The organism is Klebsiella sp. HMSC16C06 (genome assembly GCF_001808325.1).
Taxonomy (GTDB): Bacteria; Pseudomonadota; Gammaproteobacteria; order Enterobacterales; family Enterobacteriaceae; genus Klebsiella; species Klebsiella variicola.
Genome location: NZ_KV793004.1, coordinates 70,017 through 127,354 on the forward strand (window position 1 = coordinate 70,017; position 57,338 = coordinate 127,354).

Annotated in this window: 50 protein-coding genes and 1 pseudogene (1 of these 51 only partly in view); 17 read left to right on the plus strand and 34 right to left on the minus strand. The window is 56.6% G+C overall.

Annotated features, from left to right (window positions below):
• Positions 1-137 precede the first annotated feature (137 nt).
• Complete coding sequence (locus HMPREF3142_RS14440) at positions 138-824, plus strand: tetratricopeptide repeat protein (protein ID WP_016160120.1); 687 nt, start codon at positions 138-140, stop codon at positions 822-824.
• Positions 825-858: 34 nt separating this feature from the next.
• Here the strand turns inward: HMPREF3142_RS14440 and gltP are convergent, their stop codons facing one another.
• On the minus strand, positions 859-2,172 hold the full coding sequence (gltP, locus tag HMPREF3142_RS14445; RefSeq protein WP_012543161.1) for a glutamate/aspartate:proton symporter GltP: 1,314 nt from the start codon (positions 2,170-2,172) through the stop codon (positions 859-861).
• Between the two features lie 111 nt (positions 2,173-2,283).
• Positions 2,284-2,484 (minus strand): annotated as a pseudogene (locus HMPREF3142_RS27980) (hypothetical protein).
• 100 nt (positions 2,485-2,584) lie between these two features.
• Here HMPREF3142_RS27980 and acs point away from each other — a divergent pair.
• The 3 genes from acs (at position 2,585) to actP (ending at position 6,690) form a co-directional block, all read left to right on the plus strand.
• A complete protein-coding gene (acs, locus tag HMPREF3142_RS14450; RefSeq protein ID WP_070612172.1) occupies positions 2,585-4,543 on the plus strand; it encodes an acetate--CoA ligase in 1,959 nt (652 codons plus the stop codon).
• Positions 4,544-4,726: 183 nt separating this feature from the next.
• Positions 4,727-5,038, plus strand: coding sequence for a DUF485 domain-containing protein (locus HMPREF3142_RS14460; protein WP_004177812.1), 312 nt, complete (start codon positions 4,727-4,729; stop codon positions 5,036-5,038).
• On the plus strand, positions 5,038-6,690 hold the full coding sequence (actP, locus tag HMPREF3142_RS14465) for a cation/acetate symporter ActP (protein ID WP_024623073.1): 1,653 nt from the start codon (positions 5,038-5,040) through the stop codon (positions 6,688-6,690). Before HMPREF3142_RS14460 ends, actP begins: the two co-directional genes overlap by 1 nt.
• Positions 6,691-6,744: 54 nt before the next feature.
• Here the strand turns inward: actP and HMPREF3142_RS14470 are convergent, their stop codons facing one another.
• The 7 genes from HMPREF3142_RS14470 to HMPREF3142_RS14500 all read right to left on the minus strand — a co-directional run bounded on the left by HMPREF3142_RS14470 (position 6,745) and on the right by HMPREF3142_RS14500 (position 13,897).
• A complete protein-coding gene (locus HMPREF3142_RS14470) occupies positions 6,745-7,845 on the minus strand; it encodes a type 1 fimbrial protein (RefSeq protein WP_016160119.1) in 1,101 nt (366 codons plus the stop codon).
• A gap of 19 nt (positions 7,846-7,864) precedes the next feature.
• A complete protein-coding gene (locus tag HMPREF3142_RS14475) occupies positions 7,865-8,416 on the minus strand; it encodes a fimbrial protein (RefSeq protein WP_050569050.1) in 552 nt (183 codons plus the stop codon).
• A 36-nt stretch (positions 8,417-8,452) separates the two neighbouring features.
• Positions 8,453-11,032, minus strand: a complete 2,580-nt coding sequence (locus tag HMPREF3142_RS14480) for a fimbria/pilus outer membrane usher protein (protein ID WP_070612173.1) — start codon at positions 11,030-11,032, stop codon at positions 8,453-8,455.
• Complete coding sequence (locus HMPREF3142_RS14485) at positions 10,986-11,675, minus strand: fimbrial assembly chaperone (protein ID WP_039102727.1); 690 nt, start codon at positions 11,673-11,675, stop codon at positions 10,986-10,988. The genes HMPREF3142_RS14480 and HMPREF3142_RS14485 overlap by 47 nt, the downstream gene beginning before the upstream one ends.
• 60 nt (positions 11,676-11,735) lie before the next feature.
• Entirely contained in the window at positions 11,736-12,293 is a 558-nt protein-coding gene (locus HMPREF3142_RS14490; protein WP_074442684.1) for a fimbrial protein, read from the minus strand.
• A gap of 510 nt (positions 12,294-12,803) precedes the next feature.
• Positions 12,804-13,493 (minus strand): LrgB family protein, encoded by a 690-nt coding sequence (locus HMPREF3142_RS14495; protein ID WP_012969151.1) that lies wholly within the window; start codon positions 13,491-13,493, stop codon positions 12,804-12,806.
• Entirely contained in the window at positions 13,490-13,897 is a 408-nt protein-coding gene (locus tag HMPREF3142_RS14500; RefSeq protein WP_070612174.1) for a CidA/LrgA family protein, read from the minus strand. Before HMPREF3142_RS14500 ends, HMPREF3142_RS14495 begins: the two co-directional genes overlap by 4 nt.
• Before the next feature lie 105 nt (positions 13,898-14,002).
• Here HMPREF3142_RS14500 and HMPREF3142_RS14505 point away from each other — a divergent pair, with 105 nt between their 5' ends.
• Entirely contained in the window at positions 14,003-14,884 is an 882-nt protein-coding gene (locus tag HMPREF3142_RS14505; RefSeq protein WP_012543171.1) for a LysR family transcriptional regulator, read from the plus strand.
• A 162-nt stretch (positions 14,885-15,046) separates the two neighbouring features.
• Here HMPREF3142_RS14505 and HMPREF3142_RS14510 read toward each other — a convergent pair whose 3' ends face one another.
• The 4 genes from HMPREF3142_RS14510 to soxR form a co-directional block, all read right to left on the minus strand.
• The gene (locus tag HMPREF3142_RS14510) at positions 15,047-16,693 is read right to left on the minus strand and encodes a Na+/H+ antiporter (RefSeq protein ID WP_012543172.1); all 1,647 of its coding nucleotides are present in this window, start codon (positions 16,691-16,693) and stop codon (positions 15,047-15,049) included.
• 147 nt (positions 16,694-16,840) lie between these two features.
• On the minus strand, positions 16,841-18,190 hold the full coding sequence (locus HMPREF3142_RS14515; protein WP_008807272.1) for an NCS2 family permease: 1,350 nt from the start codon (positions 18,188-18,190) through the stop codon (positions 16,841-16,843).
• A 390-nt stretch (positions 18,191-18,580) separates the two neighbouring features.
• Positions 18,581-19,249 (minus strand): glutathione S-transferase family protein, encoded by a 669-nt coding sequence (locus HMPREF3142_RS14520; protein ID WP_012543173.1) that lies wholly within the window; start codon positions 19,247-19,249, stop codon positions 18,581-18,583.
• Between the two features lie 259 nt (positions 19,250-19,508).
• On the minus strand, positions 19,509-19,967 hold the full coding sequence (gene soxR / locus HMPREF3142_RS14525; RefSeq protein ID WP_004206331.1) for a redox-sensitive transcriptional activator SoxR: 459 nt from the start codon (positions 19,965-19,967) through the stop codon (positions 19,509-19,511).
• A gap of 84 nt (positions 19,968-20,051) precedes the next feature.
• Here soxR and soxS point away from each other — a divergent pair, with 84 nt between their 5' ends.
• Positions 20,052-20,381, plus strand: a complete 330-nt coding sequence (gene soxS / locus HMPREF3142_RS14530; protein ID WP_004151738.1) for a superoxide response transcriptional regulator SoxS — start codon at positions 20,052-20,054, stop codon at positions 20,379-20,381.
• On the opposite strand, the gene HMPREF3142_RS14535 is transcribed toward soxS, so the two are convergent.
• Positions 20,366-21,970, minus strand: a complete 1,605-nt coding sequence (locus HMPREF3142_RS14535; RefSeq protein WP_008807274.1) for an EAL domain-containing protein — start codon at positions 21,968-21,970, stop codon at positions 20,366-20,368. The genes soxS and HMPREF3142_RS14535 overlap by 16 nt on opposite strands.
• Before the next feature lie 508 nt (positions 21,971-22,478).
• On the opposite strand from HMPREF3142_RS14535, the gene HMPREF3142_RS14540 reads away from it, so the two are divergent.
• The gene (locus tag HMPREF3142_RS14540; RefSeq protein ID WP_008807275.1) at positions 22,479-22,760 is read left to right on the plus strand and encodes a YjcB family protein; all 282 of its coding nucleotides are present in this window, start codon (positions 22,479-22,481) and stop codon (positions 22,758-22,760) included.
• Positions 22,761-22,806: 46 nt separating this feature from the next.
• Here the strand turns inward: HMPREF3142_RS14540 and HMPREF3142_RS14545 are convergent, their stop codons facing one another.
• From HMPREF3142_RS14545 to HMPREF3142_RS14560, 4 genes are read right to left on the minus strand one after another with little or no spacing between them, the layout of a single operon-like run.
• Positions 22,807-23,664, minus strand: a complete 858-nt coding sequence (locus HMPREF3142_RS14545) for an ABC transporter permease (protein WP_012543174.1) — start codon at positions 23,662-23,664, stop codon at positions 22,807-22,809.
• Positions 23,661-24,494 (minus strand): ABC transporter permease, encoded by an 834-nt coding sequence (locus HMPREF3142_RS14550; protein WP_008807277.1) that lies wholly within the window; start codon positions 24,492-24,494, stop codon positions 23,661-23,663. The genes HMPREF3142_RS14545 and HMPREF3142_RS14550 overlap by 4 nt, the downstream gene beginning before the upstream one ends.
• Positions 24,495-24,554: 60 nt before the next feature.
• Positions 24,555-25,694, minus strand: coding sequence for an ABC transporter substrate-binding protein (locus HMPREF3142_RS14555; RefSeq protein ID WP_008807278.1), 1,140 nt, complete (start codon positions 25,692-25,694; stop codon positions 24,555-24,557).
• 29 nt (positions 25,695-25,723) lie between these two features.
• Positions 25,724-26,755, minus strand: a complete 1,032-nt coding sequence (locus HMPREF3142_RS14560; protein ID WP_012543175.1) for an ABC transporter ATP-binding protein — start codon at positions 26,753-26,755, stop codon at positions 25,724-25,726.
• Positions 26,756-26,917: 162 nt separating this feature from the next.
• On the opposite strand from HMPREF3142_RS14560, the gene HMPREF3142_RS14565 reads away from it, so the two are divergent.
• The 3 genes from HMPREF3142_RS14565 to HMPREF3142_RS14575 are packed head-to-tail and all read left to right on the plus strand — an operon-like array spanning position 26,918 to position 29,470.
• A complete protein-coding gene (locus HMPREF3142_RS14565; protein ID WP_070612175.1) occupies positions 26,918-27,688 on the plus strand; it encodes an MBL fold metallo-hydrolase in 771 nt (256 codons plus the stop codon).
• Positions 27,685-28,698, plus strand: a complete 1,014-nt coding sequence (locus tag HMPREF3142_RS14570; protein WP_008807281.1) for a LacI family DNA-binding transcriptional regulator — start codon at positions 27,685-27,687, stop codon at positions 28,696-28,698. The genes HMPREF3142_RS14565 and HMPREF3142_RS14570 overlap by 4 nt, the downstream gene beginning before the upstream one ends.
• Positions 28,699-28,708: 10 nt before the next feature.
• Positions 28,709-29,470, plus strand: a complete 762-nt coding sequence (locus HMPREF3142_RS14575) for an inositol monophosphatase family protein (RefSeq protein ID WP_012969157.1) — start codon at positions 28,709-28,711, stop codon at positions 29,468-29,470.
• 38 nt (positions 29,471-29,508) lie between these two features.
• Here the strand turns inward: HMPREF3142_RS14575 and HMPREF3142_RS14580 are convergent, their stop codons facing one another.
• Together HMPREF3142_RS14580 and HMPREF3142_RS14585 are read right to left on the minus strand one after the other, a co-directional pair.
• Positions 29,509-29,862 (minus strand): anti-adapter protein IraM, encoded by a 354-nt coding sequence (locus tag HMPREF3142_RS14580; RefSeq protein ID WP_008807283.1) that lies wholly within the window; start codon positions 29,860-29,862, stop codon positions 29,509-29,511.
• A 270-nt stretch (positions 29,863-30,132) separates the two neighbouring features.
• Complete coding sequence (locus HMPREF3142_RS14585) at positions 30,133-31,080, minus strand: LysR family transcriptional regulator (protein WP_008807284.1); 948 nt, start codon at positions 31,078-31,080, stop codon at positions 30,133-30,135.
• A gap of 129 nt (positions 31,081-31,209) precedes the next feature.
• On the opposite strand from HMPREF3142_RS14585, the gene HMPREF3142_RS14590 reads away from it, so the two are divergent.
• Positions 31,210-32,376, plus strand: coding sequence for an SMP-30/gluconolactonase/LRE family protein (locus HMPREF3142_RS14590; protein WP_012969158.1), 1,167 nt, complete (start codon positions 31,210-31,212; stop codon positions 32,374-32,376).
• A 39-nt stretch (positions 32,377-32,415) separates the two neighbouring features.
• On the opposite strand, the gene bamA is transcribed toward HMPREF3142_RS14590, so the two are convergent.
• The gene (gene bamA, locus HMPREF3142_RS14595) at positions 32,416-34,839 is read right to left on the minus strand and encodes an outer membrane protein assembly factor BamA (RefSeq protein ID WP_012969159.1); all 2,424 of its coding nucleotides are present in this window, start codon (positions 34,837-34,839) and stop codon (positions 32,416-32,418) included.
• Between the two features lie 625 nt (positions 34,840-35,464).
• Here bamA and HMPREF3142_RS14600 point away from each other — a divergent pair.
• The gene (locus tag HMPREF3142_RS14600; protein ID WP_070612176.1) at positions 35,465-37,225 is read left to right on the plus strand and encodes a tannase/feruloyl esterase family alpha/beta hydrolase; all 1,761 of its coding nucleotides are present in this window, start codon (positions 35,465-35,467) and stop codon (positions 37,223-37,225) included.
• A 33-nt stretch (positions 37,226-37,258) separates the two neighbouring features.
• Positions 37,259-37,627 carry a helix-turn-helix transcriptional regulator gene (locus tag HMPREF3142_RS14605; protein ID WP_008807288.1) on the plus strand — a complete coding sequence of 123 codons (369 nt, stop codon included), beginning with the start codon at positions 37,259-37,261 and terminating at the stop codon, positions 37,625-37,627.
• 263 nt (positions 37,628-37,890) lie between these two features.
• Here HMPREF3142_RS14605 and HMPREF3142_RS14610 read toward each other — a convergent pair whose 3' ends face one another.
• Positions 37,891-40,149 (minus strand): TonB-dependent siderophore receptor, encoded by a 2,259-nt coding sequence (locus tag HMPREF3142_RS14610; RefSeq protein WP_070612177.1) that lies wholly within the window; start codon positions 40,147-40,149, stop codon positions 37,891-37,893.
• A 588-nt stretch (positions 40,150-40,737) separates the two neighbouring features.
• Between HMPREF3142_RS14610 and HMPREF3142_RS14615 the strand changes: the two genes are divergently transcribed.
• Entirely contained in the window at positions 40,738-42,318 is a 1,581-nt protein-coding gene (locus tag HMPREF3142_RS14615) for an MltF family protein (RefSeq protein ID WP_070612178.1), read from the plus strand.
• 150 nt (positions 42,319-42,468) lie between these two features.
• Here HMPREF3142_RS14615 and ssb1 read toward each other — a convergent pair whose 3' ends face one another.
• Positions 42,469-42,996, minus strand: a complete 528-nt coding sequence (gene ssb1 / locus HMPREF3142_RS14620; RefSeq protein ID WP_008807292.1) for a single-stranded DNA-binding protein SSB1 — start codon at positions 42,994-42,996, stop codon at positions 42,469-42,471.
• A gap of 251 nt (positions 42,997-43,247) precedes the next feature.
• On the opposite strand from ssb1, the gene uvrA reads away from it, so the two are divergent.
• Positions 43,248-46,073 (plus strand): excinuclease ABC subunit UvrA, encoded by a 2,826-nt coding sequence (gene uvrA / locus HMPREF3142_RS14625; protein ID WP_008807293.1) that lies wholly within the window; start codon positions 43,248-43,250, stop codon positions 46,071-46,073.
• Here the strand turns inward: uvrA and HMPREF3142_RS14630 are convergent, their stop codons facing one another.
• The 6 genes from HMPREF3142_RS14630 to dnaB form a co-directional block, all read right to left on the minus strand.
• Complete coding sequence (locus HMPREF3142_RS14630; RefSeq protein WP_008807294.1) at positions 46,074-46,430, minus strand: MmcQ/YjbR family DNA-binding protein; 357 nt, start codon at positions 46,428-46,430, stop codon at positions 46,074-46,076. It lies immediately after the preceding gene.
• Positions 46,431-46,433: 3 nt separating this feature from the next.
• Complete coding sequence (locus HMPREF3142_RS14635) at positions 46,434-46,850, minus strand: secondary thiamine-phosphate synthase enzyme YjbQ (protein WP_008807295.1); 417 nt, start codon at positions 46,848-46,850, stop codon at positions 46,434-46,436.
• Between the two features lie 130 nt (positions 46,851-46,980).
• On the minus strand, positions 46,981-47,694 hold the full coding sequence (gene aphA / locus HMPREF3142_RS14640) for an acid phosphatase AphA (protein WP_070612179.1): 714 nt from the start codon (positions 47,692-47,694) through the stop codon (positions 46,981-46,983).
• Between the two features lie 193 nt (positions 47,695-47,887).
• Complete coding sequence (gene tyrB, locus HMPREF3142_RS14645; RefSeq protein ID WP_008807297.1) at positions 47,888-49,081, minus strand: aromatic amino acid transaminase; 1,194 nt, start codon at positions 49,079-49,081, stop codon at positions 47,888-47,890.
• Positions 49,082-49,257: 176 nt separating this feature from the next.
• A complete protein-coding gene (alr, locus tag HMPREF3142_RS14650) occupies positions 49,258-50,337 on the minus strand; it encodes an alanine racemase (RefSeq protein WP_008807298.1) in 1,080 nt (359 codons plus the stop codon).
• Positions 50,338-50,368: 31 nt separating this feature from the next.
• Positions 50,369-51,784, minus strand: a complete 1,416-nt coding sequence (gene dnaB / locus HMPREF3142_RS14655) for a replicative DNA helicase (protein WP_008807299.1) — start codon at positions 51,782-51,784, stop codon at positions 50,369-50,371.
• A 169-nt stretch (positions 51,785-51,953) separates the two neighbouring features.
• Here dnaB and HMPREF3142_RS14660 point away from each other — a divergent pair, with 169 nt between their 5' ends.
• Complete coding sequence (locus HMPREF3142_RS14660) at positions 51,954-52,937, plus strand: quinone oxidoreductase (RefSeq protein ID WP_008807300.1); 984 nt, start codon at positions 51,954-51,956, stop codon at positions 52,935-52,937.
• Positions 52,938-53,118: 181 nt separating this feature from the next.
• Here the strand turns inward: HMPREF3142_RS14660 and pspG are convergent, their stop codons facing one another.
• The 3 genes from pspG to HMPREF3142_RS14675 form a co-directional block, all read right to left on the minus strand.
• A complete protein-coding gene (gene pspG / locus HMPREF3142_RS14665; protein WP_012543188.1) occupies positions 53,119-53,361 on the minus strand; it encodes an envelope stress response protein PspG in 243 nt (80 codons plus the stop codon).
• 139 nt (positions 53,362-53,500) lie between these two features.
• Positions 53,501-54,499, minus strand: a complete 999-nt coding sequence (gene dusA, locus HMPREF3142_RS14670) for a tRNA dihydrouridine(20/20a) synthase DusA (RefSeq protein ID WP_077270043.1) — start codon at positions 54,497-54,499, stop codon at positions 53,501-53,503.
• Positions 54,500-54,599: 100 nt separating this feature from the next.
• The gene (locus HMPREF3142_RS14675; RefSeq protein ID WP_002884935.1) at positions 54,600-55,088 is read right to left on the minus strand and encodes a cupin domain-containing protein; all 489 of its coding nucleotides are present in this window, start codon (positions 55,086-55,088) and stop codon (positions 54,600-54,602) included.
• Between the two features lie 249 nt (positions 55,089-55,337).
• On the opposite strand from HMPREF3142_RS14675, the gene zur reads away from it, so the two are divergent.
• Positions 55,338-55,853 (plus strand): zinc uptake transcriptional repressor Zur, encoded by a 516-nt coding sequence (gene zur / locus HMPREF3142_RS14680; protein WP_012543190.1) that lies wholly within the window; start codon positions 55,338-55,340, stop codon positions 55,851-55,853.
• Positions 55,854-55,948: 95 nt separating this feature from the next.
• On the opposite strand, the gene HMPREF3142_RS14685 is transcribed toward zur, so the two are convergent.
• On the minus strand, positions 55,949-56,158 hold the full coding sequence (locus HMPREF3142_RS14685; RefSeq protein WP_004206293.1) for a CsbD family protein: 210 nt from the start codon (positions 56,156-56,158) through the stop codon (positions 55,949-55,951).
• Between the two features lie 235 nt (positions 56,159-56,393).
• Positions 56,394-57,338: the 3' portion of an MATE family efflux transporter DinF gene (gene dinF / locus HMPREF3142_RS14690; protein ID WP_070612180.1), read on the minus strand. It continues 372 nt past the right edge of the window; the window shows 945 of its 1,317 coding nt (coding positions 373-1,317); its start codon lies beyond the right edge, outside the window; it ends in the stop codon at positions 56,394-56,396.

Consider the following 57,338-nt stretch of genomic DNA (forward strand, 5'->3'; position numbering starts at 1 on the left):
TAGCGCCACCGGGGATTTTCTCCGGAGGCGGCGCATTGCGCCTTCTCCGGGTATTTACCCCGCTAATTCCCGCCATTTTCTTCTTTTTCGCCTCCCTTTATACTGCGCGCTATGTTCCTTGCTGATAATAAATACAAATGAAATACCTCTTTTTATTTTTACTGGTTTTCACCAGCGGCGCAGCGGTCGCCACCGAACCGGGCAGCCAGTATCAACAGCAGGCGGAAGCCGGCGATCGACGCGCGCAATATTACCTTGCCGATACCTGGGTCAGCTCCGGTGATTATCAGAAAGCCGAATACTGGGCGCAGAAGGCCGCCGCCCAGGGCGATGGCGATGCACTGGCGCTGCTGGCGCAGCTCAAAATTCGCAACCCTCAGCAGGCGGACTATCCGCAGGCCCGCCAGCTGGCGGAAAAAGCCGTCAAGGTCGGCAGTAAATCCGGGGAGATCGTTCTGGCGCGGGTGCTGGTGAACCGTCAGGCTGGCCCCACCGATGTGGCGCACGCCATCACGCTGCTGCAGGATGCCGCCCGGGATAGCGAAAGCGATGCAGCGGTGGACGCCCAGATGCTGCTGGGGCTGATCTACGCCAGCGGCGTGCACGGCCCGGAAGATGATGTGAAAGCGAGCGAATACTTCAAAGGCAGCTCGGCGCTCTCACGGACCGGCTATGCCGAATACTGGGCCGGGATGATGTTCCAGCAGGGAGAGAAAGGCTTTATCGAACCGAATAAGCAGAAGGCGCTGCACTGGCTTAACGTCAGCTGCCTGGAGGGGTTTGATACCGGCTGCGAAGAGTTTGACCGGATCAGTAAAGGATAAGAAAAAGCCCGGCGTTCGCGCCGGGCTTTGTGTTTTATTGGGCGGTTTTATCAAACTTGCCCAGCACTTCGCGTTCATACGCCAGCGCTTTTTTGCGGTCGAACTTATGCTCCCATTTGGCGATAACCAGCACCGCCAGCGCATTGCCCACCACGTTCAGCGCGGTACGCGCCATGTCGAGAATACGGTCGACACCGGCGATAAAGGCGAGGCCTTCCAGCGGGATCCCCACGCTACCCAGGGTTGCCAGCAGCACCACGAAGGAGACGCCCGGCACGCCAGCGATCCCTTTCGAGGTCACCATTAAGGTCAGCACCAGGGTGATCTCCTGCCAGATAGAGAGGTCGATACCGTACAGCTGGGCGATAAAGATCGCCGCGATGCTCTGATACAGCGTTGAACCATCGAGGTTAAAGGAATAACCGGTCGGCACCACAAAGCTGGTGATCGACGCCGGCGCGCCATAGGCTTCCATCTTCTCGATAATGCGCGGCAGCACGCTCTCCGAGCTGGCGGTGGAGTAGGCCAGAATCAGCTCATCTTTCAGGATACGGATCAGGATCCAGATGCTCAGGCCACACAGACGCGCGACAATCCCCAGCACCACCAGCGCGAAGAACAGGATCGCGAAGTAAACCAGCAGTACCAGCTTGGCCAGCGGCCACAGCGAGGCGAAACCAAAGGTGGCGACGGTCACCGAAATCAGAGCGAACACCCCGATCGGCGCATAGCGCATCACCATGTGGGTGACTTTAAACATGGTTTCGGAGATGGAGCGGAAAACCGTCACCAACGGCTCACGGTGGGTCGCCGGCAGCGAGGAGAGCCCCAAACCAAACAGCACCGAGAAGAAGATAATCGGCAGCATATCGCCTTTCGCCATCGACGCCACGATGTTGGTCGGGACCAGCGACAGGATAGTGCCCATCAGGCCATGCGCATGGCTTTGCACCTCGGCAGTCGTGCTCTGATATTTCGAAATATCAACCGCCGCCAGCTGTGACATATCAATGCCGGTCCCCGGCTGAAAGACGTTGGCCAGGGTGATACCCAGCACGATCGCCACCGTGGTGATCACTTCGAAATAGATAATGGTTTTGGCGCCGATCCGGCCTAACTGCTTGGCATCGCCCACGCCGGCAATCCCGACCACCAGGGTCGAAATGACAATCGGGACCACGATCATTTTAATCAGATGGATAAAGATATCGCCCGCCGGCGTCAGCAAATTGCTAATCAACCAATCGCGACTTTCGGCGTGGTAATGCAGATAACTGCCCAGAAGGATACCCAGCACCAGGGCTAGCAAGATTTGCCAGGCCAGACTGACTTTTTTCGTTTTCTTCACTACTGACTTCCTCAATGAAAGGCACCATTCCTTTTCGTCATGGTACCCACTGCAGGGGGTATGAATTGTGTTGCGTTGCTTTGTGGGGTTATTTAACGCGCAATATCAGTATCATTTGCACGGCATGCTGCGCAAGCCTTTAAGAATAGGGCTTTCTTCTGGTTTTCTGCATAAAGTCACGAATTTTCCCCAGTTACAATGCATAAGTATTTGTAATAAAAAATATTTCACACCTTCCGTTTCTATAAATTCATTTACGTAATTATTTCACTTCAAAGTTTCATTTGATGAAATTTCACTCAGTTGAATCATTGCGTGATCTGCCCCCCAATTAACAAACAAAGCTGTCAAAACCCCTACTCTTAACGTTTGTTTGACATATATTTAACAAGTTCAAAGGAGAAAAAAAGCCATGAGCCAAATACACAAACACCCTATTCCCGTTAATATCGCGGAACGTTGCCTGATTAACCCGGAACAGTACAAGGCGCAGTACCAACAATCCATAACCGACCCTGATACATTTTGGGGCGAGCAGGGCAAGATCCTTGACTGGATACGCCCCTATACCCGCGTGAAGAACACCTCTTTCGCGCCGGGTAATATTTCCATCAAATGGTATGAAGATGGCACCCTGAACCTCGCCGCCAACTGCCTCGACCGCCATCTCGCCGAGCGCGGCGATCAAACCGCCATCATCTGGGAAGGCGACGACGCCAGCCAGAGCAAGCACATCACCTACCGTGAACTGCATGCGGACGTGTGCCGCTTCGCCAATGTGCTGCTCGACCTTGGGATTAAAAAAGGCGATGTGGTCGCCATTTATATGCCGATGGTGCCGGAAGCCGCGGTGGCGATGCTGGCCTGCGCCCGCATCGGCGCTATCCACTCAGTGATTTTCGGCGGCTTCTCGCCGGAGGCGGTGGCCGGACGCATTATCGACTCCAGCTCGCGCCTGGTGATCACCGCTGACGAAGGGCTGCGCGCTGGTCGCGCCATCCCGCTGAAGAAAAACGTTGATGACGCGCTGAAAAACCCGAACGTCAACAGTATTGAGCATGTCGTGGTCCTGAAACGTACCGGCGGCAAAATCGACTGGCAGGAAGGCCGCGACCTGTGGTGGAGCGACCTGATGGCCAATGCCAGCGCCGAGCACCGGCCCGTCGAGATGAACGCCGAAGATCCGCTGTTCATCCTCTATACCTCCGGCTCCACCGGCAAACCGAAAGGGGTGCTGCACACCACCGGCGGCTATCTGGTCTACGCGGCCACCACCTTTAAATACGTTTTCGACTACCATCCGGGCGATATTTACTGGTGCACCGCCGATGTGGGCTGGGTCACCGGCCACAGCTATCTGCTGTATGGTCCGCTGGCCTGCGGCGCCACCACCCTGATGTTCGAAGGGGTACCGAACTGGCCAACCCCGGCGCGTATGTGCCAGGTCGTCGATAAGCATAAGGTCAGCATTCTCTATACCGCCCCGACGGCTATCCGCGCCCTGATGGCGGAAGGCGACAAAGCTATCGAAGGCACAGACCGTTCCTCGCTGCGCATTCTCGGCTCGGTCGGCGAACCGATTAACCCGGAAGCATGGGAGTGGTACTGGAAGAAGATCGGTAACGAGAAGTGCCCGGTGATGGACACCTGGTGGCAGACCGAAACCGGCGGCTTTATGATCACCCCGCTGCCGGGCGCAATCGAGCTGAAGGCCGGCTCCGCGACGCGTCCGTTCTTCGGCGTCCAGCCGGTGCTGGTGGATAACGAAGGCCTGCCGCTGGATGGCGCCACCGAGGGCAATCTTGCCATCGCCGACTCCTGGCCCGGCCAGGCGCGTACCCTGTTCGGTGACCATGAGCGCTTTGAGCAAACCTACTTCTCCACCTTCAAAAATATGTACTTTAGCGGCGATGGCGCGCGTCGCGATGAAGATGGTTACTACTGGATCACTGGCCGCGTGGATGACGTGCTGAACGTCTCCGGCCACCGTCTGGGTACCGCGGAAATTGAATCCGCGCTGGTGTCGCACCCGAAAATCGCTGAAGCGGCGGTGGTGGGGATCCCGCACAACATCAAAGGCCAGGCCATCTACGCCTACGTGACGCTCAATCACGGCGAAGAACCAACGCCGGAGCTGTATGCCGAAGTGCGTAACTGGGTGCGCAAAGAGATCGGCCCGCTGGCGACGCCGGATGTGCTGCACTGGACCGATTCGCTACCGAAAACCCGCTCGGGCAAAATCATGCGTCGCATTCTGCGTAAGATTGCCGCGGGCGACACCAGCAACCTCGGCGATACCTCGACGCTCGCCGATCCTGGCGTCGTGGAAAAACTGCTCGAAGAGAAGCAGGCCATAACGATGCCATCGTAAGCAAGGACCGATTCCCTACACCCTCTCCCCCGCCGGGGAGAGGATAAAAATAAGTCCCTCCCCCAGGATTCCACTCGCAGGAACGCCGTCAGCAAACCGTATCCCGGCTCCATCGCCGGAGGGGTTGCTGTCGCCAGCGTCCGCTGAGTGGATGACGAAAGGGAGACCTCTGGAGACGCTAAGATGAATGAACAACTTTGTCAGCGGATAGAAAATAGTGCGCATTTCAGGGAGTTAGTTGCATCACGGCAACGGTTTGCCGCCATTCTGTCAGTGATTATGTTAGTGATCTACGTGGGCTTTATTTTGCTTATCGCCTTCGCGCCCGGCTGGCTCGGCACTCCGCTGCACGCCGGTACCAGCGTCACCCGCGGGATCCCGCTCGGCATTGGCGTGATCGTCATTTCGTTTATCCTGACCGGTATTTATGTCTGGCGGGCCAATGGTGAATTCGACCGTTTGACCAAGAGCGTTCTCAACGAGGTAAAAGCATGATCAAGAGAGTCCTGACGGCGCTCGCCGCCACGCTGCTGCCCCTCGGCGCTCACGCGGCAGACGCCATTACCGGCGCGGTACAGCGCCAGCCGACCAACTGGCAGGCGATTGTCATGTTCCTGATTTTCGTCGCCCTGACGCTTTACATCACCTACTGGGCCTCAAAACGGGTACGTTCGCGCAGCGATTATTATACCGCCGGCGGCAATATTACTGGCTTCCAGAACGGGCTGGCGATTGCCGGCGACTTTATGTCGGCAGCGTCGTTCCTCGGTATTTCCGCGCTGGTGTATACCTCAGGCTACGACGGCCTGATCTACTCGCTGGGCTTTCTCGTCGGCTGGCCGATTATCCTGTTTCTGATTGCCGAACGACTGCGCAACCTTGGCCGCTATACCTTTGCTGACGTCGCTTCATACCGCCTGAAGCAGGGGCCGATCCGCACCCTCTCCGCCTGCGGATCGCTGGTGGTGGTGGCGCTGTATCTGATCGCGCAGATGGTGGGCGCCGGCAAGCTGATCCAGCTGCTGTTCGGCCTCAATTACCATGTCGCCGTGGTGCTGGTTGGCGTGCTGATGGTGCTCTATGTCCTGTTCGGCGGCATGCTGGCAACCACCTGGGTGCAGATTATTAAAGCGGTTCTGCTGCTGTGCGGCGCCAGCTTTATGGCCTTTATGGTCATGAAGCACGTCGGCTTCAGCTTCAATAACCTGTTTACCGAGGCGATGGCCGTCCATCCGAAAGGGGCGGCGATTATGAGTCCCGGCGGACTGGTGAAAGATCCGATATCAGCGCTCTCTCTGGGTCTGGGTCTGATGTTCGGTACCGCCGGCCTGCCGCATATTCTGATGCGCTTCTTTACCGTGAGCGATGCCAAAGAAGCGCGTAAAAGCGTCTTCTACGCCACCGGTTTTATGGGCTATTTCTATATCCTGACCTTTATCATCGGCTTCGGCGCCATCATGCTGGTCGGCGCGAACCCGGCGTTTAAAGACGCGGCCGGACAGCTTATCGGCGGCAATAACATGGCGGCGGTGCACCTGGCGGATGCGGTGGGGGGCAATTTGTTCCTCGGCTTTATCTCCGCGGTAGCCTTCGCCACTATCCTGGCGGTGGTGGCGGGCCTGACCCTCGCCGGCGCGTCAGCGGTGTCGCACGACCTGTACGCCAACGTCTTCCGCAAGGGCGCGACCGAGCGTCAGGAGCTGAAGGTCTCCAAGATCACCGTGCTGATCCTTGGGGTGGTGGCCATTCTGCTGGGTATTCTGTTTGAAAATCAGAACATTGCTTTCATGGTCGGCCTGGCCTTCTCCATCGCCGCCAGCTGTAACTTCCCGATTATTCTGCTGTCGATGTACTGGTCGAAGCTGACCACCCGCGGCGCGATGGTCGGCGGCTGGCTGGGCCTGCTGACTGCGGTCATTCTGATGATCCTCGGCCCGACCATTTGGGTGCAGATCCTCGGCCATGAGAAAGCGCTGTTCCCGTATGAATATCCGGCGCTGTTCTCCATCGCCATCGCGTTCATCGGTATCTGGGTCTTCTCCGCCACCGATAACTCACCGGAAGGGATGCGCGAGCGCGAGCAGTTCCGCGCCCAGTTTATCCGTTCACAAACCGGGATCGGTATCGAACGCGGCCAGGCGCATTAATCGTTCTCTCCCCTTCCCCGGCGCCGTCCGGAGAAGGGGGTTATTCTGACCGGCTCAGTTATAGGTAAATGTGATCACCCCGGTGGCGTTTGCCGAACCGGCGGTCACCGCGCTGCCTGTTTTGTAATAGTTGGTGGTAAAAGTGAGCGTTTGCATGGCCGCTGCGCCACCAGGACTGTCGGGATTAGTAAAATAGCTGTAGCTGGCATCCGCGCCGCTGTTGGTCACCGTAGTGCGGCCCGAGGAATAGAGACTGAGGTCAGTATTCAACGGCATCGCTTTGCCATCCATATTTAACTGAACCCCCACCCCGGTGGCAACATTCTCCTCTGCCGTTAAGGCCATCACCGTGTTGCCAGGATTATTGCCGCTCGCTTGCGTCGCCACCACCCGCATTAAAACATTGGTCCCCGGCTCGCAGGAGAGGGTCAGGGGCTGTTGCGCACTCCCCACCTTCGTCGCGGTGTTAAACTCGCTGGCATTGATGCTACCCATGGCAAAACTGAGACTATTGCTACTGACGATACACCCCATCGGGATCATCTGGATGCTGGTGGTGCCGCTGATGTGCAGCCGGGAAATGGAGATTGTCCCGCCACTATCCTTAGCCGATACTGTGGCCACCGGATCGCTGAACGATAATTGACTGTTGCTGCCAATAGCGCCGCCGGTGGCCACCAGCTGCAGCTGATACGCCGGGGTGTAATAGGTCGACGCATAATAATCAAACAGACCGGTGGGCTTACCGAGATAGTAATTCACATCGCCGATATAATGCACCTGCGAGTCGGGGCTGAAATCATCGGTATCGCCATCACCATCGTCACCAGTGATATTGAGCCACACCTTAACGCGGATACCGATCCCCTGCACCGAAGTGGCATAGATATTATCCCCTATCAGCGCCCCGGCATTGTTTGAGGACCAGGCAAACACCGCGTAGACACTGCCCTGACAGTTAGTCAGCTTCGTTTGCGCGCGGGTAATTTTCCCCGAGTCATACAGCACGGTGCCCGCGGTGTAGCTCCCGGCGTTAACCAGGATCTTTTCCGGCAGGTTGGTCATTGAGATATCGCCATAGTTGGTCCCTCCGCATACTGCCCAGCTATAGACGGGGCACAGCGCCAATATGAGCAATAAGATCCATTTTTTCATATCCATCCCTGTCGAAACGTTATTTGTAAGCCACATCGAACGTGGCGGTAAAGCCGACAATCCCCGGCCTTACCTGGCCATAGGGCGAAAACATGCGCGCCATCATATTGAAAGTATGAACGTCCGCATTATCACCAAAGGTATAGAGATACTGGTCGCCAGGCCCGAGGGGCTGCTGATCGGCAAGAGTGAGAAGTTGCATACCGACGCCGCTGGCCCCGTCGCTGCCTGTGCGGAAGTTTTTATAAACCGAGGTGTAAGTGTTATCGAATTTTGCTCCGCTAAATGCGATGGTTACCGCCGACGCATCGGCGGAACAACTGGAAAAGACCAGCTTAACCGGCACGCTGGCGCCGCTCGACCCGGCATTTCCGGAGAACGTCTGCGAGGAGACGGTGCCTAAATCGATACTGTTCGACGGTTCCACGGCCACCTCGCAGGAAGGCGCTTCGATGGTGCCCGTGACGTTAAAATTGACCGTGCTGCTGCCTTCATAAGCCAGCGCCGGAAGGGAGAGCAGCAAAAGGCTGGCCACCAGGATGCCCCTTGTGCTGCCGTCTCGCATATTCATATCAGCCCCTTCTTCCATGTTGAAAACCTGCATCCATTACCGGCATTCGGCCTGATAGAACAGAATATCGTCGCCAAGAGCCATGCTGGAGAAGTCGTAATGAACGGTGCACTGCTCACTGCTTTTCTCCCCCCAGCGCGCTAACAGCTGGCCTTTTTTCTGCAGCCCCGTGAGATACACCTGCCCCTCATCGCCGACAATATTGCTGCGCGCCGCGCTGGCGCGATCATTATCAAGGGTCACCAGCGCGCCGAAAGGCACCACACCGTTGCGAGTACGCAGGGTGAGCATCGCCTTATAGCCAATTCGGGTGTCATACTGCACTTTGACGATTGCATTGCGCGTTGGGACCACCGTTCTGGCGACGTTATCCACCTCGGCGCCAGCCATCTGCTGTTCATCCAGCGCCAGGCTGTTGCGATGGTAAGGGCGAACATACGGTACGACGGCATACCCGGCGGCATCCGTCGTCACGTTGGTCTGGCCCTGCACCCGCACATCGCTGACGCCGGGCGTTTCGATCAGTGCAGCACTCTCACCCAGAAAGCGCGACAGCGTGAGCCCGCCCGCGTGAGCAACCATGCCGCCGCGCAGCGAATAATTGTAGTGATTGCTGTAGTGGTCGTAGCCATAGCCGCCGGCGACATCGCCTTTTGCTCCCTGATAATTGACGCTGAGGTTGCCGGAGGTGCTCTTATCCTGGGTGTTGTAACCCTCCTGGAGACTCCAGTTGAGAGAGCGATCCTCGAACGCCGAGCCATTGAGCCCCACGCTGTGCGTGGTGTCGTTATGCCGACCATGGTTCAAGGTGTAATTCGCCGAGAGCGTCTCGCCAAGCGGGATGCTTAGCGTCAGGGAGACGATGGTATCGCTGGCCGGCCGGTTATTGCCGCTGTCATCGGTACTTTGCACATTGCGGTTATAGGAATAGTTAATAAAGTAGGAGGCCTTGCCAATCGACCCGCTATAGCCCACGCCTACCGACTCCATGCGCGAGCTGTCCCAATAGGTTTCATTGACCAGCGAAAGCGAGAGCGAACCATAGCCAAACAGCGTCTGCGACAGCGAAGCGTCAAACCGGCCTTTCGTTCTGCCGCTCTGCGTACAGCAGTCGCGCTGCGTGGAGGCGTTATCGACAAAATCCTGAAACGAATAGTATCCCGCGGTGGAGTAGCGATAGCCGGCCACGGAAAAGCTGGTGCCCGTCTGCAGAAAGCTTTTGCTGAAGCGGACGCGATACGATTGCCCCTGTTCTTTGCGGGTTGACGAGGCCGTATCGCTGGTTTTCACGTCGGCCCACGACTGAGAGCCGTCAAACGACAGCGCGCCGATGGTGCCAAGGTTAAAGCCAGCGCCTAACAGCAGGTTGGTGTATTTATCTTCCGCCTGCTGAAAGCCGGTATAGAGAGTAAAGTTACTGGTGGCGCCATAGGCCAGGGAAGACTGAATAAAGTTGTATTCTTTATCGTCGGAGCTGCCTGAGCGCGTCCTGCCGCTGCTCAGCGCATAGTCCAGCTGGCCCTCGCGCTGCAGGACCGCCAGCGAGGCAAAAGGCACCACAAAGTTTTGCTCGCTGCCGTCAGACTCTTTAACGGTGACGTACAGATCGCCGGCGCTGCCGGTGGCATACAGATCGTTAATCTCAAAGGCGCCGGGAGCGACGGTGGTTTTATAAATGCTGTAACCATTCTGATAAACCGAGACCTCCGCGGTGGTGCGCGCGATCCCTCGAATCGTCGGCGCAAAGCCATGCAGGCTATCCGGCAGCATCTCTTTGTCCGAACTGAGCTGCAGGCCGGTAAAGCTCACACTGTCGAAGATGCCGGAAGAGGTATAGGTATTACCGACCACCAGTTGACTGCGCAGGGTGTGAATATCGCGGGCAAGGTACGAGTAAACCGACTCCCAGCGGCTGCTGTTGTCGCTGTGGCTATAGGTGCTGTAGTTGCGCAGACGCCATGGCCCCAGATTCACCCCAGGCTGCAAGCTAACAAACTGGCTGTCTACGGTCGCGCCATTATGCCGCGGCGCATTGCGCTGCCCGGTGACACTATAGTTGAGAAGACCGGCGTTGATCCCCTGCTGCCACTGGCTCTCCGGTATATAGTCTCTTGGGCGATTCAGCATCGCGGCCTGCGGCACGGTAAAATCGATTCGCTGTTGGGCAAGAGACACCGAAAATGTCATCCCGGGGATCGCCGACAGCCGGGCGCAGGTTTCCCCTGCCGCGAACAGCTGGGGATAGGCGGTGGTATTAATCAACCACGAATTCAGATACTCCGCGGAAAGACAGGGAGAAGCGGTCGCTCCTGCGTCATGGCCAATTTCCTGAAAGGTCAGCGATTCTGAACTGACGTATTTATCATTGATGTAAACATCCAGATGATAGGTGCCCGGCGGTACGCCATCTTGCGAAAAATAGGACAGATCAACCGAAGCCGCAGGATCCTCGGCGACTTCGAGTAAATTCGGGTTGAAATATTCACCGGCCTCAGCGCGAGAAGACAAGGCACTCAGGCACAAAACAATAGCGACGCAGATACTTTTGGTTGAAAACAGTAGCTCAACGCTACTGAATGATAGCGGTATATTTCTTCCCTGACATACCATAATCATTAATCACGCTCCATGTGATCTCTTTTTTCCCTGTCGCGGACAGGGTACTCTGCACGGGTATTTTTAAAGTAGAAAATGGGGCAGCAAACCATGCGCCAGAAATATTTTTTCCGTTAAGGCTAACCTGGGAAAAATTCATATACAGCGGTGAGTTATTTTTTACCGTCACCGAGTCCCCCGCTTTTCCCCACTGTAATTTTTCGGCATACGATTCCGGTGTATTGCCTTTTAACGCGGCAGGTCGATAAATCAATTTTATTTTCGAGTTGATGGCAAACTGCACCACATTTTTATCCGGGACATATTCCGTTGCCGGGATCCCTTTGATATTGAGCCAAAACATCGACTCGCGATCGTCGGGTAATTTTTTTCCTGAGCGGACAACGCGCACGAATCCTTTCTCTCCGGCTTTGAGACGGAACAGCGGCGGCGTAATAATAAACGCGTCTTTGGCTGGCGACGCGGCATCCACCACCGAGAGCCAGGACTGGACGATATTGCTGCTCTGATCTTTATTCTCAACCGTGATGACGGCGTTGTTTTTCACACCATCAAACACCAGACGCGTGCCGCCCACGACCACGCTGGCTTGCGCAATAGAGGAAGACAGCAAAAAACCGACCACAAAAAAAGGATATCTCATACGTTTAATTAAAGGGGAATAGCAGACGATTCCCCTTTCTCCATTCAACAAAACGCCGAATTAATAATAAGTCACGTTATAAGTCACAGTTGTCTGAACGGTACCTTTCGTCGGATCGGTATCACCCGACTTCACCATTTTAACGGTGAATGGAATGGTTGCGGCACCGGAAGAAATATCGACATCCGAACCCTCTTCATTATTCTTCATTACCTTACCCGCTTCGTCGAAAAGGGCCACAGCAACACCGGTTGCCGGCTCATCAGTCGCCTGGTTTTTAAAATAATCGCTGTTCGCGGTATCGGAAACACCGCCAAAAGTGACGCGAGCGATGCTGTTGCCACCGTCTTCCGCGGTCGGGCAATCGGCTAAGCTAAAGGAGAAGTTCTTGGCAGCGCCGAAGGTATACGCTTTCAGATCCGCCACTGAGGTGGTGCCCATATCAATAGCCGTTACGCCGCCGTCAATGGTCGCCGTACAGGTCGTATCGGAAACAACACCATTAAAAGTAATGGTGTTATCGGCCTGAGCAACGGTAGACAGCACGCTGCAGGCAGAAAAAATCAGGGCACCCGCCAGAATTTTTTTACTCATCTTCATATTTATTCCCATATCCATTATAAACGACAATCAGTCCGTCAATTGTTTTATGCAGATATATTAGAGAATGAATTTGCATCCGCGCGGCGTCACATACATATTTACGTGACATATGATTTATGATAATTAATATTATACATAAATAAACGACCAGCATTTGAATCCATTCAATAATACAAGCCCGCGTAAAAAGAATAACGAACAGAGGGTAAAAGCTCAATTATTAATGTAAAAATTGATTTTTAAACAAATCGCCTTAAAAAATGAGAAAAATAAGATGAAGTTCCTTTGAAATCATAGCGATACAAACTTATAAAATTCTTAGAGATAATAAAAAGCCTATACATCATTCGCAATATAATTAGATCAGTATTGATTATGAAATATTTAGTTACAAAGAGAGGATGGTAATAAGAATTGCCTTAATCTTTTCTGATGACCAATAACCGGCATAAACAAAAAGGGGCGAAAATAGTTCACAACTATTCCGCCCCTCAATATTTCATAACAACCGGTTACACGAGAACGCTAAAACAGCAGCCAGCGCACTAACGGCGCCGCCAGCACCACCACTACGCCAGACAGCATCATCACCAGGCTGGCCACCACGCCCTCCTGCTGGCCCAGCTCATAGGAGCGCGCCGTCCCGGCACCATGGGAAGCCGCGCCGAACCCGGCTCCTTTCGCCATCCCTTCCCGGATAGCCAGGCGTAAAAACAGCATATCCCCCACCGCCATGCCAAAGACGCCGGTGATCACCACAAACAGCGCCACCAGATCGGGCTGACCACCGAGCGGTTTCGCCGCCGCCAGCGCAAAGGGCGTGGTCACCGAGCGCACCGCCAGGCTGCGCTGGATTTCATCAGACAACATCAATCCGCGCGCCAGCCATACGGAGCTGGTCACCGCCACCACCACCGCCGTTACCACCCCGGCGCTGAGCGACATCCAGTGGCGTTTGATCACCGCGACATTTTCATAGACCGGGACGGCAAAGGCGATGGTGGCGGGGCCCAGCAGCCACAGCAGCCAGTGGGTCTCTCCCATATAGCTCTGATAAGAGATATGGCCCAGCACCAGGATCAGCACCAGCAGGATCGGCGTGAACACCAGCGGCATCAGCGGCAGTTTATGAAAACGGCGATACAGTTTTTTATTGGCGTAATAGAGACCCAGCGTCGCCACCAGACACAGGACGCTCAGCATGACATCATTCATTTTGTTAGCCGGCTCACTTCGTAACGATAGACCTTGTCAACGACCCAGGCGGTGGCGCCGAGCACCATCAGCGTGCTTAAGGCAATCACCAGGAAAATCCGCCAGCCATCAACCATCAGCAGCTGGGTATAATTGACCACCGCGACCACCGCCGGGACGAAAAACAGCAGCATCTCCGCCAGCAGCCAGCGGGCGCCGGCGCGAACCCAGCTCAGGGGGATCACCCGGCAGACGATCAGCAGCAGGAGCATCACCATGCCGACCAGGTTAGCCGGCAGGGGTACCTGCCACCTGTTCACCAGATATTGCGCAAAAATAAATAACCCGACATAAAGGAGCACCTGCAGCGGGATTTGAAGACGCTGCGCCACGACGGGGGCAACGCGAGCTGGCGCGAAGGCCATGAGCGATATTCCTGAAAAAAAGAAGTCAGGGGTGCAGTATAGAGAGCCGCCGAAGCGGACAGAAATGAATTAAAATCATCGCAGGTATAGTCTCAGGGAATAATTATGGATATCCGAACGCTGCGCTATTTCGTTGAAGTGGTTCGTCAGCAGAGTTTTACTCGCGCGGCGGAAAAGCTGTTCGTCACACAGCCCACCATCAGCAAGATGCTCAAAAATCTCGAAGATGAACTGAACTGCACGCTGTTGATCCGCGATGGCCGTAAACTGCTGCTCACCGATACCGGGCGCGTTGTTTTTGAACGCGGCCAGGCGATCCTTGGCGAGTTCAGCCAGCTGGAGTCAGAACTGAGCGATATCAACCACCTGCATAAAGGGGTGTTGCGGCTTGGCATTCCACCGATGGTCGGAATGCTGATGGCGGAGCCGATCAGCCGCTTCCGCGAGCGCTACCCGGGCGTCGAGCTGAAAATCGCCGAGTTTGGCGGCCTGACGGTCCAGCAGGCGGTCAGCAACGGCGAGCTCGATATGGCGATGACCGCCCTGCCCATCGAAGAGGGTAGCCACCTCACCACCCTGCCGTTGTTCAACCACCCGCTGTGCGTCCTGACGCCAAGAACCGCGCCGTGGGAGGGCGTGACCTCGCTCTCGCCGGCCGAGCTGGCGGCGTATCCGCTGGTCATCTACAACGAAGAATTTGCCCTCAGCCAGCAGCTGATGCGCCTGTTTGCCGAGCATGACGTAAAGCCGCGTATCGCGGTGCGCAGCGGCCAGTGGGATTTTCTCGCCGCGATGGTGCAGGCCGGCATTGGCGTGGCGATCCTGCCCGAGCCGATTTGCCAGCGTCTCGACCCGCAGAACTTTTGCTGGATCCCATTGCAAAGCGAGCTGCGCTGGGAGCTGGGGATGATTTGGCGGGAGGGCGTGTATATGTCGCGCAGCGCTGAGGCCTGGCTGGCGTGCAGTAAAGCGTTCTGGCTGGAATAATTCCCTGGTGACAACGCGTTCCGCAGAGGAATGGGTAGCCCGGGTCAGGCGCTTGCGCCGCTGCCCGGGTTTCCCCCGGTCGCGCTAACGCTTACCGGGGCGACACATTTACTGCAGTCTCGCCAGTAGCCCGAATAAGCGTCGCGCTATCCGGATTACAGGTTATTGATCTTCGATTAACAGCGCTTCCAGCAGGTCGAGATCGTGCAGCAGCTTCTGCAGCGTCTCGTTACTGATCTGCCGGGTGGCGCGCAGATGATACAGCTCTCCGCGTTCAGAGCGCAGCGCCGCCAGGCGGAAGCGGCGCTCGAGGCTCTCCTCCAGCATAGAGGTTTCCACGTCGTTACGACCATCGACGCGGCGGCGCAGGTTACCGATCACCCGCGAACTGACTTCGGTCAGCAGCTGGTTATCGATATTCTCTTTGGTATCCGCCGCCAGCCGCTCTTCCATCTTCTGGATCGCCACAATCGCCACGTCTGCCGTCGCTGCGCGCGCCAGCCGTTCCTCTTTCCGCTGCTGCACGTTGTCACTGGATTCAATGTGGCGCAGCAGGATCGGCAGCGCTATCACCCCGACGAACAGCGAGAACAGGATCACCCCGGCGGCGAGGAAAATCAGCTCATAGCGCGCCGGGAAAACATTCCCGTCCGGCAGCAACAGCGGAATCGAGAGCACACCGGCGAGGGTAATCGCCCCGCGCACCCCGGCCACAGAGGAGATCAGCAGCTCGCGGGTGGTCCAGGAGCCAAACTCCATCGGTTTCTTCTTCAGGAAGCGCTGACTAAGCTTACGCATCGACCACAGCCAGCCAAAACGCACCAGCATCAGCGCGGCATAGATCAGGATGATGTCGGTAAACAGCATCCAGGTCTCGACGTTGGGGTCAGCTTCCGCCGCCACCAGCGAGCTGGAGAGGATATCCGGCAGCTGCAGGCCCAACAGCAGGAAGACCATGCCGTTGAAGACAAATTCCAGCATCGCCCAGGTGCTGTTAGCGCGCAGACGCATGGCCAGCGGCGCGGTACGCATCACGCCGGAACGGGTGATGGTCATCCCCGCCGCCACCGCCGCCAGGATGCCGGAGACACCGATATGTTCGGCAATCAGATAGGAGGCAAACGGCAGCAGGAACAGCAGGACAATCTGCGTGGCGGGTTCATCCCCGCCCCAGCGGCTGAGGAAACGCATCGAACGGCCATACGACCAGCTCACCACAAACCCGGCCAGCACGCCGCCGATCGCCACCTTCAGAAACTCTACGGTCGCGCCGCCAACGGTGAAGACCATGGTGCCCATCGCCACCGCGACGGCAAACTTGAGTGAGACCAGGCCAGAGGCATCGTTCATTAACGCCTCCCCCTGCAGAATGCCCATGATTTTTTTCGGTATCCGCCCTTCCCCGACGATGCCGGAGAGCGCCACGGCATCGGTCGGCGAGAGTACGGCCGCCAGCGCGAACGCCGGGATCAGAGGAATGCCAGGCACAATCCAGTAGATCAGAAAGCCGATGCCGACCACCGTCACGACCACCAGCGCCAGCGCCAGACCAAGGATCTCCCGCCCGTGTTCAATAAACTCACGGGTCGGCGTTTTCCAGCCGTCGGCGAACAGCAGCGGCGGGATAAACAGGACCAGAAACAGCTCTGGATCAAATTCAACGTGCAAACCGAAGGTCGGCCATGCCAGAAGCGCGCCAATGGCGATTTGCATCAGTGGGAGTGGAACCTGAAAGGGCAGTACACGCGTCACTACCCCGGACAGTGAGACCACAAGGGTCATGATGAGGATGGTAAAGAATATTTCCATGTGTTCCCTGTTTGCTGCGTTTTCTTTTATACCTGTGAGGCGTCGTGCCTGTGAATCATACGCTACCCAGATTAACGCAAATGGAAACAGGATGTGGCTTAAAAATAAAACGGGCGGCCTGAGCCGCCCGTGAGGAGCACGAAGGGTTTAAATCGCCCAACCGCCGGCGTAAAACGCCACCAGCGCCACGGCGATAATTACCGTACCGAGGTTCAGCTTGCGCCACTCGCCGGAGACCAGACGGCCAATCACCAGGGTAGCGAAACCGATCATGATGCCGGTCACGATGTTACAGGTCAGCACGATAAACACCGCGGTGATCAGGCCAGCCATCGCGTCAACGAAGTCGTTGAAATCGATTTTTGCCACGTTGCTCAGCATCAGCAGGCCGACGTACATCAGCGCCGGCGCGGTCGCGTAGGCCGGTACCAGATAAGAGAGCGGGGAGAGGAACAGGATCAGCAGGAACAGGACACCGACCGTCACCGCGGTCAGACCGGTTTTACCGCCAGCCGCGGTACCCGCCGCCGATTCGATATACACTGCCGCTGGCGCCGCGCCAACTAAACCGGAGAAGACGCTGCTCAGGGAGTCGGTGGTCAACGCTTTACCGCCGTTGATGATCTGTCCGTCTTTGTCCAGCAGGTTTGCCTGGCCGGCCACCGCGCGGATAGTACCGGTGGCGTCAAAGACCGCCGTCATCACCAGCGCCAGCACGCTGGGCAGCACGACCGGGTTCAGCGCGCCGATGATGTCGAGGCTGCCGATCAGCGAGTTGCCTTTATCATCGCTCAGGGATGGCATGGCGAAAATACCGGAGAAATGGACGTTCGGATCGAAAATCAGGCCCACAATCGACACGCCAATAATGGTCAGCAGAATACCGCCCGGCACCTTCATTTTTTCCAGACCAATGATCACCGCGAGGCCAATCAGCGACATCACCACCGGGAAGCTGGCAAATTTGCCCAGCGCCACCGGCAGACCGTCCAGCGGATTTTTGATCACCAGACCAACGCCGTTGGCGGCGATCAGCAGCAGGAACAGGCCAATCCCGATCCCGGTACCATGCGCCACGCCCTGCGGCAGGTTGCGCAAGATCCAGCTGCGGATGCCGGTCGCGGAAATCACCGTGAACAGGACACCCATCAGGAATACTGCGCCGAGGGCCACCGGAATACTGATCTGCTGCCCCAGCACCAGGCTAAAGGCGGTGAAGGCGGTCAACGAAATGGCGCAGCCGATAGCCATCGGCAGATTTGCCCATAACCCCATCACCAGCGAGCCAACGCCCGCCACCAGACAGGTCGAGACAAACACCGCGGCCGGCGGGAAGCCCGCTTTACCGAGCATGCCCGGCACCACGATGACGGAGTAAACCATCGCCAGAAAGGTAGTAAGACCTGCAACAATCTCCTGACGCACGGTGCTACCGCGCGCCGAAATTTTAAACCAGGCGTCTAATGAACCGCCGGTACGCGCTGAAGGCGTAGACATAGAAAACTTCCCCTGAAAATTTTTATTGTTCGTTGATATGCGTGGTGGACCCTCCACTGCCAGTTAAACGCGATCTCCTTGTACCGAATCGCAGCGCCAGGGGGGCTGCAAAAAAGCAAACGTTTAACTCCGCGCATACACTACGGTGTGTCAACCTTATCTCCTCCCCCTGGATAGCAGAAAAAAGAGGGAGCAAAACAGAAAGGCAAACGATTATCCGGCCTTTAGATAACCCTTTTCAACCGATGTTTATCGTATTTCGCTAAATTTCGCTTATGACGAGCAGAAAATAACCAGACGATGCGCAAACGTTATCGTCTATGCGCAATCCGCTAACAAATTTTTAGTGAGTTGCTTTCATTTGTCGGCGTCATCGGATCCGCTGATACCTCAGGCGCCGGGTAAGGAAAAGGGGCCGCCGCGCTCGATGGCCCGCTGCCAGGCCGGACGCTGCTCCACCCGCTGTCGCCAGGCCTCGATATGGACAAGGTCATGCACGCCACCGCGCGCCAACAGCGCCATCACCGGGAAGCTCATCTGGATATCGGCCATACTCAGTCGCTCGCCGGCAAACCATGGCCGCGTGGCAAGATGGTCGTCAATAAACCGCGCATGGGTGGCCAGCTGGGGATCCAGCCACGCTTTCTGAATGCCCTTGCCCAGCAGGGCGCCCAGCGAGCGGACGCCAAAGGGCACAGGGGGTTTACCCAGGCTGGCGAACACCAGCTTCATTAACAGCAGCGGCATCAGCGAGCCTTCGGCATAGTGCAGCCAGAAGCGGTACTGCAGTTTGTCCTCTATCGCCTGCGGCTTCAGCAGCCCGCCGCTGTCCCAGGTCTCCTGCAAATACTCGAGAATGGCCCCGGACTCCGCCAGCACATAGCCGTTGTCTTCCAGCACCGGCGATTTCCCCAACGGATGGACTTTCTTCAGCGCCGCCGGCGCCAGCATCGACTTTTCCCGCTGATAGCGGACTATCTGATAAGGCAGCTGCAGCTCTTCCAGTGCCCACAGTACGCGTTGCGATCGTGATTGATTAAGATGGTGTACCGTCAGCATGGGCCTCTCCCGTGGTTTGTTCAAATTAACTATAGGAACAGGCGCTCATTGCCGGGAAAATTTCGGCAAAATAGTAAGGAAAAAATGGCAGCAACTGCCATAGTTAAAGTGTCGACGCAAACCGGAACCTCCATCAACAGATTGCGCAATACTGAGGGACGTCGATGTCGGGGGAAACCCTCTCGTGAACCAGCGAGATAATGCGAAAGACAAAGACCGGAAAACAACTAAAGCGCCCAGTTGTGGCGCTTTAGTTTTATTACTCCTCTTCCAGCAGCCGGGCGCCGGTCCCCTCTTCCCCCAGCTTATCGCCCGGGTTGCGCAGCGGGCAGTCGCGCCGTGATAAACAGCCGCAGCCGATACAGCCGTCGAGCTGGTCGCGCAACGCCGTCAGGGTATGAATACGCCGGTCCAGCTCCTCACGCCACTGCGATGACAGCATCTTCCACTCTTTTGCGCTGAGGTTGTGCCCTTCCGGCAGTACGCCAAACGCGTCGCCGATGGTCGCCAGCGGGATGCCGATGCGTTGCGCAATTTTGATAATCGCCACCGCGCGCAGGACATCGCGCCGGTAGCGCCGCTGGTTGCCGGCATTCCGCTGGCTATGGATCAGGCCTTTACTCTCATAAAAATGGAGAGCCGAGACCGCCACGCCGGTTCGTTTTGCCACTTCCCCGGGCGTCAGCAGCATTTTGATGCGGGGTGATTTCTTTTCCATAAAGCGCTTTACCTCAAGTTAACTTGAGGAATTATACTCGCCCGCAGACAAAACGACGAATCGAGAATTGAGAGAGGCCGCTTTATGTCCCATCAGGATATTATTCAAACACTGATTGAATGGATTGATGAACATATCGATCAACCACTTAACATTGATATAGTCGCCAGAAAGTCAGGATACTCGAAATGGTATCTGCAGCGGATGTTCCGTACCGTAATGCATCAGACGCTGGGTGATTATATTCGTCAGCGCCGCCTGCTGCTGGCGGCGGAAGCGTTGCGAACCACTCAGCGACCTATCTTTGATATCGCGATGGATCTGGGCTACGTCTCGCAGCAAACCTTCTCCCGGGTGTTCCGTCGCGAGTTCGACCGCACTCCCAGCGACTACCGCCATCAGATCTCCGCGTGACGCGGCGGCTGAGGCCTGCTTATGGGCGTGGGAGCATTCGCTAACCACTGCATAAACTCCCGCGCCGGCATGGCTTTCGCAAACAGCCAGCCCTGACAAAATTGCACGCCGCGCTTGTAGAGCCAGCTTACCTGCTCCGGGGTCTCCACCCCTTCCGCGATAGTTTTTAAACGCAGCCCGCGCGCCATCTCGATGATGTGCTCAGCGATCAGATGGCTGGTGTTGTTGGTGGTCAGCGTATCAACGAAGGTTTTATCGATTTTGAGGATATCGACATTCAGCGCGTGCAGATTATGCAGATTCGAGTAGCCGGTACCGAAATCATCGATCGCAATCTCATAGCCTGCTTCGCGGAACGCCTGGATCACCGGCGTCGTTTTCGCCACGTCGATAAACCCGCGCTCGGTCACTTCGATTTTGATCTGTCCGATGCAGACCGCATAGCTGTGCGCTTTCTCACTGATCTGTGAAATCAGCCGCGCCGAGTGGAAATCGGACGCAGAGAGATTGATCGCCACATACAGCTGCGGATGGCTGGCAAGAAACTCACCCATTTCATAAAACAGCTCATCCACCACGTAGTCCGTGATCTGGGCAATCATGCCTTCATTTTCCGCCAGCGGGATAAACTCCGCCGGGTTCATCACCGGGCCATCAAACCCCGGCCATCGCAGTAGCGCCTCCGCCCCGACGCAGCGGTTATTTTTAATATCGATAATCGGCTGGTAGTGCAGCCGCAGCTGGCGGCAGCTCAGAGCCCGCTGTAGCATATTGCGCGGCGAGTGATACTGGCGGCGGGTTCGTGTCCACACCAGCACCAGTAAAATACTGCAAATGATCCCCAGCGGCAGCGTCAGGCTCGCCTGGTCACAGAAGTTGTGGTAGTAGCTGGCCCGTGAGGTGGACATGATGACCGCGATCGGCCGGATAGCGGAGCGAGCTATCGTATACACCCGACCATTCTGATTAAAAAAAGCATCGCCTTCGCGAATTAACGCCTGGAGTTCGGCGGGCTCAACATTATTACTCAGCGAGAAAAAGAGGTTGGTTTTAGTATCGAAAACGCCATAGGCTAAATCGCGGTCGCTGGCAATCACCGAGCTGAACGAGTAGGGGTTGACCACCACCACATAGGGCCCCTTCTGCATATAATTCATGGCAAAGCCCGGGTAAAACGGCGTATCCCGATAGTAGTAAATCGCCACATCCGGCTTTTTGGTGTAATTCGCCGCGGGCATCCGCCAGCCGGTCTCGGGATGAGCGGACGTTGAACAGATAAAGCGCTGACCGTTGGCGTAGATCAGATCTTCTACATACAGCAGACCGCGAACAATATGCAGTAAATAACGCTGGTGCTCCGCTGAGCATAGCTCACCACGATACTGGCTGGCTTTAAACCGCGCCTGATCCGCTTCCCGGATGACCATTTCTGTTTTTTGCAGCGCCAGCTGCGAAAATGAGTGCAATTGATCAATGGTTTCGGCTTTGGCCCGCAGCTGGGCAAACCACAATGCCAACATCACCGGCAATAAAATAACCAGCCCCATTCCGACAAGTCTGAGCGCCTTATGCGGCGCACTGTCAGCCATTTACGCTTTCATCCATGCGATATGCCTTAATTAAGGTAGCCCGAACACGTTAGCAATCGCGACTGCGATAGACATCAGCAGATATCTGCCAGCCCTTCAGGGCGTCAGCTTTTCAGCTGGTGGTGTTGAATAATACTTATTTATCAGGTATTCGAAAGATATTCTCGTCAGATTAAGAATAGACGCGCATCTGACTCGGTTTCTCCGTGTAATAAACAGGAACTGGTAATAAAACCCGCAGAATAATAATCATTAGCAAGAGAATGAAAATAAGATAATCGGGTTTTGCTTACCTATATCCACACAAAATCAAAGCTTATTAAGCGCAGCGAAAGCTCATTTTTTGGCTGGCGAATAAAGCACCAAGTGTGATATAGTTCACACAAGTTGATGAAACAGAAATGACGTTTCATCACTCTCTAGTTTGCCAGTCGAGACCAGAGCGCTATGCCATCGTCAGTCGCGCCAGGTCATCCATGGCTCCCCGACTTTCTTTGAGGATAGGTTAATGGCTTCCATTACTACCAGTGTCGTTTTGTTGCGCTGGCCCCTGGTGAGCGCGGTACTGATGTTTCTCGCCAGCTCGTTGAATATCCAGTTACGGAAAAGCGATTATGCCGGTCTGGCAGTGATCTGCAGCTGCCTCGGCCTTGCCGCCGCCTGCTGGTTCGCCACCGGTTTGCTGGGCATCACCCTGATCGATATCGCAAAAATCTGGGGTAATATCAAAGATGTGATGATTGAGGTCATGAGTCAGACGCCGCCAGAATGGCCAATGATGATGACCTGAGGTTAAAAAGCTTCCCACCGGGAAGCTTTTTCGTTTTCTACGGTCCTTACTTCCCCAGTTTCGCCATCATCTCCGGGCGCATAAATTTATGGATCACCACCATAAAGAGCAGCGATGGCACCAGCAAAATCAGCGCCGTAATCGACGAGACCTGATAGTTACCCGACATGCTGGCGTTATAGAGCAGTAGCGGCAGCGTGGTGATATCCGGCGCGCCGACAAAGAAGGTGCCGGTAAACTCATCCAGCGACTCCAGAAAAACGAAGATGCTGGCGGCAACGATCCCCGGCGCCGCCTGCGGCAGCACAATGTGCCAGAAGGTATATACCGGTCCGGCGCCAAGGTTACGCGACGCCCGCGCCAGCAGCGGGTCGATGGATGAGAAGGCTGCCATACAGATCCACACCGAATACATCAGGCCGTGAACGCTATGCACCAGTACCACCCCTGCGATACTGCCGTTCAATCCCCACTGATAAAACAATCGGGCAACATTCATGTATACCGTCAGGTTGGGAAAGGCCTGCGGGATGAGAAACAGCAGCATAAACAGCACCCGCAGCGGCATTTTCCGCCGGGAAAGCGCATAGCCGGCGGGGACGGAAATCAGCAAACAGACCCCCACCGATAACAGGGCGATCAACACGCTGGTTAACAGCGAACCGGACACATCGCTGTATGGATTGAAAACCTGATACCAGTACTTCAACCCCCACTGACTGGGCAACGAATGGGGAAAATACCAGCTTTCCGCTACGGTCCAGATCAACAGGTTCAGCAACGGGCCAAACATCGCCAGCAGCATAAACAGCAGCAGCAGGGTCTGCAGCGCCAGGCTGGCGCGCACTTTACGGCGCCCTTTTATCCACCATGACGGGGATGAGGCGAGGGTCAGCGCTTTCATGATTCCCCTCCTTTTTGCTGCAGGCTGTGGCGCAGGTAAAACCACGACAGCGCGCCGCAGATCGCCAGGGACACCACACCCAGCGCATTCGCCACCGCGTAATCGCCATAGGAATTCACGCGAAACGCCATATCCACCGTCAGCATCGTCGGCGTTCCGACGCCGATCATCAACGGTACCGACAGCACCGACATCATGGTCACCGTCGACAGCACCAGCGCCACGCCGATGGTCGGCAGGACCTGCGGCAGCATGATATCGAACAGGATCCGCGGCCGGGAGGCGCCAAGGTTACGCGCAGCAAGGATCTGCGACGACTCCAGCGCCGCCATCGCCCCGCAGATCAGCAGCGTGGCAAAGGCCAGTTGCTTCCAGACAAAGGTGATCACTATCCCTTTCCATCCCAGCCAGGAGAGCGTCTCCAGCGGTGTGACCAGGTCAGCCGCCACCAGCGCATTGTTCATCAGGCCATTTTTGGCGAGAAAAGTGCGCATCATCTGGGCGACGACAATAAACGGAATAAACAGCGGTAAGCGATACAAAAAACCCAGCAGACGAACAACGGGTCGGCACGGTGACAGCGCAATCACTGCCGACAGGGTAATGGCGATCAGCGCTAACAGCGCCACTGAGACCAGTACGATAATCAGCGAAAAGAGCACATCACTGGCGTAAAGCGCATAGACCTTGCGGAAGTGATCGAGCGTGAACGGCTGTCCCGGCGCGGTAAACGCCGAGACCAGCGAAAACCCCAGCGGATACAAAAACAGGATCGCGATCATCAGCGCCGCCGGAGCAACCAGCAGCAGATATTTTAATGAACTGGACATAATGCACCTGGCGTCAGCACAAGAAAGCGCCCGGGCCGACAACCCGGGCGGGAGAAGGCGTTAGTTGGCCACCTGGCTTTCGTAACCCTCTTTGATGTCGTCAAAATAGGGAGCGATCGGGAAGCTTTTGCCATACTTTGCCAGCGCTTCCGGCGAGATTTCGGCAAACAGCTTTTGCCAGGTCGCCGTATCCAGCTTCGGCTTCACCTGCCCGGCGTCGATGCCCGGATACCAGTTAAACTGCTTAACGATCCCCTGCGCCTGCACTTCCGGGCTGGTGGCCAGCGCGATAAAGTCGCGCGCCAGCTGCGGATTCGCCGCCTTCGCCGGGATGACGTAATACATCGGCTGACCCGGCATACCCGGCGCCAGTAAAGCAAGCTTGATCGAGGGCGGCAGCTTGCCCTGATCTTTCCAGCTATAGAACATATCGACCCACACCGGGCCCATGGCGATTTCCCCCCGGCTCAGCATATCGAGCGTCCCGGCGTTGCCCGGGGTAAAAGTTACGTTTTTATTGAACGCCTTCAGCTTCTCATAGGCCTGCTGCCAGCCTTTTTCGACGCTTTTATCATAGGGCCCAGCGGAGAGACGCTGGGCGTCGGTCCCGTAGGCGTAGATCCAACCCACCACAAAGCTGACGCCAGACATGCCGTTTTTGATGCCGTTATAGCCAAAAGCCTGCGGATGTTTCTGCGTCCAGGCCACCAGCTCGTCATACGACGCCGGTGGGGTACTGAGCAGATCGCTGTTCCAGGCGATAGCGGTCTGGCTTAAGAACATCGGCATGACGTATCCGTCGACGTTAACGCCCAGCGCCTGAGTGGCGCTCGGCGAACTCACCATGCCGCCGGTCTGAATATCCTGACGGTATTTTTGCAGTAATCCCTTTTCCACCTGCTCACCGCCCGCCTTCTGGTGCACTACCGCGACGTCGATATCCCACTGCTGCGCGCCGCTCTCCTGCTGGGCCGTTAGCTTCTCGCTAATTTTATTCGACCCGGCGTCGCCGGGGCCGGTACCGATCACCCGCACCTTGACGCCGGGATGAGCGGCTTCAAATTTTGGCCCCAGCCAGGTTTTTACATAATCCACCATATTCTGATCGCCCGCGGTGGCGACATTCAGAATGGTGTCGGCCTGTGCGCCAAGGCTCAGGAAGAGGGTCGTTACGATCGCTGCTTTCGTCTTAGTCAACATGGATTGTCCCCAGAATGAACACGCTGATATCACTGTGATAGTGGTAAAGGAAAAATATGCAGGGCCGGCGTTGGCACATGGAGCCGAACGCGGCTTTTTGTCGGCCAGCACTGCGCGGCATCGGCCAGTAGCAGGCGGTCATGACAGCGCACGCTGTGGCGATACAGATTGCCCAGAAACGCGCTTTGCTCCACCACGCCCTCCAGAGCAAGTCCCTCCTGCGGCGCAGGCTGCGTTAATTCAGCGAGCGCGGCATCAGCGCTGCGAAAATAAATAACTTTTTCCCCCTGCTGAGCGGCGGATAAACCGGATATTGCGGCAGCGGATAATTCACCGGAGGTTATTTTATTATCGGCGCCCATAAAATCAGCGACGAAGGGCGTCGCAGGATGTTGATATATTTGTTCCGGGGTGCCAGTTTGTTCAATACGCCCCTGATTTAATACCGCAATGCGGTCCGCCATCACTAAGGCTTCCTGCTGATCGTGGGTGACAATTAATGACGTGAAACCCAGTCTCTTTTGCAGAGATTTAATTTCATGGCGCACATTCAGGCGCACTTTGGCATCCAGATTAGATAACGGCTCATCCAGCACCAGCACCTGGGGCTCTATGGCCAGGGCTCTTGCCAGCGCCACCCGCTGCCGCTGACCGCCCGACAGTTCGGTCACTTTCACCTCGCCAAGTCCCTCAAGATTCACTATTCGCAGCAGCTCCGCCACCCGCCGCGCGATATCCGCCCCGCGCCATTTGCGCAGTTTCAGGCCATAGCCGATATTGCGCGCTACCGTCAGGTGCGGCCACAGGGCGTAGCTTTGAAACACCATGGTGATATTGCGCTGCTCCGGCGCAAGATGGGTGATCGTTCGACTGGCAATCGCCATCTCGCCGCTTTGCACCGGAATAAAGCCGCAGAGCGCGTTCAGCAGCGTGGTTTTTCCGCATCCCGACGGACCCAGCAGGGCAATCATTTCCCCTTGCTCGACCGCCAGATCGATATTATGTAAAACCACGTTATCGCCATAACTAATTTTAAGGCCGGTGATCTGTAAATAACTCATATTCGCTACCTGAAAGCGCTGCTGCGGCATTTTTTTAGCAAGGTGAACACGTGTTCATTTGGCTGTAAAAAAAATGCAACGTTAACTCGACATGATGTGAGCCTACTTTGTCGGGTATTTATGACAATTTAATTAAGCGGCAAAAAATTTTGGCGAGGGTCAATGAAAATAGATGTGCTTGGCTGCGGGAGCGCCTTTTCCTGCACGCAAAATACCTCCGCGCTGCGGGTGATCGACGCGGACAACAAACAGTGGTTAATCGACTGCGGCCCCACCGTTCCCCGCGCACTCTGGCAGCGCGGCGGTGGGGTCAATGATATTGACGCAATCTACTTCACCCACGTCCATCCGGATCACTGTACCGGTCTGACGGCGCTGCTGAATTACTGGAAAAGTGGCTCCCGTCAGAAGCCGCTGATTATCTACTGCCAGCCAGCGCAGCAGCCGGTGCTCATGCAGCTGACCGCGCTGGCGAACTGGCCTCAGGCGGACCCTGGTTTCACCATCGACTGGCAGGAATGCCGCGAAGCCTGGACGTGGCAGGACTGGCAGATCCGCACCGCCGCCACCCAGCATGAGCTGAGTAATCGCGCCATCCGCATCACCATTGCCGGGCAGACGCTGTTTTACAGCGGCGATGGCCGGCCAACCGCCGACTCGATAGCCCTGATGGCCGGCGCCGGGCTGGCGTTTCAGGAGTGTGCCTCAGTGGCGGCCCTTGACGACGATGCTTCTCATGGCGATTTCCCCTCCTGCCTGATGCTGTTCAGAACGCTGAAGCTCCCGGCGCTGGGGCTCTATCACTGCGAGGACGCCGCCCTGTCGGCGCTGAAGCAAGCCTGTCAGCCGTGGCAGGGATTATTCGTGTCGCAGGATGGGGACCACTTTACGCTGCCGCGTCCCGCATTCGCCGACGAGGCGCATGCCCTATGAGCCCACGTAAACCCAGCGTCACCGCCCAGGATGTGGCCAGACTGGCCGGCGTCTCGCGGGCGGTGGTGTCACGCGCGCTGAGCAGCAACGGCAGCATCTCTCCCGACGCCCGGGCGCGGGTGCTGCGCGCCGCCGAAGAGCTGGGGTACCAGGTTAACTTTCTTGCCCAGGGGCTCAATCGCCAGCGCAGCCACTTAATCGGCGTGATCGTCTCGCGCATCAGCGATCCTTTTCGCAGCGCCCTGCTTGATGCCCTGCTCAACGAGATCCAGCGCCAGGGCTTTCAGGCGCTGGTGAGCGAGATCCACAGCGAGCAGGACCTGGCGCACACCCTGCGCCGTTTCACGCAGTTTCGCGTCTCAGGCGTTATCGTCACCTCCGGCCAGCCGCCGGAGGCGTTGGTGAATGAGTGCGTCCAGCAGCATATCCCGGTAGTGGGCATAAACCGCCAGCCGACGATACCCGGGGTGGATTATGTCTGCTCTGACAACGTCGCCGGCGCCGAACTGGCGGCCGACCAGCTGCTGCGCAGCGGCTGCCGGCGGTTTGGCTGGCTCAACCACTCACCTTCCACCTGGGCCGGGCGCATGCGTGGGGAAGCATTCAGCCGGGCACTGCAGGCGCGCGGAGTGGACGTCGAACGCAATCTGGCGATCCTCGCCTGCCCGGAAGAGGGCTATACGGGCGGATTTCAGGCCGCGGCGCTCGCCGACGAGGCGCTGGAGGGGATCTTCTGTGCTAACGCCCAGATTGCCTGTGGCTTTCTCGATGGAATGCGCCAGCGCGGCAAACAGGCGCCTGAGGATTATCAGTTGATTGGTTTTGATAACACGCCGCCGACCGCGCAATATAGCTACCAGCTCACCACGCTACATCAGGATGTGGCGGCGATCTCCCGCCAGGCGCTCGCCCGGCTGCAGGAGCGCACCGTCGACCCTTTACAACCTTCACGCACCACCTGGGTGGAGGTGACATTAATTCACCGGCGCACGTCGCCCTTTATTATCTGAGAGCAAGACCATGACGGAAGCACAACGAGAGTCATTATGCGCCTTGATTCGCCAGGCAGGCGCCCACGCCCAGGCGCTGCGCGATGCGGGATTGCAGGTCGATAAAAAATCGCGCCAGGACTTTGTTTCGCAAGCAGATCTCGCGGTAGAACAGGAGATTAAAGGGTGGCTGAAGGCGCACTTTCCGCAGGAGGGTTTCCTCGGTGAAGAGAGCGGTTTCGAAGGCGATGAGCACACCGTCTGGGTGCTTGATCCCGTGGATGGCACCACCAACTTTATCCTTGGCATGGATTACTGGTGCATCTCACTGGCGAGAGTGTGCCAGGGCGAACTCTCGCTCGGCATCATCTACGCCCCCGATCGCAATGAGTTTTTCTTCGCCGGCCGCGGCGAAGGGGCGTTTCTCAACGGTCGTCGCCTGACGCTGCGTGAACCGGATCCCGACGCGGTGGTGATCGGCATGGGGCGCTCCAGCCGCGCCCCGGCCAGCGACTATGCCCGGGCCATCGACACGCTGCTCGACGCCGGCCTGGAGTATCGCCGTTTTGGCGCGGGCGCTCTGATGCTGGCGCATGTCGCTGCCGGTCAGATCCATGGCTATTTTGAAGCGCATATGAACAGCTGGGACGCGCTGGCGGGTATGCTGTTGATTGAGGAGGCGGGCGGAACGTGCAATGCATTTCTCGCCAATGAAGGGCTGCGGCAAGGCAACCTCGTCCTCGCCGGCTGCGCAAGCGTCCAGCCACGAATGGCCGCCCTGCTGGTCAAATAACATCGCGCCGCCGGTAGCCGACCGGCGGCTTTCTCGGGCTAACGCCAGGGTTCACCGCGCGGAATATTATTCGGGCAGCGCTTAATCGCGCAAAAGGACTGGAAAAAACAGGAGTCAGACTGCTTGCCGCCAGCCTGATACGGGCAAGATGGCCGTTCGCGTAATTTCTCCCATTGCGCCTCGTCGTACACCGTAATATTGTAGATTTTTAATGAATGATACTGGTCATTAATTAAAACTCTCGAGGAATAGAGCTTCATCGACTCGCCGGGCAGCAGTATCACATCGGCCTCGTACCACATAATAAATTTTAAGAAACGCAGGCTGGATATTGCTGAAAAGGCGATGCCGGATTGCGGGCAGATGAGAGTATTAAGAATTGTCCATTTCATATTCCTTCCTTATAAAAGATGCTACAAATTATTACCTTATATAGTGATAGCATCCATCATTATAAACTGCAAGCACACCTGACAATTATGTGACTTAAGACAATTCCTAACAACATAACCCATTATCGGTAACCTTAATTTTTCATCAAGAGATTAATGGTTAACCTCTATAAAAAAAGAAATAAATTAACCACAGAAAAGAAAATATAATAAAAAATAAGATAATATAAACATAATTGACAAAACGTCTTAGTCCTTGTGGATGAGCCCTCAGCCATAGGCATCAGGTAATGTCGCGCACAGCGTCGCCAGCGCCTCGGCTGGCATGGTCAGCAGGGTAATTAATGCCCGGGCAGCGGCTGACTGGCTTTTATGCGGCGGGTAAAGCACCGAGAAAGGCCGTGAACGTCCGGCGAACGCCGGAAGAACAGGAACCAGCTCCCCGCGCGCGATCGCCTCCTGCACAATAAACGCATAGCTCTGACAGATCCCCGCCCCCTGCAGGGCCAGCGAGACCACCCCGAGCACATCATCGGAGACATGCAGAGATGACGTCGGCAGCCAGCTGATATCCCGGCCATCCTCACGAAATACCCATTCGGCGACTTTTCCCGTTGCCGGCATAATAAATGTCAGGCATGAATGATGGCGCAAATCGGCTATTTTACTCAGCGGTCTCGCTGTCGAGCGTAAATAGGCCGGCGAGGCCACCAGACATAGCGCCGCATCTTCCAGCTTTTTTGCCACCAGGCCGCTGTCGGGTAAATGTCCCTGGCGCACCACCAGATCGAAGCCCTCAGCGATAATATCGACATTACGGTTGGTAATATTCAGCTCAATCTGTACGTCGGGGTGCAACTGACGGTACAACGCCAGCCGGGCGGGCAAACGATAGTGTCCCCAGGTGGTGGGGGCGCTCAATTTAACGCGCCCGGATAACGCCCCTTTTTGCCCCTGCGTCTCCCGTTCGGCATTATCCAGCACCTCAAACGCCTGGCGGACCTGACTCAGATAGGCGCTTCCGGCCTCGGTCAGGCTGATCCGCCGGGTGGAGCGGCGCAGCAGCTGGCACCCCAGACGCGTTTCAAGACGGGTGACGGCCCGGCTTAACACCGACGGCGTCGACGACAGCGCCACCGCGCCGGCGGTAAACGACCCGCGCTCGGCCACCGCCAGAAAGACTTCTACATCCGCAAGATAATCAAACCGCCGGGCCATTTGGTTCTCCAGAGAACAAATGATTGTCATTCCAGGCATCTTATCTTCCCGAAGGGATTTAATAAAATCGTTTACCGAGGCTTAACCGGGCCATCTGCCCCTCTTTTTTACTGCTTTCTGGAGACCATGATGCATCGTTTTTCACTCTTCGTTCTCGGCCTGCTGTCCCTGGGGCAGACCGCACTGGCGGCCGGGCCTGACGCCCCTGCCCATCTGGCGCTATGGCGCAGTTATACCGGGGTCACCTGGCAGCAGCGCGTCGATGCGCATTCCGTCAATGCGCCCATCGCAGGATTGCACTTTGACGCCGCCGGTCGGGCATTTGTTAGCACCCCACGTCTGATTTCGACCCAGGCGCCCGCCACGCTCAGCCTGCTCGATACCAAGTCCCTGAGCGGCCCGGCACGACTCACCGCCTTTCCGTCCACCGCGGCCAACAGCATCAGCGCCGATCCCCGCACGCACCTGCGCAATGTGCTGGGCTTTTACGTCGATAACCGCAACGGCTGGCTATGGGCGTTAGATCAGGGCTTTGTCGCAGGGGAAAAGACGGCGCCGCCGGGGGCGCAAAAAATCATGATCTATGCGCTCAGCGACGGTCATCTGGTGCAGCGTATTCCGCTCGACAGCGTCGCCGACCGGGAAGGAAGCTTCCTCAACGATATTGTGGTCGATGAGGCGCGCCGGGTGGCGTATATCGCCGACAGCGGCCTGCGCAGCGCGCCGGACAATCAGGCCGGACTGATCGTCGCGGATGCTAACCGTGGGGCGGTCCGCCGGGTACTGAACCAGCACCCGGCGTTGATGCCGGTTGCCGGTCTGCAGGTGGTTTCACATGGGGAAACGGTCTGGCCGGGCAACCCCATTATGCTTGGTATCAATGGTATTGCGCTGTCACCGGACCAGGAAACCCTCTACTGGACGGTCACCACCGGTACCACGGCGCGGACCATCGCCACCGCCGCGCTGCGCGATCCCGCGATGAACGAACGCCAGCTCGCCGCGGCCATCCGTACCGCGGGTGAGGTCGGCGGGAATAGCGATGGGATCGTGGTCGATAAGCATGGCGCACTCTATATCACCGATGTGACCCATAACGGTATTGTCCGTTATCGCCCGCAGAGCGGGCGGTTCACCCTGCTGGCCGCTGACGACCGGGTGTACTGGCCCGATACGCCGACTATCGGCCCGGATGGCGCGGTAATGTTCACCGCCAGCCATTTAAACCAACACTTCGCTCAGGCGGTTAAACCGGGAGAAGAGAAATATACCATCTGGAAAGTGGTGCAACCCTGATCCACACGGCAGGCAGGCCCGTTGGACCTGCCTGCGTTTTTACCAGGTTTTGCCAATATTAAACTGAAACTGTTCTGCTTTATCGCCATCATACTTTTTAAACGGCTCTGCCCAGGAGAAGACCAGTGGACCGAGGGGAGACATCCACTGCACGGCAATCCCCGCGGAGAGACGAATATGACCCGGATCGCCGTAATCAGGGATCCCTGCCGCCAGCGTCTGCGCGGTGTTCTGCCAGGATGTGCTCCAGACCGTCCCGGCATCAACAAACAGCGAGGTTCGCAGGCTATCGGCGTACTTATCATTCACAAAGGGGGTTGGAATGATAAATTCGCTGTTCAGCACCGCCATGGCATTCCCGCCGACCGCATCAGATGAGGCGTCCAGCGGGCAGGCGCTATAGCTGCTTTCGCTACCATTGCAGCGGTAATAGGCCGCTTTAGGCCCAATGGTGTTAGAAGAGAAGCCGCGCACTGACGACGAGCCGCCGGCGTAAAAGTTATCGTAGAACGGTACACTTTTGCCGTCTAACCCACCGGCATAGCCTGCACGCAAACGTTCCATCCAGACCCAGCGCTTATTCTCGCTCAGCGGCAGATACTGGGCGGTGTCAAATGAGAGCTTGTAGTAGCTATTATCCGAACCGGGGAGGGTCACTTTACCGCTAAGACTGCTCTTGTTTCCCGCACGCGGGAAGAAGCCGCGATCGAGATCGTTATATCCCCATCCAAGACTCACAAAATAGTCGTTGGCGCTATATTTCGCGCCGCTGTCGCCATCTTTCGTCACCACGCTGGGCTCGATTCCCCGGGAGCTGAGGTAGCGCCAGGTCGTCAGCTCCGGATCCATATTGGTCAGGCGATTATGAACATAATCCAGTCCCAGGTTCAGGGAGTTATTTTCGCTAATGGGAAACCCCAGCGTACTGCCTAAGCCATAGCTCTGCTGGTTATAGCTCCCGGCATCCGCATCGGAAGCATCATAGCTGTTATAAAAAATCTTTCCGCCCAGGCTGATGCCATCGACGGTAAACCACGGGTTCGTCGCCCCCAGTTCAAGATAAGACTGGTAGCTGTTGCGCGTCCCGTTGAAGCTAACGCTATTACCCGTTCCCAGCCAGTTATCCTGAGTCACGCCAAGCTGATAGCTCACGCCGCTGTCCGTACCAAATCCCAGGCCCACGTTAAATGAGCCGGTGTTGCGCTCCTTCACCTTGTAGACCACATCGACCTGATCTGCCGTCCCACTGACCGGAACGATCTGCTGTTCAACGTTCTCAAAAAAACCCGTTCGGTCAAGACGTACTTTCCCTTGTTCGACTTTTTCGTTGTTGAGCCACGCCCCTTCCATTTGGCGCATTTCACGACGCAGCACCGCGTCCCGGGAGGTGTCGTTACCGGAAAATCGGATCTGGCGTACCGAGTAGCGGCGGCCCGCGTTGACCTGAATATGCAGCGCCACGCGGTGATGCGCATCATCGATTTCCGGCGTGGTCGTCACCTGCGGCCAGGCATAACCATACTTACCGAAACGCTTTTTGATCTCATTTTCAACTGTGGTGACTTGCGCCCCGCTGTACCATGCCCCCGCCAGCGGCTGGGCAAGGGCCTCGATCTCTGGGCCATGCTGCGCCAGGTCGCCTGTCACCTGAGTTCGGTCGACCCGATAACGTTCGCCTTCATTGAGGGCGATAGTGATATACAGGGATTTTTTATCTGGCGTCATACTGACCTGCGTGGACTCGATAGCAAAGCGCGCATAGCCGCGATCGAGATAAAAACTGCGCAGCGTTTCCAGATCGGCTTCCAGCTTCTGCTTCTGGTATTTTTTATCGGCTACCACGTTCCACCACGGCACATTATCGCGTAGCTGAAGCTGGTCCAGGAGCGTCTCTTCCCGAAACGCCTGATTACCGATAATGTTTATTTGTGCGATTTTCGCCGAGATGCCTTCCTGAAAGACGAACGTTAAGTCAACGCGATTACGCGGTAACGGGGTCACCACCGCGTGAACCTGCGCACTGTATTTCCCCGCACTGTAATAGAAATCCTGTAACCCTTTTTCTATTTCGCTAAGCGAATTTCTGTCCAGTGCGCTACCTGCAGAAATACCGGACGCGGTGAGATTTTCCTTTAGCGCATCATCCTTCACTGACTTATTCCCGGAAAAACTGACGCTGGCAATAGTGGGCCGTTCCTTAACCTGCACCACCAGCGTTTTCCCATCGCGCAGGATCTGCACATTCTCGAAATTGCCGCTCGCATACAGCGCGCGCACAGCCTCGCTGACATCTTCTGGCGTCACCGCATCTCCCGCGTGCAATGGCATACTTAATAGCGCTGCCCCGACGGTCACGCGCTGTAGCCCTTCAAAACGGATATCATCAACTTGATATGATGTTGCGGCATATAACGTTAAAGGGGCGATCAATAATCCGCTGATGATATGAGTCTTTTTTAACATGAATGTGTCGTCTACGAGATAATGAGCAATAGCAGTATTCTGCTGGTGTTGAGCTTATTTGTTCAGGATGCATCTCTAAAATGTGCGACAGAAAATAACCTGAGCGAGGCGCAGAATTACATGCAATTATGGCGATAAAATGGAGAAAAAAAGGATGTTAAATCATCTTTAAAAATATATTTAATGATGGAACTTTTGCTGAACGCCGTGGTTCTAATGGCCAACACCAGAGCTATATTTAGATTTACCTGAACGTTTTTTATTAAAAAAGCCCCCTTTCTTGTTAATGGAAAGGGGGAAAATTCTCGTTAGGAATGATGCTCTCTGGGATCACCAGGAACAGGGAGAAAAATATCCTGAAACCCAGCGGATATAATGAAGAGAAATTGAATAAATTATGCAACTGATATCACAACATTCTACCCCGTATACACTGCCAAAGGCCGTTAACGAACATCTCCATATTTTCCTCAAAATAGCAGAATACAGTAGGGTCGCCTTATCAAGGCATCAAGGAAAGTCTATCGTTATCTACAATAGCCAAGCAGTGGCGCCTCGCCAGGGAAGGTGAGGCATAGGCTTCGCCATCCTGCCGCCTCCCATCATTAGCAACAGGGAACTGCGTATGACACGCTTACTCAAGACGATCTTACCCGTCATCCTCTGCACCCTCTTTGGGTTATCGTTCGCTTCACCCACGCAGGCTGCCGCCAGTCTGCCGATGGTTCTCCCCGCGCTAACATGCGATGCGCTGAGCGCGACCGACTTCAGCGCCGCCGTTGGCGCAAAGGTCACTATCAACCACACTGAAATGCAGACCTCCGCGCAGGGAAGCTGGTGCAAGGTGAGCGCCACTATCGCCCCCCAGATTGGCGTGCAGATTGCCCTGCCGACCCAACGCTGGAGTCAACGTTTCTTGCAGGTCGGCTGCGGCGGACTGTGCGGGAGTATTAACCTGAGTCTGTCGAATGCCAGCGGCTGCCTGCCGGCAATGAACGGCGAGTTTGTGGTGGCAGCAACCGATATGGGGCACCATGGCAGTATGATGGATGCTTCATGGGCCGAGGATCCGCAAAAGCGCATCGATTTTGCCTGGCGCGCCAACCACCTGACCGCCGTGCTGACCAAAGCGGTGATTCAGACGCTTTACCGCCAGCAACCAAAGTACGCGTACTTTATGGGCTGCTCAGACGGCGGTCGCGAAGCATTGATGGAAGCACAGCGCTTTCCGCAAGATTTTGACGGTATCAGCGCTGGCGCGCCTGCGGCCTTTTTCCAGTTTCAGAATTCCTTCTTCCACGGCTGGAATGTGGCCGCCAATCAGCGTCCGGACGGTACCGCTATCCTGCTGAAAGATCGCCTTCCTCTGATTCACCAAGCCGTGCTGGCTCACTGCCCGACGCTTTCCGGCGTGCAGGATGGTATCCTGCAAAATCCGTATGCCTGTCAGTTCTCTGAGTCATGGCTCCCCCGCTGTCCTGCCGATGCTCAGGACCGTTCTACCTGCCTGACGCAGGAAGAGATCGAGGTGGTGAAAAAACTCTACCGCGGCGCTTACGACCGCCACGGCGCCCAGTTTGTCGCTGGCGGTCTGCCGCTGGGCTCCGAGCTACGCTGGCCGGTGCCCGAGACCCCGACCGGCCACTCGATGTCGGAAATGATGGTACTGCCGGCTCTGCAATCCGTGCTCCTGCCGGGAGGAAAACAGAAGATCCAATCGATGCGGGATTTCCCACTGAACCAGCAGAATTTTGACGCCGTCGCTCAACTGGCACCGCTCTATAACGCGGCAAATACCAATCTTCATGCCTATCAACAGCGCGGCGGCAAGCTTATCCTGTGGCACGGTCTGGCCGATGACTCCGTCAGCCCAGCCTTTTCTATCGCCTATTACCGCGGCGTAGAAGCAGAGATGGGCCATGCTGCAACGGATACCTTCCTGCGGTTATTCCTGCTGCCTGGGGTAGCCCATTGCGGTAATGGCGAAGGTTACGATCAAATTGATCTCCTTACCCCGCTGATGCGCTGGACCGAGGAAGGTATCGCGCCGCAAGAGATCATGGCCGGAAAACGGGCGCCAGCCGCCACCAGCCTGCCGCCGATGACAGAAAAACCAGATGCCCAAACGCAGTTTCACGGCGTGCAGAAAGTCAGTCAGCCTTACGCTGACGCCGCCCCAGCCGTTATCGCGACTCGCCCGGCGTACCCCTTTCCGGCCATTGCCCGTTATAACGGGCACGGCGACGTGAATGACGGCGAAAATTATCATGCAGAGCAATCAACCGCGTTTGGTCATCTGCAGCTGGCAAAACCCGCCAGCGACTATATTGGCCCTGATAATCAAAAAAATTATCAGGTTCGCCACGGCGAACTCACTGTTCAATAAACCCCAAGGCTCCTCGCTGAGGAGCCATTCGTTATGGGATTAGCCGCAATCATGCGTAGCAAAACGCTCCAGCAATCGGTATTAAACGACCTGCTCCTGTGGATCGATAATAATCTGGATAAGAAACTGACCGTCGACGATCTGAGCGATATCTCTGGTTATTCCCCCTGGCATTTATTTCGACTCTTCCGCCATTATTTTGATCGTTCGCCCATGGAATATATCCGCCAGCAGCGCATGTCGCTGTGTTGCCGTTTATTGCTGACGACGCCTGGTTACCGAATCGTCGATATTTGTATGATGGTCGGTTATGACGATCTCAGTGCGTTTAATCGTACCTTCAAAAAATATTATGCGCTCACCCCCACTCAGTATCGCTATCAGATCACGCGGCAAAAATAAGGAGGTCCCCCTCCTCCGCATCGCTGCGGTTGGGAATGGAAGGGGGACAGGGGATATTACAGAAGGGAAATAGCAGGATGCTATTATCGAACCCGGTCGGGATCAACGACCTTGCGCGACGGAAATCAGTATAAAAGGATATGTTGAGCTAATAATGTAGAGGGCGTGAAGATTTTGTCACGATTTATAACCGCCTCCTCCGCTCTCATCTGAAATAAAAAAACCGGGTCGCGCTGCACCCGGTTTACTCCTCATCAGCATCATCAGAAATGAGTATTAACGCTCATAAAGAAGGTCCGCCCCGACTCGTTATAGGTCTCCGCACCCGCGCCATACAGATAAGCCCCCGTCGTCGCGTTGCCGGTCGTTTGCGCATTCCCTGCCCGGTAGTGGCGAATATCAAACAGGTTATCTATCCCGCTGGTGAAGCTCAGATTTTTGTTCACATCCCAGGTCGCACTGAGGCCGACAATGCTGTATGGGCTGACTTCGTTTAGTTCGCTGCCGCTGACCGCCTCGCCCTTATAATTAAAGCGTTTTGGTTTCTGTCGACCATACCAGGTAAAGGTGCTCTGCAGGGAGAGATCTTCACGAACCTGCCAGCTCAAAGTCGAGTTCAGGGTAAACTGCGGGATCACTGACAGCCGGTCGCCGGTCGTCTTATTCTTGCTCTGCAGCATCCATGTCAGGTTATTGCTCCAGCTAACCGTCTCCCCCACCGGAAGATTCAGCGTTCCTTCCAGGCCTTCCACTAACGCCTTTGGTACGTTTTCCCACTGATAGATATTGGTGGTGCCGTTGCTGGCGGTGCCCACCGCCGCGTACCCTGACTCAATCTTGTTGTGATAGTCGTTACGGAACCAGGTGATTCCCGCCTGATAGCCATCATGCTTGTACTCAAGACCAATCTCTTTATTAACGCTGGTCTCCGCTTTCAGGTCGCTATTCCCCATCAGATAGCAGGCGGAACTACTGGCATAACAGCCTTGACCGTTGCTGTAGAGAATATAGTTCGGGTTCAACTGGTAGAGGTTAGGTGCCTTGTAAGCGCGGGCAATGCCCAGCTTCAGCGTCCAGTCATCCGTCAACTCCTGGGAGAGGTTCAGTGAGGGGCTCCAGTTATTGCCGACGATGCTGTGGTGATCGAAGCGCAGGGCGGGTGTCAGCATGGTACTGTCCGTTAGCGCCATATTATCTTCGGTAAACAGCGAGAAGATCTCGGCGCTGGAGTACGGGCTACGACCGGTAGCCGACACACCGTCGATAGTCCCGTAAGAGAGCGCCTGGGTTGTCGATACGCCATCTTTCATCCGCTGCTGATTCCATTCGGTGCCCAGCGTCAGATTCTGATCGACCCCCAGCGTAAACGGAATATTCACTTCGCTATGTAGCAGGACATCGGCCAGATCGATATCTGAAAACTCGCTACTGGAGAAGATCCCTTCCGTACCGCCCGCCAGCCCTTCATTCATTCGCGAGTTACGGGTGTGTTCGTACTGGGCATAGCTGTTGCTGGTCACGCCATTATCCCAGCCGCCGGTCCATGTGACGCCGTAAGTTTGCCGGTAGAGACGGTTGGTCTCTTTCCCGTACATACTCTTCACCAACGTACTGGTATTGGTGTTTTGCGTGTCGCCGGCATAGAGGTTGCCCTGGCGGCTGTAGCCGGCCTCAAACTCCAGGGCCTGCATCGGGGCGAACTCCCAGCGTAGCTTACTGTGAATATCTTTGTTCACCACCCCTTCACGTCCGGCGGGATAAGAACCGGCGTAGGAACCGGTACGCTCCGCTTCATGCCCGGCGTTAATGTCCTGAGCATCAGCCTGGGTTTTACTCAGATTACCCCAGAGATTGAAGCTGACACTGTCCGACAGTGGACCATTGAGGCTAAAGTTGGTACGTTTCGTCGCCCCTTCTTTACGGTGCTGCGGAGCATTCATATAGGTATTCCACGACCCGTGCCATTCTGGCGTGGTCGGTTTGGTCACGATGTTGACGACCCCGCCCATCGCGCCATTACCATAGCGCGCCGCCGCCGGGCCGCGGATCACATCGATATGATCGATCATCTCCGCTGGCACCCAACTGGTATCGCCGCGGGAGTCACGATCGCCGCGCCATCCATACCGCACCGAGTTACGGCTGGTCACCGGTTTACCATCGACCAGCACCAGCGTATTCTCGGGCCCCATGCCACGGATATCAATTTGCCGGTTGTTGCCGCGCTGACCACTGGTGGAGTTGCCGGTCAGGTTTACCCCAGGTTGCGTACGAATTAACTCCGATACATCGCGGGCGGGGGGATGTTTGCGAATCTCCTCTGCGGTAATGGTCGACACGCCCGGTGCCTGCAGGTTCTGCCTGGCAGCGGTCACCACCATCGTTTCCTCCTGGTTTTCGGCCGTTGGGGTGCTCTTATCGCGCGTCGATTGTTCTGTCATATTCTCTGCCGCCTGCAGCGGCACGCTACAGGCGAGCAAAGGAATGACGATCCCCAGCGGGAAGTGAGACGTGTATTTCATAGAATATGCCCTGTTTTCTGTTGCTGTCGGGCATAACGCCTTCCCCAATTGAAAAAACAATGGGATAAAATACTCGCCTCTGCGCCTCGCCAGATTTTGGCGTAGGTCAGCCCCTTCCCGATAGTCATGGGAATAAGAAAACAGCATGAGGCATAATAAAATTAAGTGCCCTGTTTCATCATTAGAGAAAAAGCGCTGCGCGCTATTCTTTGATAGCGTAATCCAGACAGCGAATAATAAGAGTAATGTGCAGTGCTACGGTAATAAAAATGAGATTCATTATCAAGATGATAATAATCAATATCGCGGAAAAATAAAATAAACACAAATAATCAAACAGTTACAACAAAACAAATGGAGAAGAATAAAATAAAAATATCATCATCATTTTCTATTTATCATTAAAAACACACATTTCCGCCATATTATCTCCATAGTTAAAGTAAAGATAAAAGCACATTAATAGCAAGCGATAAAATGGGAGAAGACTATTTGTCGGCATCGTTATGTTTTTTACGCCCTTGTCGTGCCCGGCTAACGGCAGCCGTTCTGCTAAAATAACCACATCCCCCTGCGGAGTGTTCCTCCATGAACGCCAACTTGCTATCACGCCTGTTTATCGCCTGGCTCACCTGCCTCGCGGCGCTGTTATTCGCCCCTATCCTGCTTGCGGCGGAGGCGGAAAAAGCGCCGCCAGTCGCAACCGAAGACAATACGCTGTCGATCCACATCGACGATATGCTGCAGCCATGGAAAGGCGATCTGCCCGGCATGACCGAGCGGCGCACCATTCGGGTATTAACCACCTACAGCAAGACCTTTTTTTTTATTGATAAAGGCACTCAGCGCGGAGCAACCCACGATATCTTTATGGCGCTGGAAAACGATCTGAATAAGCAGTTGGCGAAGGATAAAAAGCTCAAACAGCGCCACCTGAAGCTGCATATCGTTTTTGTGCCGGTCAGCCGGGATAATCTCTTTATCGCGCTTAATGAAGGTAAAGGCGATATTGCGGCTGCCAATCTGACCATCACGCCCTCGCGGGAAGCCCAGGTCGATTTCGCCCAGCCGCTCTACAGCAACGTGAAAGAATTACTGATCTCCGGGCCGGCATCGCCGAAGATCGACAGCCTGGAGCAGCTCTCCGGCCAAACCGTCTTTGTTCGCCGCTCCTCCAGCTATTACGAGAGTCTGCAGGCGCTGAATGCCCGATTTGCCAGTGAGTCGCGGCCGCCGGTTATCCTGGAGGCAGCGCCGGAAGCGCTGGAGGATGAAGATCTGCTGGAAATGCTCAACGCCGGGCTGATTCCGCTGATCGTCGTCGATCAACACAAAGCCGTTTTCTGGAAACAGGTGTTTCCGAAAATTCAGGTCCATGACAACGTGGTGCTGCGCGACGGCGGCAACATTGCCTGGGCGGTACGCAAAGACAGCCCGCAGCTGCTGGCGGTGCTAAACAACTTCGTCAAAAAGAATCGTCAGGGCACCACGCTGGGTAATACCCTCCTGCTGCGTTACCTGAAAAATGCCAAATATGTCAAAAATGTCGCCGCGAGTAAGGAACGGCGCAAGTTCCTCGCCATGGTGGAAGTCTTCCGCAAATATGGCGATCGCTACGATGTCGACTGGCTGCTGATGGCGGCCCAGGGGTACCAGGAATCGCGACTGAACCAGTCGGTGCGAAGCCACGTCGGCGCCGTCGGGGTAATGCAGGTGATGCCCAGCACCGGAAAAGAGCTGAAAGTGGGCGATATTAAACAGCTGGATCCCAACATCCATGCTGGCGTGAAATACATGCGCTGGATGATAGATCGCTACTATGCTGATGAGCCCATGACCCGGCTCGATAAGGCGCTGTTTGCCTTTGCCTCCTATAACGCGGGTCCGGCGCGTATCGCCCGCCTGCGCACCATGACTAAACAGCGAGGATTTGACCCGAACGTCTGGTTCGGTAATGTCGAAAATCTGGCGGCAGAAAAAATTGGCGCCGAGACAGTCACCTACGTCAGTAATATCTATAAGTATTACATCGCCTATCGGCTGATTGTCGATGATATGGCCCGCAAACAGAAAGCGACGGCCGCGCCGCGACAGGAGCCAGCAGCAGAGCCAGTGAAACCGCAGCCCAGCGTGGCGACGCCGGAGACCGCTCAGGCGCCCTCTGCCTGAAACGCTCGTCGCCGCAGGTTAAAAACCGGTTCTGACACGGTGGCGCAGAAAAAATGCTGAAAGGATGATGCTGAAAGGATAAAGAAAAAGCCCCGGCGAAACCGGGGCTTTTTGTATTTTACGGCGCAGGCAACGCGTTTAAGGCAAGCCTTAAAACGGGATGTCGTCGTCGAAGTCCATCGGCGGTTCGTTAGAAGAAGGCGCTGCCGGGGCCTGCTGCTGCGGACGGGACTGTGCGCCGCCGCTGAACTGGTTGCCGCCCTGCGGCTGCTGAGGCTGACCCCAACCGCCCTGCTGCTGGCCGCCGCCTGCCGGCGCGCCGCCACCCTGACGGCCGCCCAGCATCTGCATGGTGCCGCCAACGTTAACCACGACTTCGGTGGTGTATTTCTCCTGACCGGATTGATCGGTCCACTTGCGGGTACGCAGCTGGCCTTCGATATATACCTGAGAGCCTTTGCGCAGATACTCGCCAGCGACTTCCGCCAGTTTGCCGAACAGCACAACGCGGTGCCACTCGGTCTGCTCTTTCATTTCGCCGGTCTGCTTGTCACGCCAGGATTCGGAAGTTGCCAGCGTGAAGTTGGCGACAGCGCCGCCACTTGGCATGTAGCGTACTTCCGGGTCCTGCCCCAGATTACCGACGAGAATCACCTTGTTTACGCCTCTGCTGGCCATGTTCGTGTCTCCTGAATACGTTTCTTAATAGTGTAAACGCGCGAGTGTACCATTTCCACGTAGCATTTTGATAGCTGCGAGGCTGATTCCAGAGATAGCACTCGTACAAGACATTGTTGCACACTCCCCCTGAATTTGCATTCCGATACTGTATATTCATTCAGGTTAAATTGTGTCATAATTAGCCGTTTCTGCCGTTTGTCCTTCAAGCAAACCAGGCAATCCGTGTATCTACCTACCGGGAAAGGTGAATGGATAAGATCGAAGTTCGGGGCGCCCGCACCCATAATCTCAAAAACATCAACCTCGTTATCCCGCGCGACAAACTCATTGTCGTCACCGGGCTTTCCGGGTCTGGCAAATCTTCACTCGCTTTCGACACCCTGTATGCCGAAGGCCAGCGTCGCTACGTCGAATCGCTCTCCGCCTATGCGCGACAGTTCCTGTCGCTGATGGAGAAGCCGGACGTCGACCATATCGAAGGGCTGTCGCCGGCGATTTCCATCGAACAGAAATCAACCTCTCACAACCCCCGTTCGACGGTGGGTACCATTACCGAAATTCACGACTACCTGCGTCTGCTGTACGCCCGCGTCGGTGAACCGCGCTGTCCGGATCACGACGTGCCGCTGGCGGCACAAACCGTCAGCCAGATGGTCGATAACGTCCTCGCGCAGCCGGAAGGCCTGCGCCTGATGCTGCTGGCGCCCATTATTAAAGAGCGTAAAGGCGAGCACACCAAAACCCTGGAAAACCTCGCCAGCCAGGGCTACATCCGCGCGCGGATCGACGGCGAAGTCTGCGATCTTTCGGATCCGCCGAAGCTGGAGCTGCAGAAGAAGCACACCATCGAGGTGGTCATCGACCGCTTTAAGGTGCGCGACGATCTGGCGCAGCGCCTGGCCGAGTCGTTCGAAACCGCGCTGGAGCTCTCCGGCGGTACCGCCATTGTGGCCAATATGGATGATGAAAAAGCGGAAGAACTGCTGTTTTCCGCTAACTTCGCCTGCCCGATCTGCGGCTATAGCATGCGCGAGCTGGAGCCGCGCCTGTTCTCCTTCAACAACCCGGCGGGCGCCTGCCCGACCTGCGACGGCCTCGGCGTTCAGCAATATTTCGATCCCGACCGCGTGGTGCAGAATCCGGAGCTGTCGCTGGCGGGCGGCGCCATCCGCGGCTGGGATCGCCGCAACTTCTACTACTTCCAGATGCTGAAGTCGCTGGCGGAGCACTATAAATTCGACGTCGAAGCGCCGTGGGGCACCCTCAGCGCCAGCGTGCAGAAAGTGGTTCTGTACGGTTCCGGTAAAGAGAATATTGAATTCAAATACATGAACGATCGCGGCGACACCTCGGTACGTCGTCACCCGTTCGAAGGCGTGCTGCACAATATGGAGCGCCGTTACAAAGAGACGGAATCCAGCGCCGTGCGCGAAGAGCTGGCGAAATTCATCAGCAACCGCCCATGCGCCAGCTGTGACGGCACGCGGCTGCGTCGTGAAGCGCGCCACGTGTTTGTAGAGAACACCCCGCTGCCGACCATTTCCGATATGAGCATCGGCCACGCGATGGACTTCTTCAACAACCTGAAGCTCTCCGGCCAGCGGGCGCAAATCGCTGAGAAAGTGCTGAAAGAGATCGGCGATCGCCTGAAGTTCCTTGTCAACGTCGGTCTGAACTATCTGACGCTTTCCCGTTCGGCGGAAACGCTCTCCGGCGGCGAAGCCCAGCGTATCCGTCTGGCGAGCCAGATTGGCGCCGGGCTGGTTGGTGTGATGTACGTGCTGGATGAGCCTTCTATCGGCCTGCACCAGCGCGATAACGAACGCCTGCTGGGTACCCTGATCCATCTGCGTAATTTAGGCAACACGGTGATCGTCGTTGAGCATGACGAAGACGCGATTCGCGCCGCCGACCATGTGATCGATATCGGCCCTGGCGCTGGGGTCCACGGCGGCCAGGTGGTGGCCGAAGGGCCACTGGACGCCATTATGGCGGTACCAGAATCCCTCACCGGGCAGTTCATGAGCGGTAAGCGCAAAATCGAAGTGCCGAAACAGCGCGTACCCGCCAATCCGGAAAAAGTGCTGAAACTGACCGGCGCGCGCGGCAACAACCTGAAGGATGTGACGCTGACCCTGCCGGTCGGTCTGTTTACCTGCATTACCGGCGTTTCCGGCTCGGGTAAATCGACGCTGATTAACGACACCCTGTTCCCGATTGCTCAGCGCCAGCTTAACGGCGCGACCATCGCCGAACCGGCGCCGTATCGCGATATCCAGGGGCTGGAGCACTTCGATAAAGTGATCGATATCGACCAGAGCCCGATCGGCCGTACGCCGCGCTCCAACCCGGCGACCTATACCGGGGTGTTTACGCCGGTGCGCGAACTGTTCGCCGGGGTGCCGGAATCACGTTCACGCGGCTATACGCCAGGGCGCTTTAGTTTTAACGTTCGCGGCGGGCGCTGTGAAGCCTGCCAGGGTGATGGCGTCATTAAGGTTGAGATGCACTTCCTGCCGGATATCTATGTGCCGTGCGACCAGTGCAAAGGCAAACGCTATAACCGCGAAACGCTGGAGATTAAGTACAAGGGTAAGACCATCCACGAAGTGCTGGATATGACCATTGAAGAGGCGCGTGAATTCTTTGATGCCGTACCGGCGCTGGCGCGTAAGCTGCAAACCCTGATGGACGTCGGCCTGACCTATATCCGTCTCGGCCAGTCGGCGACGACGCTGTCCGGCGGCGAGGCGCAGCGCGTGAAGCTGGCGCGCGAACTCTCCAAACGCGGTACCGGCCAGACGCTGTATATCCTCGATGAGCCGACCACGGGTCTGCACTTCGCCGATATTCAGCAGTTGCTGGAAGTGCTGCATCAGCTGCGCGATCAGGGCAATACCATCGTGGTGATTGAGCATAACCTCGATGTGATTAAAACTGCCGACTGGATTGTCGATCTGGGTCCGGAAGGCGGTAGCGGCGGCGGCGAAATACTGGTCTCCGGTACACCTGAGACCGTCGCCGAGTGCGAAGCCTCGCACACCGCGCGCTTCCTGAAGCCGATGCTGAAATAATTAGCGGGATAGCTGCTGCCGGACCGACTCCGGCAGCATTTTCACCGCCTGCTGGTAAGATGCATCGACCAGGTAGTAGATTTGCGAATCCGGCAGCGAGCCATCCAGAAAGACGGTGCTCCAGTGCGCTTTATTGAGATGCTTGCTGGGCCGGACATCGCGATGCTGCTCTCGCAGCAGCTCCGCCAGTTCCGGGCTCGCTTTCAGCGCGACCGCCGGCCGCTGGTCCTCCACTTCCTTCACCATGGCAAACAGCACGTCCGAGACTTTGATCTGCGTGGCTTTCCAGTCGCTATGGACGCTCTGCTCCGCTCCCGGTTTCGCCATGCAGTACTGCAATAACTCCGAAATTGTCATCTTTTATTCCCCCATGAGCGTCGCAACGATGTGCCGCGAACCGCCGTGTATCCGATGCTCCCCCAGCCAGATGCCCTGCCAGGTTCCCAGCCTGACGCGCCCGTCCTCGACCGGCAGCATCAGCGACACGCCAAGCATCGATGATTTGATGTGCGAAGGCATATCGTCAGGACCTTCATAATCATGTTCGTACGGCGCATTGTCCGGCACGGCGTTGAGAAAATACTGCTCCATGTCATAGCGGACGGTGGGATCGCAGTTTTCGTTGAGCGTCAGGGAAGCGGAAGTATGCTGGAGCAGGAGGTGCAGCAGGCCAACCTTCACCCCGGACAGCCCGCGAATCTGACCGAGGACCTCATCGGTGACCAGATGAAAACCGCGGGATTTTGGCCCAAGCGTCAGGGTTTGCTGATACCACATCATCGACTCCTTTTGCGAATGAATCCTTCTAAGTGTGCAGCAATACGTGAAAAGGTAAAACCTTCCACCCCTGATTTTGCATAAAAAAACGGCAGCGCTACCGCTGCCGTTTATCGCGTTCAGGCGATCGTCAGTATTCGGAATTGACGATCACTTCTTCGCCCAGCACCCCGGCCATCGGCAGCGGCTTATAGGAGGAGTTGGCGGCCCGCAGCACGCGGATCCCACGGGCGCCGGCCTCACGGGCAGCGGTGATGTCGTTATCCGAATCGCCGTAGAAAACCTTTATCTGCTTCGCCTGCAGCCACTGGGTCTTGGTGTTCTGGCCAGGCTTATCACCGGCGAAAATCACCGGATTCATATTGGCGGCCGGAATGAGAAAATCATCCTGCAGGGTTTTAGAAACGGTTTCTGTTTTGGTCTGGCTGCGGCCGGTGACGAACCAAATGCTGTCCCCACGCTTCACATGCATCGCAATCAGCTGGCGCGCCACCTCTTTCGGCATGCTGAATTCATCCCAGCCGTTGTTCATTTTTTCCCAGAACTGCGGGTTTTTCAGGTAATCCTCACTGCCGGGGGAGAAAGTTTTTTGCCCGCGCCAGAAGCCCGGACTGGAGAAGAGGACGGTGTCATCGATATCAAAACCGACGGCCATCGGCGGCCGCCCCAGCAGGCTGTTCTCGATTTGCGCCACCGAAACCCAGTGGATCGGCGCCTGCTCGGCCAGCTGGGCCACATTGGTGCCCACCCACAGCGGCTGTGGCGTGGAGGCGCGCGCCACAACGGCGCTGTTCAGCGTGAACAAAAGAGAAGCCGCCGCAAAGGCGAGAGTAAGTTTGCGCATATTTATCCCTAAATCTATCAATCATTATTATTTTTAATAATGTGCATGCTTAGCAACGCCCCGACCTTACCCGCCGATCGCGTGGATGAAAAGCCTTTTTCGCGTAGATGTCATAGAAAAAGAGGATGATCACAATCAGAGAGGAGGTTGCCGCTGCCCGTTGACCGGCAGCGGCAACCCACTGGAGAGCGGCTTACATCACCGCAGCAAAGGCTTTCGCCACCTGCTGAACATTACGTGAGTTTAACCCTGCCACGCACATACGACCGCTGGCAATCAGGTAGACGCCAAACTCGTCGCGCAGACGATCGACCTGCGCTGCGCTGAAGCCGGTGTAGCTGAACATCCCGCGCTGCTTAAGCAGGTAATCCACCTTGCTGCCCGGAGCAACCTGCTGCAGCGCGTCGACCAGCGCCTGGCGCATGGTCAGGATGTGCGCGCGCATGGCGTCCACTTCCGCCTGCCAGGTGGCTTTCAGAGCTGCATCGTTCAGCACCGTCGCCACCACCTGCGCGCCAAAGCTTGGCGGGCTGGAGTAGTTGCGGCGCACGGTGGCCTTCAGCTGACCCAGCACGCGGCCTGCAGTTTCGCTGTCTTCACAGACCACTGACAGACCGCCGACACGCTCCCCGTACAGGGAGAAAATCTTGGAGAACGAGTTGCTGACCAGCATCGGCATCCCGGCGCTGGCGATGGCGCGAATGGCGTAAGCATCCTCTTCCAGCCCCCCGCCAAAGCCCTGGTAGGCGATGTCGAGGAAGGGGATCAGCTGACGCGCTTGTAATACCTCAACCACGCGGTCCCACTGGGCTGGCGTCAGGTCGGCGCCGGTCGGGTTGTGGCAGCAAGGGTGCAGCAGCACAATATCGCGCGCCGGCAGCGTTTGCAGCGTCGCCAGCAGGTCCTCAAAGCGCACGCCGTTGGTGGCTTTGTCAAACCAGGGGTAAGTACTTACTTCGAAGCCAGCCCCTTCAAAAATGGCGATGTGGTTTTCCCAGGTCGGATCGCTGACCCAGACATGAGACTCCGGAAAGTAGCGTTTGAGGAAGTCGGCCCCGACCTTCAGCGCGCCCGAACCGCCGACCGTCTGAATGGAGGCAATGCGGTTTTGCTTAAGCGCGGTATGCTCTGCGCCGAACAGCAGCGGCGCAATCGCCTGACGGTAGCCGCTCAACCCTTCCATCGGCAGATACAGCGAGGCGCCATGCGGCCCGGCGTTCAGGCGTGCTTCCGCTTCCGCCACCGCCTGCAGCTGCGGGATAATGCCGTCATCGTTGTAGTACAGCCCGATACTCAGGTTGACTTTGTCGCTTCGCGGATCTTCTTTGAAGCGTTCCATCAGAGAAAGAATAGGGTCGCCGGCGTAGGCGTCAACTTTTTGAAACACGCGATGTATCTCCAGGTTTACATAGGGCAGGTTCTTACACAATAAACCGGATATGACGGCAGGTCGAGAGGATGTTGAGGGGAAAATGACCGCGAGGTGGCATAAACCGCTTATTCGCTCGCGGCTGTGCCGATGGCGTACCGGATAACATCAGGGTTATCCGGTACGGCTGGTGCTTAGTCGAGGTATTTCATGGCGACGCGGGAGGTCAGTCGCGTAATAAGTTCGTAAGCACTCACTTTCGTTATCTCGGCGATGCGCTCTACCGGGAGTCCCTCTCCCCACAGCACTACCGCGTCGCCGGCTTTATCCTGGGCCTGCGGTCCGAGGTCAACGCAGATCATATCCATCGCTACCCGGCCGACAATCGGCACTTCCCGGCCATTGACCAGCACCGGCGTGCCCGACGGCGCGGCGCGCGGATAACCGTCGCCATAGCCCATCGCCACCACGCCGAGACGGGTATCGCGTTCGCTGATCCAGGTGCCGCCGTAGCCGACGGGCTCCCCTGCTTTATGCTCGCGCACCGCAATCAGGCTGGACGTCAGGGTCATCACCGGCTGGCAGCCAAAATCTTTCCCGGTGGAGCGATCGTCCAGCGGCGACACGCCATACAGGATAATCCCGGGGCGTACCCAGTCGTAATGCGATTGCGGCCACAGCAGAATGCCGCCCGAGGCGGCGATAGAGCGCAGCCCCGGTTTGCCTTCGGTAAAGGTGGTGAAGATATCCAGCTGGCGTTCGGTGGCGCCGCAGGTCGGCTCATCGGCGCGGGCGAAATGGCTCACCACGTTCACCGGCTGGCGGACGTTTTTACACTGGCTCAGACGCTGATAAAACGCCTCGGCTTCCTCCGGGCGCACCCCTAAGCGATGCATGCCGGTATCCAGCTTCATCCACACGGTTACCGGCTCGGGGAGATCGGCTTGCTCCAGCGCCGCCAGCTGTTCGGGGCTATGCACCGCCGTATGCAGGCGCTGGGCGGCGATCACCGCCAGGTCTTCCGCAGCAAAAAAGCCTTCCAGCAGGAGGATCGGCTGGGCGATGCCTCCTGCTCGCAGGCGCAGCGCCTCTTCCAGGCGGGCGACGCCAAAGGCGTCGGCGTCGGTCAGCGTTCGCGCGGTCTCAAGGAGGCCGTGTCCGTAGGCGTTCGCTTTCACCACCGCAACCAGTTTGCTGGCAGGCGCCAGGTCACGCAGACGTTGCAGGTTGTGTCGCAGAGCGCGGCGGTTGATAACTACAGTTGCCGCTTGCATTTGAATTCCTTAAAAAAAGACAGACAGAGGTTTACTCATCGTCATACTGAGGGCCGGCATAATTATCGAAACGCGACCACTGGCCGTTAAAGGTCAGTCGCACGGTGCCGATCGGGCCGTTACGTTGTTTACCAATGATAATTTCCGCGATGCCTTTAAGATCGCTGTTCTCGTGATAAACCTCATCACGGTAAATGAACATGATCAAGTCGGCATCCTGTTCAATGGATCCGGACTCACGCAGGTCGGAGTTGACCGGGCGTTTATCGGCGCGCTGTTCCAGCGAGCGGTTCAGCTGCGACAGCGCCACCACCGGCACCTGCAGCTCTTTCGCCAGCGCCTTCAGCGAGCGGGAGATTTCGGCGATCTCAAGGGTACGGTTGTCGGAGAGCGACGGCACGCGCATCAGCTGCAGGTAGTCGATCATGATAAGTCCGATGCCGCCGTGCTCACGGGCGATACGCCGCGCGCGGGAGCGCACTTCCGTCGGCGTCAAGCCGGAGGAGTCATCGATATAGATATTGCGTTTTTCCAGCAGGATGCCCATGGTGCCGGAGATCCGCGCCCAGTCTTCATCGTCCAGTTGACCGGTACGAATGCGGGTCTGATCGACGCGCGACAGCGAGGCCAGAGAACGCATCATGATCTGTTCCGAGGGCATCTCAAGACTGAAGATGAGTACCGGCTTATCCTGCAGCATTGCCGCGTTTTCCACGAGGTTCATCGCGAAGGTCGTTTTACCCATCGACGGACGGGCGGCGACGATAATCAGATCCGACGGCTGCAGGCCAGCGGTCTTTTTGTTGAGGTCGTCGTAGCCGGTATTCACCCCGGTGACACCGTCATGCGGCTGCTGGAACAGCTGTTCGATACGGGCGACGGTGGCATCGAGCACATCGGCGATGTTTTTCGGCCCTTCGTCTTTATTGGCCCGGCTTTCGGCGATTTTGAAAACCCGGGATTCGGCGAGATCGAGCAGATCTTCGCTGGTTCGCCCCTGCGGGTCGAAGCCGGCTTCGGCGATCTCGTTGGCCACCGAAATCATCTCGCGCACCACCGCGCGTTCGCGCACGATGTCAGCATAGGCGCTGATGTTCGCCGCGCTGGGCGTGTTTTTGGACAGTTCGGCCAGGTAGGCGAAGCCGCCGACGCTGTCCAGCTGCCCCTGACGCTCCAGCGACTCCGCAAGGGTGATCAGGTCAATCGGGCTACCTGACTCCTGCAGACGCGCCATCTCGGTAAAGATATGACGATGCGGACGAGTATAGAAATCTTCCGACACCACGCGTTCGGCGACGTCGTCCCAGCGCTCGTTATCCAGCATTAAACCGCCCAACACCGACTGCTCCGCTTCAATCGAGTGCGGCGGGACTTTCAGCCCGGCGAGCTGCGGATCGCGTTCGCGGGTTTCTGTCTGTGGTTTGTTGAAGGGTTTATTTCCTGCCATAGCCTAACATTTCACCGATACGGAAAAGAGCGTGACAGTATAGCGAGAAAGCCATTGCCGCTAAAGAACCCATTAAGCGTGGCAGGCCTGAGGCGGATAAGAAAATCCGTCGCTGCCGCCGCAGGCTGTTAAGCTTACTGGATAATCTCAGAACAACACAGGAGCGAACATGGCAACACGCATCGAATTTTCAAAACACGGCGGGCCGGAGGTGCTTCAGGCGGTTGAGTTCACGCCCCGCGATCCTGCGGAACATGAAATTCAGGTCGAAAACAAAGCCATCGGTATCAACTATATCGACACCTATGTTCGTAGCGGCCTCTATCCGCCACCATCGCTGCCGAGCGGTCTGGGCACCGAGGCAGCCGGCGTCGTCAGTAAAGTTGGCCATGGGGTAACGCACATTAAGGTAGGCGATCGGGTGGTGTACGCGCAGTCGGCGCTCGGCGCCTACAGCACGGTACACAATGTGCTGGCCGACAAAGCCGCGGTCCTGCCGGACGCCATCTCTTTCGAACAGGCCGCGGCATCGTTCCTGAAAGGATTGACGGTGTGGTATCTGCTGCGCAAAACCTATGAAATTAAGCCTAATGAAGTATTCCTGTTTCACGCGGCCGCCGGCGGCGTGGGGCTGATTGCCTGTCAGTGGGCGAAAGCGCTGGGCGCGAAACTTATCGGCACCGTCGGCAGCGCGCAGAAAGCGCAGCGTGCCAAAGAGGCTGGCGCCTGGCAGGTAATTAACTATCGCGAAGAGCAAATCGTGGAGCGACTCAAGGCGCTTACCGACGGTAAGAAAGTGGCCGTGGTCTACGACTCGGTGGGGAAAGATACCTGGGAAGCCTCTCTGGACTGCCTGCAGCGACGCGGCCTGATGGTCAGCTTTGGCAACTCCTCCGGCCCGGTGACCGGCGTCAATCTGGGGATCCTGAATCAGAAAGGTTCTCTGTACGTCACCCGCCCATCGCTGCAGGGCTATATCACCAACCGGGAAGAGCTGGCGGAAGCCTGCAGTGAACTGTTTTCACTGATCGCCAGTGGGGTAATCAAAGTGGACGTGCCCGAGAGTCAGACCTATCCGCTGACCGAGGCCCGTCGGGCGCATGAAGTTCTGGAAAGCCGGGTAACTCAGGGGTCTAGTCTGCTGCTGCCGTAAGCGGACAAAGGGACAAAAGTTTAGGGCTTCCACCTGGGAAGCCCTTACTTTTTTTTAGTTCGGCTGTATGTAGGGTACAGCGCGATGAATTCGTTAACGCGCTAATAGTGACAGATTTGCTCAGTAATGCCTACGCGGTTGTCTGCAAAATTGTTCAGGTTGTGACAGACCCCTCAATACCTTAGTAACGCCAACGGTTATTGTCGCGAAAAGCGTTTCCGTTCGGGGATTTCAGCGCCCGAATAATCCACACCACCACCACGGCCAGCAGCAGCCACGGCAGTAATTTGATCATCAAGGCAAACAACCCGCCGACGAACATCAGCGCGGTAGCGACCACGATAGCCGCGATAATCCCCAGCAGCGATACGCCGGTCACCAACAGCATGACAAAAAATCCAATGACAAATAGCAGTTCCAGCATGGTTCTCTCCCCAACGAATGAATACTTCACTCTGCAGGTATTACAAAAAGCATGCCAAACATAAACATTTGACTTTAAAAGAAAACGCCCCGCGTCAGTGCGCGAGGCGTGGTCAATTTCACCAGGTTTTCGTCAGAAATTAACGTTTATCGGCCACCAGCTTCAGAGCATGCTCCAGCACCGCAATATCGGCGCCGGCTTTATGCGCGTTCTCGCTCAGGTAGCGACGCCACTGGCGAGCGCCGGGGATGCCCTGAAACAGCCCCAGCATATGGCGGGGAATATGGCCCAGATAGGTGCCATTGCTGAGCTCGCGCTCAATATACGGGTACATGGCTCGCACCACCGCCACCGGATCGGCATCCGCGCCGGCGATGCCGAAAATTTCGCGGTCGACCGAGGCCAGAATACCCGGGTTCTGATAGGCCTCACGCCCGACCATCACCCCATCCATATGCTCAAGCTGCAGTCTGGCTTCGTCCAGCGATTTGATCCCGCCGTTAATCGCCATCGTCAGGTGGGGAAAGTCGCGCTTCAGCTGCCAGACGCGGGGGTAATCCAGCGGCGGGATCTCGCGGTTCTCTTTTGGGCTCAGGCCGGAGAGCCAGGCTTTGCGGGCGTGAATAATAAACATCTCACACTCGCCCTTGCCGGAGACCGTCTCAATGAATTCGCATAGAAACTCATAGCTATCCTGATCGTCAATCCCGATACGGGTTTTCACCGTGACCGGAATCGACACCACATCGCGCATCGCCTTGATGCAGTCGGCCACCAGTGGCGCATTGCCCATCAGACAGGCGCCAAACATCCCGTTCTGCACGCGGTCGGAGGGGCAGCCGACGTTGAGATTGATCTCATCGTAGCCACGCGCTTCAGCCAGCTTCGCGCACTGCGCCAGGGCCTGCGGATCGCTGCCGCCGAGCTGCAGAGCAACCGGGTGCTCTTCTTCGCTATAGGCCAGATAGTCACCTTTGCCGTGAATAATCGCCCCCGTGGTCACCATTTCGGTATACAGCAGCGTATGCCGCGACAGCAGCCGCAGGAAGTAGCGGCAGTGTCGGTCAGTCCAGTCGAGCATCGGCGCGATGGAGAAGCGGTGAGCAGGGAAAACAGGTGACGTTGATTCAGGCATCATGGCGAATAAATAAGCATCCGGGTAAAAAGGGGCGCTACTATAGCACAAAGATAAACCACAGGCGCATAGTGCGCCGCGCTTCGCCCCTTCCCCGGGTCGATTACTTTTTCCGCGGCTTGCCGTCGTGTGGACCGAAGAATTGCGGCGGATGGTCAACCCAGCGATCCTGGCGCGTCGCGGCATAGCCTGGATTGAGCGGATAATAGATGCGGTTGTATTTCTTGTTGGCCTCGCCCACCACCAGCAGACGAACCTCCTGCTCGGTGTTATTGAGAAAAGTGTGGCAGATACCGGTACCCGCGGGAAAACCCACGCTGTCCCCTGGCTCCAGCTTCCAGAGATAGCCGTTTATCCACACTTCCGGATAGCCCTCCAGCACGTAGATGAACTCTTCCTCATCGCTCTCCGCGTGCGGGTACGAGGTGCGCCGCCCGGGCGGCAGTCGCTCGTGGTGGATCCCCAGCCGGTTGAGACGTAAACCGCGCCCCAGCGGCGCGCCAATCGAAAAACGCTCCGGGCTGTCGGGATAAGTGGCATCGTCGGGCCCTTCCAGTTCGCGCCAGTGGCGAATGCAATCAGGTCGTTTCATCGTTTTCTCCCGAAAATGAGACACTTCAGATATAGCATACCCAGGGTCATGCGTGTTGCGATTAAATCGGGCAGGACGGTTTTAGCGATCGACTAAGGCGTAGTCTGCACGAAAGTCAGCGGCCAGCACCCGGAACTGGCGCAGGTACCGACAATCTGAAGTATGACCCGTATCACCTGCCGGCTCTCGGTGTTTTCTGAGGAACGTGATAAAGTAACAGATTCAAATTCACACAACCCGAGGATGCTCATGGATAAGACCCCTTCGCAAGAGATGTTAGCGCATGCTGAAAAGCTATGCGCGCAGCGCGGCGTACGCCTGACCCCACAGCGTCTGGAGGTGTTGCGCCTGATGAGCCTGCAACAAGGGGCGATCAGCGCCTACGATCTGCTGGATCTCCTGCGTGACAAAGAGCCGCAGGCTAAACCGCCGACGGTTTACCGCGCGCTGGAGTTTTTACTCGAGCAGGGTTTTGTTCATAAGGTTGAATCGACCAACAGCTATGTGCTGTGCCATCTCTTTGACCAGCCGACCCATAGCTCAGCCATGTTTATCTGTGACCGCTGTGGCGTGGTGAAGGAAGAGGCGGCGGAAGGGGTGGAAGATATCATGCATACGTTAGCGGCCAGAATGGGCTTTGCCCTGCGCCACAACGTGATTGAAGCTCACGGCCTTTGTGCAGACTGCGTGGAAGTCGAAGCCTGCAGCACGCCGGGACACTGCCAGCACGACCATTCCATTCAGCTGAAAAAGAAAGCCCGCTGAGCGTCAGCCGCAGCGGGAAACAGGGTTAACGGCGCATCCTTACGCCATTCAGACAGGCACTAACACAAATGCTTTATTCTTTGAGCCACGGAACGCTACCAGCGGTAGTCGTTTTTATGCTCCCAGTCTGAGACTTCTTTCTCAGCCTGATCCTTCGCATAGCCGTACCGTTCCTGAATTTTACCGACCAGCTGATCGCGCTTACCTTCGATCACGGTCATATCATCATCGGTAAGTTTGCCCCACTGTTCCTTGGCTTTACCTTTCAACTGTTTCCAGTTACCGCCGATTTCGTCTTTATTCATGATAACGTCCTCATCATTCGGTGGGTTTACAGCCCGTTTTGTACCGGACATGGTATTAACTATAGATGAGAATGCTGGTACCGATTCGTTATTCGGAATTTTTAACCATCATACCGATGGGTAAGGCTGAGGCGATTTTCCCGGCTTGCGCTACGCTGAGCCGGGCTACTGAGTTGCCCCGGTAAGCGGCGCGCAACCGCGGGAATTCATAGATGGCCGTGATGAACGGCAATGACTAGCTAAACCAGGTGCCGTGTCGCCAGTGGCGACGCCAGATCAGCGCCAGAGACAGGCCGCGCAGGGCGAGGAACACCGCCAGCGCCAGCCACAGACCGTGGTTACCGAGCAGCGGGACCGAAAGCAGCGTTACAGCAAACCCCGCCGCGGCGACCGCCATGCTGTTCCGCATCTCCGCGCCGCGTGTGGCGCCGATAAACATGCCGTCCAGCAGATAGCACCAGACGCCCACCACCGGCAGGATGGCCTGCCAGATCAGATAGCGATCGGCCAGCTGCTGCAGAGAAGGCAGCGAGGTTAACAACGCGATGATGTACTCCCCCGCCAGGCTATAAATCAGGGCAAACGCCAGCGCCACCATGCCAGACTGCCGGCAGGCCGCCCGCCAGACTTCCAGCAGCTGGCTGCCGTCGCGCGCGCCGTAGGCCTGGCCGGAGTGGGCCTCCACGGCATAGGCAAAGCCATCCAGCGCATAGGCGGTAAAGGTCAGCATGGTCATCAGTACCGCATTGACCGCCACAATGTCGCTGCCCAGACGCGCGCCGTACACGGTCAGCGCGCCAAAGCACAGCTGTAGCAGCAGGGAACGCAGCATGATGTCCCGATTCAACGCCAGCAGACGGCGCAGATCCCCGCGCCAGGCGTTTTTCAGCATTGCCAGCGACACGCCGCGCAGCGTCAGCACCCGCTTCGCCATCATCAGGCCAATAATGAGAGTGGCGTACTCCGCGGTGACCGTGGCCAGCGCCGCCCCCTGGACGTTCATCCGCAGGCCCATCACCAGCCACAGGTCGAGCACAATATTCAACAGATTACCGACCACCAGCAGAATCACCGGCGCCCGGGCGTACTGGACTCCCAGCAGCCAGCCGAGCAGCACCAGATTGGCCAGCGAGGCGGGGGCGCTGAGCCAGCGAATTTCAAGGAACCGCCGTGCCTGCTC

Coding starts and splice junctions, on each gene's coding strand:
- HMPREF3142_RS14630 (WP_008807294.1), bottom strand. CDS start 46,430: ATGACAATTTCGGAGTTATTGCAGTACTGCATGGCGAAACCGGGAGCG.
- zur (WP_012543190.1), top strand. CDS start 55,338: ATGGATAAGACCCCTTCGCAAGAGATGTTAGCGCATGCTGAAAAGCTA.
- HMPREF3142_RS14470 (WP_016160119.1), bottom strand. CDS start 7,845: ATGAAAAAATGGATCTTATTGCTCATATTGGCGCTGTGCCCCGTCTAT.
- HMPREF3142_RS14480 (WP_070612173.1), bottom strand. CDS start 11,032: ATGATTATGGTATGTCAGGGAAGAAATATACCGCTATCATTCAGTAGC.
- ssb1 (WP_008807292.1), bottom strand. CDS start 42,996: ATGGCCAGCAGAGGCGTAAACAAGGTGATTCTCGTCGGTAATCTGGGG.
- HMPREF3142_RS14610 (WP_070612177.1), bottom strand. CDS start 40,149: ATGAAATACACGTCTCACTTCCCGCTGGGGATCGTCATTCCTTTGCTC.
- HMPREF3142_RS14520 (WP_012543173.1), bottom strand. CDS start 19,249: ATGCTGACGGTACACCATCTTAATCAATCACGATCGCAACGCGTACTG.
- soxR (WP_004206331.1), bottom strand. CDS start 19,967: ATGGAAAAGAAATCACCCCGCATCAAAATGCTGCTGACGCCCGGGGAA.
- HMPREF3142_RS14510 (WP_012543172.1), bottom strand. CDS start 16,693: ATGGAAATATTCTTTACCATCCTCATCATGACCCTTGTGGTCTCACTG.
- HMPREF3142_RS14565 (WP_070612175.1), top strand. CDS start 26,918: ATGAAAATAGATGTGCTTGGCTGCGGGAGCGCCTTTTCCTGCACGCAA.
- HMPREF3142_RS14460 (WP_004177812.1), top strand. CDS start 4,727: ATGAATGAACAACTTTGTCAGCGGATAGAAAATAGTGCGCATTTCAGG.
- HMPREF3142_RS14495 (WP_012969151.1), bottom strand. CDS start 13,493: ATGAATGATGTCATGCTGAGCGTCCTGTGTCTGGTGGCGACGCTGGGT.
- HMPREF3142_RS14590 (WP_012969158.1), top strand. CDS start 31,210: ATGCATCGTTTTTCACTCTTCGTTCTCGGCCTGCTGTCCCTGGGGCAG.
- HMPREF3142_RS14605 (WP_008807288.1), top strand. CDS start 37,259: ATGGGATTAGCCGCAATCATGCGTAGCAAAACGCTCCAGCAATCGGTA.
- HMPREF3142_RS14505 (WP_012543171.1), top strand. CDS start 14,003: ATGGATATCCGAACGCTGCGCTATTTCGTTGAAGTGGTTCGTCAGCAG.
- alr (WP_008807298.1), bottom strand. CDS start 50,337: ATGCAAGCGGCAACTGTAGTTATCAACCGCCGCGCTCTGCGACACAAC.
- HMPREF3142_RS14490 (WP_074442684.1), bottom strand. CDS start 12,293: ATGGATATGGGAATAAATATGAAGATGAGTAAAAAAATTCTGGCGGGT.
- HMPREF3142_RS14545 (WP_012543174.1), bottom strand. CDS start 23,664: ATGAAAGCGCTGACCCTCGCCTCATCCCCGTCATGGTGGATAAAAGGG.
- HMPREF3142_RS14440 (WP_016160120.1), top strand. CDS start 138: ATGAAATACCTCTTTTTATTTTTACTGGTTTTCACCAGCGGCGCAGCG.
- HMPREF3142_RS14540 (WP_008807275.1), top strand. CDS start 22,479: ATGGCTTCCATTACTACCAGTGTCGTTTTGTTGCGCTGGCCCCTGGTG.
- HMPREF3142_RS14635 (WP_008807295.1), bottom strand. CDS start 46,850: ATGTGGTATCAGCAAACCCTGACGCTTGGGCCAAAATCCCGCGGTTTT.
- HMPREF3142_RS14600 (WP_070612176.1), top strand. CDS start 35,465: ATGACACGCTTACTCAAGACGATCTTACCCGTCATCCTCTGCACCCTC.
- HMPREF3142_RS14560 (WP_012543175.1), bottom strand. CDS start 26,755: ATGAGTTATTTACAGATCACCGGCCTTAAAATTAGTTATGGCGATAAC.
- HMPREF3142_RS14485 (WP_039102727.1), bottom strand. CDS start 11,675: ATGAGATATCCTTTTTTTGTGGTCGGTTTTTTGCTGTCTTCCTCTATT.
- HMPREF3142_RS14515 (WP_008807272.1), bottom strand. CDS start 18,190: ATGTCTACGCCTTCAGCGCGTACCGGCGGTTCATTAGACGCCTGGTTT.
- acs (WP_070612172.1), top strand. CDS start 2,585: ATGAGCCAAATACACAAACACCCTATTCCCGTTAATATCGCGGAACGT.
- HMPREF3142_RS14685 (WP_004206293.1), bottom strand. CDS start 56,158: ATGAATAAAGACGAAATCGGCGGTAACTGGAAACAGTTGAAAGGTAAA.
- dnaB (WP_008807299.1), bottom strand. CDS start 51,784: ATGGCAGGAAATAAACCCTTCAACAAACCACAGACAGAAACCCGCGAA.
- HMPREF3142_RS14535 (WP_008807274.1), bottom strand. CDS start 21,970: ATGGCTGACAGTGCGCCGCATAAGGCGCTCAGACTTGTCGGAATGGGG.
- HMPREF3142_RS14475 (WP_050569050.1), bottom strand. CDS start 8,416: ATGAATATGCGAGACGGCAGCACAAGGGGCATCCTGGTGGCCAGCCTT.
- HMPREF3142_RS14555 (WP_008807278.1), bottom strand. CDS start 25,694: ATGTTGACTAAGACGAAAGCAGCGATCGTAACGACCCTCTTCCTGAGC.
- HMPREF3142_RS14660 (WP_008807300.1), top strand. CDS start 51,954: ATGGCAACACGCATCGAATTTTCAAAACACGGCGGGCCGGAGGTGCTT.
- aphA (WP_070612179.1), bottom strand. CDS start 47,694: ATGCGCAAACTTACTCTCGCCTTTGCGGCGGCTTCTCTTTTGTTCACG.
- HMPREF3142_RS14675 (WP_002884935.1), bottom strand. CDS start 55,088: ATGAAACGACCTGATTGCATTCGCCACTGGCGCGAACTGGAAGGGCCC.
- pspG (WP_012543188.1), bottom strand. CDS start 53,361: ATGCTGGAACTGCTATTTGTCATTGGATTTTTTGTCATGCTGTTGGTG.
- uvrA (WP_008807293.1), top strand. CDS start 43,248: ATGGATAAGATCGAAGTTCGGGGCGCCCGCACCCATAATCTCAAAAAC.
- bamA (WP_012969159.1), bottom strand. CDS start 34,839: ATGTTAAAAAAGACTCATATCATCAGCGGATTATTGATCGCCCCTTTA.
- HMPREF3142_RS14550 (WP_008807277.1), bottom strand. CDS start 24,494: ATGTCCAGTTCATTAAAATATCTGCTGCTGGTTGCTCCGGCGGCGCTG.
- HMPREF3142_RS14615 (WP_070612178.1), top strand. CDS start 40,738: ATGAACGCCAACTTGCTATCACGCCTGTTTATCGCCTGGCTCACCTGC.
- soxS (WP_004151738.1), top strand. CDS start 20,052: ATGTCCCATCAGGATATTATTCAAACACTGATTGAATGGATTGATGAA.
- HMPREF3142_RS14570 (WP_008807281.1), top strand. CDS start 27,685: ATGAGCCCACGTAAACCCAGCGTCACCGCCCAGGATGTGGCCAGACTG.
- HMPREF3142_RS14575 (WP_012969157.1), top strand. CDS start 28,709: ATGACGGAAGCACAACGAGAGTCATTATGCGCCTTGATTCGCCAGGCA.
- HMPREF3142_RS14500 (WP_070612174.1), bottom strand. CDS start 13,897: ATGGCCTTCGCGCCAGCTCGCGTTGCCCCCGTCGTGGCGCAGCGTCTT.
- HMPREF3142_RS14585 (WP_008807284.1), bottom strand. CDS start 31,080: ATGGCCCGGCGGTTTGATTATCTTGCGGATGTAGAAGTCTTTCTGGCG.
- dusA (WP_077270043.1), bottom strand. CDS start 54,499: ATGATGCCTGAATCAACGTCACCTGTTTTCCCTGCTCACCGCTTCTCC.
- HMPREF3142_RS14580 (WP_008807283.1), bottom strand. CDS start 29,862: ATGAAATGGACAATTCTTAATACTCTCATCTGCCCGCAATCCGGCATC.